Annotated in this window: 44 protein-coding genes, 1 rRNA gene and 1 other RNA gene (1 of these 46 running past the window's edge); 13 read left to right on the plus strand and 33 right to left on the minus strand. The window is 70.1% G+C overall.

From position 1 onward, the window contains the following. The 3 genes from AB0H62_RS00005 to AB0H62_RS00015 form a co-directional block, all read right to left on the minus strand. Window positions 1-293 (minus strand): 16S ribosomal RNA (locus AB0H62_RS00005); the annotation flags it as partial. Window positions 294-826: 533 nt separating this feature from the next. Next, window positions 827-2,170, minus strand: coding sequence for a type I glutamate--ammonia ligase (gene glnA, locus AB0H62_RS00010; RefSeq protein ID WP_360583134.1), 1,344 nt, complete (start codon window positions 2,168-2,170; stop codon window positions 827-829). A 76-nt stretch (window positions 2,171-2,246) separates the two neighbouring features. After that, the gene (locus tag AB0H62_RS00015) at window positions 2,247-3,527 is read right to left on the minus strand and encodes an MFS transporter (protein ID WP_360583136.1); all 1,281 of its coding nucleotides are present in this window, start codon (window positions 3,525-3,527) and stop codon (window positions 2,247-2,249) included. 90 nt (window positions 3,528-3,617) lie between these two features. Between AB0H62_RS00015 and AB0H62_RS00020 the strand changes: the two genes are divergently transcribed. Then, the gene (locus AB0H62_RS00020; RefSeq protein WP_220246544.1) at window positions 3,618-4,283 is read left to right on the plus strand and encodes an LppX_LprAFG lipoprotein; all 666 of its coding nucleotides are present in this window, start codon (window positions 3,618-3,620) and stop codon (window positions 4,281-4,283) included. Between the two features lie 10 nt (window positions 4,284-4,293). Here AB0H62_RS00020 and AB0H62_RS00025 read toward each other — a convergent pair whose 3' ends face one another. Further along, entirely contained in the window at window positions 4,294-5,916 is a 1,623-nt protein-coding gene (locus AB0H62_RS00025; protein ID WP_220246543.1) for an alpha/beta hydrolase, read from the minus strand. Window positions 5,917-6,032: 116 nt separating this feature from the next. On the opposite strand from AB0H62_RS00025, the gene secA2 reads away from it, so the two are divergent. Both secA2 and AB0H62_RS00035 read left to right on the plus strand, forming a co-directional pair. Beyond that, window positions 6,033-8,372 (plus strand): accessory Sec system translocase SecA2, encoded by a 2,340-nt coding sequence (secA2, locus tag AB0H62_RS00030; RefSeq protein ID WP_220246542.1) that lies wholly within the window; start codon window positions 6,033-6,035, stop codon window positions 8,370-8,372. A 145-nt stretch (window positions 8,373-8,517) separates the two neighbouring features. Continuing rightward, window positions 8,518-10,239 carry an NAD+ synthase gene (locus tag AB0H62_RS00035; protein WP_360583139.1) on the plus strand — a complete coding sequence of 574 codons (1,722 nt, stop codon included), beginning with the start codon at window positions 8,518-8,520 and terminating at the stop codon, window positions 10,237-10,239. Between the two features lie 9 nt (window positions 10,240-10,248). On the opposite strand, the gene AB0H62_RS00040 is transcribed toward AB0H62_RS00035, so the two are convergent. The 3 genes from AB0H62_RS00040 to lysX all read right to left on the minus strand — a co-directional run bounded on the left by AB0H62_RS00040 (window position 10,249) and on the right by lysX (window position 14,788). After that, the gene (locus AB0H62_RS00040; RefSeq protein ID WP_360583141.1) at window positions 10,249-10,782 is read right to left on the minus strand and encodes a methylated-DNA--[protein]-cysteine S-methyltransferase; all 534 of its coding nucleotides are present in this window, start codon (window positions 10,780-10,782) and stop codon (window positions 10,249-10,251) included. Between the two features lie 32 nt (window positions 10,783-10,814). Continuing rightward, window positions 10,815-11,393 carry a hypothetical protein gene (locus AB0H62_RS00045; protein ID WP_360583143.1) on the minus strand — a complete coding sequence of 193 codons (579 nt, stop codon included), beginning with the start codon at window positions 11,391-11,393 and terminating at the stop codon, window positions 10,815-10,817. 71 nt (window positions 11,394-11,464) lie between these two features. Further along, window positions 11,465-14,788, minus strand: coding sequence for a bifunctional lysylphosphatidylglycerol synthetase/lysine--tRNA ligase LysX (lysX, locus tag AB0H62_RS00050; protein ID WP_360583145.1), 3,324 nt, complete (start codon window positions 14,786-14,788; stop codon window positions 11,465-11,467). A gap of 240 nt (window positions 14,789-15,028) precedes the next feature. Here lysX and panB point away from each other — a divergent pair, with 240 nt between their 5' ends. After that, on the plus strand, window positions 15,029-15,907 hold the full coding sequence (gene panB, locus AB0H62_RS00055; protein WP_220246537.1) for a 3-methyl-2-oxobutanoate hydroxymethyltransferase: 879 nt from the start codon (window positions 15,029-15,031) through the stop codon (window positions 15,905-15,907). Between the two features lie 22 nt (window positions 15,908-15,929). Here the strand turns inward: panB and AB0H62_RS00060 are convergent, their stop codons facing one another. Together AB0H62_RS00060 and AB0H62_RS00065 are read right to left on the minus strand one after the other, a co-directional pair. After that, window positions 15,930-16,772, minus strand: a complete 843-nt coding sequence (locus AB0H62_RS00060) for a cytochrome c oxidase assembly protein (protein WP_360583147.1) — start codon at window positions 16,770-16,772, stop codon at window positions 15,930-15,932. A 112-nt stretch (window positions 16,773-16,884) separates the two neighbouring features. Continuing rightward, entirely contained in the window at window positions 16,885-17,829 is a 945-nt protein-coding gene (locus AB0H62_RS00065) for an undecaprenyl-diphosphate phosphatase (RefSeq protein WP_360584620.1), read from the minus strand. Between the two features lie 535 nt (window positions 17,830-18,364). On the opposite strand from AB0H62_RS00065, the gene pip reads away from it, so the two are divergent. Further along, window positions 18,365-19,318, plus strand: a complete 954-nt coding sequence (gene pip / locus AB0H62_RS00070) for a prolyl aminopeptidase (RefSeq protein ID WP_360583149.1) — start codon at window positions 18,365-18,367, stop codon at window positions 19,316-19,318. Here pip and AB0H62_RS00075 read toward each other — a convergent pair. Continuing rightward, complete coding sequence (locus tag AB0H62_RS00075) at window positions 19,315-19,878, minus strand: TetR/AcrR family transcriptional regulator (protein WP_360583151.1); 564 nt, start codon at window positions 19,876-19,878, stop codon at window positions 19,315-19,317. The genes pip and AB0H62_RS00075 overlap by 4 nt on opposite strands. A 55-nt stretch (window positions 19,879-19,933) precedes the next feature. Here AB0H62_RS00075 and AB0H62_RS00080 point away from each other — a divergent pair, with 55 nt between their 5' ends. After that, window positions 19,934-20,713 (plus strand): SDR family NAD(P)-dependent oxidoreductase, encoded by a 780-nt coding sequence (locus AB0H62_RS00080; RefSeq protein WP_360583153.1) that lies wholly within the window; start codon window positions 19,934-19,936, stop codon window positions 20,711-20,713. A gap of 5 nt (window positions 20,714-20,718) precedes the next feature. Here the strand turns inward: AB0H62_RS00080 and AB0H62_RS00085 are convergent, their stop codons facing one another. The 5 genes from AB0H62_RS00085 to AB0H62_RS00105 all read right to left on the minus strand — a co-directional run bounded on the left by AB0H62_RS00085 (window position 20,719) and on the right by AB0H62_RS00105 (window position 26,327). After that, window positions 20,719-21,528, minus strand: a complete 810-nt coding sequence (locus tag AB0H62_RS00085) for an ABC transporter permease (protein WP_220246532.1) — start codon at window positions 21,526-21,528, stop codon at window positions 20,719-20,721. 9 nt (window positions 21,529-21,537) lie between these two features. Further along, complete coding sequence (locus AB0H62_RS00090) at window positions 21,538-22,419, minus strand: ABC transporter permease (protein WP_220246531.1); 882 nt, start codon at window positions 22,417-22,419, stop codon at window positions 21,538-21,540. Window positions 22,420-22,561: 142 nt separating this feature from the next. Further along, the gene (locus tag AB0H62_RS00095; RefSeq protein WP_220246530.1) at window positions 22,562-23,770 is read right to left on the minus strand and encodes an ABC transporter substrate-binding protein; all 1,209 of its coding nucleotides are present in this window, start codon (window positions 23,768-23,770) and stop codon (window positions 22,562-22,564) included. 25 nt (window positions 23,771-23,795) lie between these two features. Continuing rightward, window positions 23,796-24,872, minus strand: a complete 1,077-nt coding sequence (locus AB0H62_RS00100) for an ABC transporter ATP-binding protein (protein WP_220246529.1) — start codon at window positions 24,870-24,872, stop codon at window positions 23,796-23,798. A gap of 33 nt (window positions 24,873-24,905) precedes the next feature. Next, the gene (locus AB0H62_RS00105; RefSeq protein ID WP_360583157.1) at window positions 24,906-26,327 is read right to left on the minus strand and encodes a gamma-aminobutyraldehyde dehydrogenase; all 1,422 of its coding nucleotides are present in this window, start codon (window positions 26,325-26,327) and stop codon (window positions 24,906-24,908) included. 114 nt (window positions 26,328-26,441) lie between these two features. Here AB0H62_RS00105 and AB0H62_RS00110 point away from each other — a divergent pair, with 114 nt between their 5' ends. Next, window positions 26,442-27,185, plus strand: a complete 744-nt coding sequence (locus AB0H62_RS00110; protein ID WP_220246527.1) for an FCD domain-containing protein — start codon at window positions 26,442-26,444, stop codon at window positions 27,183-27,185. 32 nt (window positions 27,186-27,217) lie between these two features. Then, window positions 27,218-27,973: a cache domain-containing protein gene (locus AB0H62_RS00115; RefSeq protein ID WP_354871668.1), complete on the plus strand. Its 756-nt coding sequence runs from the start codon at window positions 27,218-27,220 to the stop codon at window positions 27,971-27,973. A gap of 19 nt (window positions 27,974-27,992) precedes the next feature. On the opposite strand, the gene AB0H62_RS00120 is transcribed toward AB0H62_RS00115, so the two are convergent. After that, window positions 27,993-29,432, minus strand: a complete 1,440-nt coding sequence (locus AB0H62_RS00120) for a PucR family transcriptional regulator (RefSeq protein ID WP_360583159.1) — start codon at window positions 29,430-29,432, stop codon at window positions 27,993-27,995. A 106-nt stretch (window positions 29,433-29,538) separates the two neighbouring features. On the opposite strand from AB0H62_RS00120, the gene gabT reads away from it, so the two are divergent. Both gabT and AB0H62_RS00130 read left to right on the plus strand, forming a co-directional pair. Further along, complete coding sequence (gene gabT, locus AB0H62_RS00125; RefSeq protein ID WP_360583161.1) at window positions 29,539-30,891, plus strand: 4-aminobutyrate--2-oxoglutarate transaminase; 1,353 nt, start codon at window positions 29,539-29,541, stop codon at window positions 30,889-30,891. After that, a complete protein-coding gene (locus AB0H62_RS00130; protein ID WP_360583163.1) occupies window positions 30,888-32,315 on the plus strand; it encodes an aldehyde dehydrogenase family protein in 1,428 nt (475 codons plus the stop codon). The genes gabT and AB0H62_RS00130 overlap by 4 nt, the downstream gene beginning before the upstream one ends. 22 nt (window positions 32,316-32,337) lie before the next feature. Here AB0H62_RS00130 and AB0H62_RS00135 read toward each other — a convergent pair whose 3' ends face one another. From AB0H62_RS00135 to AB0H62_RS00145, 3 genes are read right to left on the minus strand one after another with little or no spacing between them, the layout of a single operon-like run. After that, window positions 32,338-32,943: a hypothetical protein gene (locus AB0H62_RS00135; protein WP_360583165.1), complete on the minus strand. Its 606-nt coding sequence runs from the start codon at window positions 32,941-32,943 to the stop codon at window positions 32,338-32,340. Then, window positions 32,940-33,713 carry a helical backbone metal receptor gene (locus tag AB0H62_RS00140; RefSeq protein WP_360583167.1) on the minus strand — a complete coding sequence of 258 codons (774 nt, stop codon included), beginning with the start codon at window positions 33,711-33,713 and terminating at the stop codon, window positions 32,940-32,942. Before AB0H62_RS00140 ends, AB0H62_RS00135 begins: the two co-directional genes overlap by 4 nt. Next, window positions 33,710-35,110, minus strand: coding sequence for an RNB domain-containing ribonuclease (locus AB0H62_RS00145; RefSeq protein WP_220246520.1), 1,401 nt, complete (start codon window positions 35,108-35,110; stop codon window positions 33,710-33,712). Before AB0H62_RS00145 ends, AB0H62_RS00140 begins: the two co-directional genes overlap by 4 nt. 126 nt (window positions 35,111-35,236) lie before the next feature. On the opposite strand from AB0H62_RS00145, the gene AB0H62_RS00150 reads away from it, so the two are divergent. Next, a complete protein-coding gene (locus AB0H62_RS00150; RefSeq protein ID WP_220246519.1) occupies window positions 35,237-36,199 on the plus strand; it encodes an AAA family ATPase in 963 nt (320 codons plus the stop codon). A 457-nt stretch (window positions 36,200-36,656) separates the two neighbouring features. Here the strand turns inward: AB0H62_RS00150 and AB0H62_RS00155 are convergent, their stop codons facing one another. From AB0H62_RS00155 to rnpB, 10 genes are all read right to left on the minus strand, one after another. After that, the gene (locus AB0H62_RS00155; RefSeq protein WP_220246518.1) at window positions 36,657-36,854 is read right to left on the minus strand and encodes a hypothetical protein; all 198 of its coding nucleotides are present in this window, start codon (window positions 36,852-36,854) and stop codon (window positions 36,657-36,659) included. Window positions 36,855-36,878: 24 nt separating this feature from the next. Then, window positions 36,879-38,747, minus strand: a complete 1,869-nt coding sequence (locus AB0H62_RS00160) for a hypothetical protein (protein WP_360583170.1) — start codon at window positions 38,745-38,747, stop codon at window positions 36,879-36,881. Between the two features lie 1,866 nt (window positions 38,748-40,613). Then, window positions 40,614-41,612 carry a C40 family peptidase gene (locus AB0H62_RS00165; RefSeq protein WP_360583172.1) on the minus strand — a complete coding sequence of 333 codons (999 nt, stop codon included), beginning with the start codon at window positions 41,610-41,612 and terminating at the stop codon, window positions 40,614-40,616. Window positions 41,613-41,616: 4 nt separating this feature from the next. After that, entirely contained in the window at window positions 41,617-42,225 is a 609-nt protein-coding gene (locus AB0H62_RS00170; protein ID WP_220246515.1) for a hypothetical protein, read from the minus strand. 3 nt (window positions 42,226-42,228) lie between these two features. Continuing rightward, on the minus strand, window positions 42,229-44,301 hold the full coding sequence (locus AB0H62_RS00175; protein WP_220246514.1) for a magnesium transporter: 2,073 nt from the start codon (window positions 44,299-44,301) through the stop codon (window positions 42,229-42,231). Beyond that, the gene (locus tag AB0H62_RS00180) at window positions 44,298-47,270 is read right to left on the minus strand and encodes an ATP-binding protein (protein WP_220246513.1); all 2,973 of its coding nucleotides are present in this window, start codon (window positions 47,268-47,270) and stop codon (window positions 44,298-44,300) included. The genes AB0H62_RS00175 and AB0H62_RS00180 overlap by 4 nt, the downstream gene beginning before the upstream one ends. 3 nt (window positions 47,271-47,273) lie before the next feature. Further along, the gene (locus AB0H62_RS00185) at window positions 47,274-47,762 is read right to left on the minus strand and encodes a hypothetical protein (protein ID WP_220246512.1); all 489 of its coding nucleotides are present in this window, start codon (window positions 47,760-47,762) and stop codon (window positions 47,274-47,276) included. 12 nt (window positions 47,763-47,774) lie between these two features. Continuing rightward, window positions 47,775-48,041 (minus strand): hypothetical protein, encoded by a 267-nt coding sequence (locus AB0H62_RS00190; RefSeq protein WP_220246511.1) that lies wholly within the window; start codon window positions 48,039-48,041, stop codon window positions 47,775-47,777. A gap of 459 nt (window positions 48,042-48,500) precedes the next feature. Then, entirely contained in the window at window positions 48,501-49,358 is an 858-nt protein-coding gene (locus AB0H62_RS00195) for a hypothetical protein (RefSeq protein ID WP_360583175.1), read from the minus strand. A 271-nt stretch (window positions 49,359-49,629) separates the two neighbouring features. Then, an RNA gene (gene rnpB, locus AB0H62_RS00200) (RNase P RNA component class A) lies at window positions 49,630-50,025 on the minus strand. Window positions 50,026-50,287: 262 nt separating this feature from the next. On the opposite strand from rnpB, the gene sfnG reads away from it, so the two are divergent. Together sfnG and AB0H62_RS00210 are read left to right on the plus strand one after the other, a co-directional pair. After that, window positions 50,288-51,529, plus strand: coding sequence for a dimethylsulfone monooxygenase SfnG (sfnG, locus tag AB0H62_RS00205; RefSeq protein ID WP_360583177.1), 1,242 nt, complete (start codon window positions 50,288-50,290; stop codon window positions 51,527-51,529). 224 nt (window positions 51,530-51,753) lie between these two features. Beyond that, the gene (locus AB0H62_RS00210) at window positions 51,754-52,935 is read left to right on the plus strand and encodes an SLC13 family permease (RefSeq protein WP_220247386.1); all 1,182 of its coding nucleotides are present in this window, start codon (window positions 51,754-51,756) and stop codon (window positions 52,933-52,935) included. 24 nt (window positions 52,936-52,959) lie between these two features. On the opposite strand, the gene AB0H62_RS00215 is transcribed toward AB0H62_RS00210, so the two are convergent. The 4 genes from AB0H62_RS00215 to AB0H62_RS00230 all read right to left on the minus strand — a co-directional run. Continuing rightward, complete coding sequence (locus AB0H62_RS00215) at window positions 52,960-54,705, minus strand: glycosyltransferase family 39 protein (protein ID WP_220246508.1); 1,746 nt, start codon at window positions 54,703-54,705, stop codon at window positions 52,960-52,962. Between the two features lie 295 nt (window positions 54,706-55,000). Further along, the gene (locus AB0H62_RS00220) at window positions 55,001-56,152 is read right to left on the minus strand and encodes a bifunctional RNase H/acid phosphatase (protein ID WP_220246507.1); all 1,152 of its coding nucleotides are present in this window, start codon (window positions 56,150-56,152) and stop codon (window positions 55,001-55,003) included. After that, window positions 56,149-56,886: a C4-type zinc ribbon domain-containing protein gene (locus AB0H62_RS00225; RefSeq protein WP_220246506.1), complete on the minus strand. Its 738-nt coding sequence runs from the start codon at window positions 56,884-56,886 to the stop codon at window positions 56,149-56,151. The genes AB0H62_RS00220 and AB0H62_RS00225 overlap by 4 nt, the downstream gene beginning before the upstream one ends. A gap of 49 nt (window positions 56,887-56,935) precedes the next feature. After that, window positions 56,936-57,671 carry the 3' portion of a Nif3-like dinuclear metal center hexameric protein gene (locus tag AB0H62_RS00230; protein ID WP_360583180.1) on the minus strand. The gene runs 80 nt beyond the window's last position, so the window shows 736 of its 816 coding nt (coding positions 81-816); its start codon lies beyond the right edge, outside the window; the stop codon is at window positions 56,936-56,938.

The following is a 57,671-nucleotide window of genomic DNA, read 5'->3' on the forward strand; positions in this document are numbered from 1 at the left end:
CTCAGGCCGGCTACCCGTCGTCGCCTTGGTAGGCCATTACCCCACCAACAAGCTGATAGGCCGCGGGTTCATCCTGCACCGCCAGAACTTTCAACCAACCCCCATGCGGAAGTTGGTGATATCCGGTATTAGACCCCGTTTCCAAGGCTTATCCCAGAGTGCAGGGCAGATTACCCACGTGTTACTCACCCGTTCGCCACTCATCCACACCCGAAAGTGTTTCAGCGTTCGACTTGCATGTGTTAAGCACGCCGCCAGCGTTCGTCCTGAGCCAGGATCAAACTCTCCAACAATGAATAGTTTGATCGAGACTATTCTCAATCTAGTTTTCTCAAAGGAACCTCATACGAGGTTACATATAAGCTCTACTGGCTTAGTTCACTAGCACACTGTTGAGTTCTCAAGCAACACACCGCAACCCAGCCCGCCCAGCAGGCAAACCAGATCACCGCGTTGTTTCAAGCCTTTTTGGTCGAGCATGCCGACACCTGCAAGTAACTCACAGAAGCTCGGCGGCCGCTCGTGGGCCGACGCTGAACATTACCTGGTCCGTTTCGCGGTGTCAACCCGCTCGGCCCTGGCGCCCCGTTCCCTTGGGGCTTTCGGCCCCGCCGGCCCGGTGTTCCTGGCGACGAAGAGAAGATTACATGCCCCGCAACGGCCTGAAAACAGGGGGGTCACTTAACGACATAGCCGCAGGTCAGAGGCCGATTCGACCCCGTGCGCCGGGCACCGACGGCAACGGTGGGCCGGCCGGAAACGAGAACCGGCTCCCCCACCCGCCACGAAGGCAGGGCAAGGGAGCCGGATTCGCACAGTCCCGGGGTCAGAGGACCGGCAGCAACGTCCGCAGCTCGTACGGCGTCACGGCACTCCGGTAGTTGTCCCACTCGGCGCGCTTGTTCCGGAGGAAGAAGTCGTAGACGTGCTCCCCCAGTGCGTCGGGCAGCAGCTCGGAGCGCTCCATCTCCGCGAGTGCCTCCCCGAGATTCTGCGGCAGCTGCGCGTACCCAGCGGCGCGGCGCTCAGACTCCGACAGCTGCCAGATGTTGTCCTCCGCGGGCGGTGGAAGCTCGTAGCCCTTCTCGATGCCCTTGAGGCCGGCGGCGAGGATCACCGAGTAAGCCAGGTACGGGTTGCACGCCGAATCCAGCGTGCGGATCTCCACCCGCCGGGAGGACGCCTTGCCGGGTGAGTACATCGGCACGCGCACCAACGCGGAGCGGTTGGCGCGGCCCCACGACACCGTCGTCGGCGCTTCACTACCGCTGATCAGGCGTTTGTACGAGTTCACCCACTGGTTGGTGACCGCGGAGATCTCCTTGGCGTGGTGCAGCAGCCCGGCGACGAAGGCCTTCCCCGTGGCGGAGAGCTCGTACGGGTCCTCCGCGTCGTAGAAGGCGTTGCGGTCGCCTTCGAACAGGCTCACGTGCGTGTGCATGCCCGAGCCCGGCTGGTCCGTGAAGGGCTTCGGCATGAACGTCGCGCGCACGCCCTGCGTCAGCGCGACCTCCTTCACGACGTACCGGAACGTCATCACGTTGTCGGCCATGGTGAGCGCGTCGGCGTAACGCAGGTCGATCTCCTGCTGGCCGGGCGCGCCCTCGTGGTGGCTGAACTCGACGGAGATGCCCATCGCCTCGAGCGTCTCGATGGCGTGGCGACGGAAGTGCGTGGCCGTGGCGTGGCTGGCCTGGTCGAAGTACCCGCCGTTGTCCGCGGGCTCGGGTTCGCTGCCGTCGTCGGGCAGGTTGGCCAGGAGGAAGAACTCGATCTCCGGGTGCACGTAGCACGTGAAGCCCGCTTCACCAGCCTTTGAGAGCTGGCGACGCAGCACGTGGCGCGGGTCGGCCCATGACGGTGAGCCGTCGGGCATCGCGATGTCGCAGAACATGCGCGCCGAGTACGGGCCGCCGTCCGGCGTCTCCCACGGGAGCACCTGGAACGTCGACGGGTCCGGCTTCGCGACCATGTCCGATTCGTAGACGCGGGCGAAGCCCTCGATGGCGGAGCCGTCGAAGCCGATCCCCTCGCTGAACGCGCCCTCGAGCTCGGCCGGCGCGACCGCGACGGATTTGAGGAACCCCAGCACATCGGTGAACCAGAGCCGGACAAAACGGATGTCGCGCTCTTCCAACGTCCGGAGCACGAATTCCTGCTGGCGATCCATGGCCGAACCCTAACGACGGCGTGTTAACGACATGTTTCACGACGCGCCGGAAGTGTCCACAATGCGTGAACTCTCCTCAGGCCACGAACGTGAGCTCGCGTTTCCCGGATCGGGTGATCGACACCGACGCGATCGAGGCGATCACCGCGAGGCCCGCCGCCACGTACCAGGCCAGGGCGTAGTCGCCAAGCTGATCGCGCACGGCGCCGGCCGCGGAAGCCGCGAACGCAGCGCCCAGCTGGTGGCACGCGAAGACCCAGCCGAACACGATCGGGCCGGCCTCGCCGAAGGAGCGGATGCAGAGCGCGACCGTCGGCGGGACCGTGGCGACCCAGTCGAGACCGTAGAAAAGGATGAACGCCCACATGCTGGGCTGCACGGAGTCGGTGAGCAGCTGCGGCAGCAACGCGAGCGAGAGACCGCGCAGCGCGTAGTACACGCCGAGCAGGATGCGCGGGTCGACGCGGTCGGTGAGCCAGCCGGACACGACCGTCCCCACCACGTCGAACACGCCGACGAGCGCGAGCAGGCTCGCCGCGGTGGTCTGCGGCATGCCGTGGTCGTGCGCGGCCGGCACGAAGTGGGTGCCGACCAGGCCGTTGGTGGTCGCCCCGCAAATCGCGAAGCCGACGGCCAGCAGCCAGAACGAGCGTGAGCGCATGGCCTGGAACAGCACGCTGATCGCCCGGCCCGCCGAACCGCGCTTGACCTCCGGGTGGGCCACCTCCGTGCCCTCCGGCGCGCCGTACGCGACGGTGTCCAGGTCGGCCGGGTGGTCGCGCACCACGAGCAGCACGACGGGGACCACCGCGAGCGCCGCGATGGCGATGACCAGCGACGCCGTGCGCCAGCCGTCGTTCACGGCCAGCGTGGCGACCACCGGCAGGAACACGAGCTGACCCGTCGAGCCGGCCGCGGTGAGGATGCCGGTCACGGCGCCGCGGTGGCGCACGAACCAGCGCGTGGTGACGGTCGCGGCGAAGCTCATGGCCATCGAGCCCGTGCCGGCGCCGACGAGCACGCCCCAGCACAGGATGAGCTCCCAGCTCGTGCTCATGAACACCGTGCCGCCGGCCCCGAGCGCGACCACGAACAACGCGGTCGCGGCGACGCGGCGGATGCCGAAGCGCTCCATCAACGCGGCCGCGAAGGGCGCGAAGACGCCGTAGAGCACGAGGTTGACGGAGACCGCGAGCCCGATGGTCGCGCGGGACCAGCCGAACTCCTCGTGCAGCGGGTCGATCAGCACGCTCGGCGCGGCGCGGAACCCGGCCGCGGCCAGCAGCGCGATGAACGCGGCCGCGGCCACGAACCAGGCTCGGTGGACGCGGGGCGCGGTACGAGTCTCGACGGTCACGGGAGATGAGTCTGATTCGTCTTCGGCGTCCTGGACAGTGGCTTGAAGGACACCGTCCGAAAGGATCGGGCCACGGGTAGTCTCACCGCCATGCGCTGCCGACGCTTCCTGCCGGTGCTGCTGCTCCTCGGACTCGTCGGCGGGTGCACAGCGCCCTCGCTGCCCCCGGCCGGTGACCTGCTCGGCGCGGCCGGAGCGAACTTCGCCGGCGTGCGCAGCCTGCACTTCTCCGTGGTCGTGAACGGCGTGCTGCCCGGACTGCCGCTGAGCACCGTCGACGGCGACGCGACGCTCGACGACGGCGGCCACGCGGCCGGCACCGCCGAGCTGGAGAACGCCACGAGCGACCGGAAGCTCTCCTTCGTCCTCGACGGCACCCACGCCACCACGCACGACAGCACCGGCGCGACCTGGTCGGGCCCGGCGACGTTCACCGTCGGAGACTTCCTCGGCCCCGACAGCGGGCTCGCGCACCTGCTCAGCTCACTCGGCAACCCGCAGACCGAGACCCGCGAGCCCGTGCACGGCCTCGACACCTACCGCGTCGGCGGGGTCCTGCCCGAGAAGGTGGCCACGCGGCTGCTCCCCCAGATTCACTCGGACGTGAACGTGAAGGTGTGGGTCACCGCCGCCGAGCCGCGGCGGTTCGCCCGGTTCTGGCTGCAGGTCCCGCCCCCGACGGAGAAGGACAGCCCGGTGATGTTCGAGGTCACGCTCTCGAACGAGAACCAGCCCATCCCGGCTCCCCGGACCTGATCACCGCGGCCTAGCTGCCCGCGCAACGCGTCCCGTCGGCCGGCACCGTGCCGTCGACGAGGTAGGCGATTCCCGCCTTGTCCACGCACGCGTTGCCCTGCAGGAACGCCGTGTGCTGCGTGCCCTCGAAGGTGAGCAGCGCGCCCTTCAGCGCCTTCGCGAGGTTGACACCCGCCTGGTACGGCGTGGCCGGGTCGTTGGTCGTCGAGACCGTGAGCGTCTTGGGCAGCCCTTCGACCTGCGGTTCGTGCGGCGTCATGGTGTTCGGCACGGGCCAGAAGGCGCACGCGTCGCGCGCGGAGCTGGCCGGGCGGCCGTCGTCGAGGAACGGCGCCACCTGCTCGTACTTCTGCTGCGCGTCGAGGATCGTCTTGGGGTCCGTGACGCGCGGGTCGTCGACGCAGCGGATCGCGGTGAAGGCGTCCTGCGTGGTGCCGTAGCGCCCGTCGGGGCCGCGCTCGTTGTAGATGTCGGCGAGCTGCTCGAGCGTGGCGCCGCGCTGGTTGCGCAGCTCGTTGAGGCCGGTGTTGAGGTAGTCCCAGAGGTTCTGCTGGTAGAGCGCCTGGATGGCGCCGGTGGTGGCGTCCTCGTACGACAGCTTGCGCCCGTCGCCCACCGGCACCGGGAAGTCGATCAGCGGCCGCGTCAGGTCCTGGAACGCCTTGGTCGCCGCGGCCGGGTTGTTGCCGAGCGCGCAGTCCTGCTGAGCGGCACACCACTTCGCGAACTCACCGAACGCGACGCCGAAGCCCTGGCCCTGCGCGACGAGCGAGTCTTCCGGGTCCTGCGTCGGGTCGACGGCGCCGTCGAGGACGAGCGCGCGGACGTTGCGTGGGAAGTCCTCGGCGTAGGTCGAGCCGAGGAGGGTGCCGTAGGAGTAGCCGAGGTAGGTCAGCTTCTCGTCGCCGAGCACCGACCGAAGGACGTCCAGGTCCTTCGCGCCGTCGCGGGTGCCGACGTGTTCGAGCATGTCGTCGCCGAGTTTGGTGCGCTGGGCGCACTTGGCGGCGAAGTCTTTTTCCTGCGTCTCCTGCTTCGCGACGCCGGCGGGCGTGCCGTCGGTTTCGCTGTCGTCGGCGCGGTCCGCGTCGCGCTCGCTGTCGGTGAGGCAGCGGATCTGCGGTTCGCTCGCGCCGATGCCGCGCGGGTCGAAGCCGACGAGGTCGAAGCGTTTGCCGAGGTCGTTGTTCTTGACCTGGTCGATCAAGCCGGCCGCGGCGACCATGCCGGACGCGCCGGGACCGCCCGGGTTGACCACCAGCGAGCCGATGCGGTCGTCCGGTTCGCTCGCTTTGTGCCGCAGGACGCCGAGCGTGATGGTCTGTCCGTCCGGTTTGTCATAGTCCAGCGGGACGGTCAGCCGAGCGCACTGGATCCCGGACGCGCGGAAGGCGGACTGCGCGTCGTCCGAGGTCGCGTAGGGTGCGCAGTCGGCCCAGGTCATGCTCTGGCCGTAGAAGCGCGCCAATCCCGCGGGCACCGGGCCCACGGGCGGATGCGATTCCGTGGTCGGCGAGGGCGCGACCTGACCGTCGTTCGACGTGCACGCGGCTAGCGTGCCGCCGAGCAGTACGGCCGCCGCGAGAGCGGCGATCCGGTGGGCGCGAGAGCTGGCGCTGGCAAGGGGAGACACGGTTTGATCGTGCCATCCGGCGACGGAACTCCGACGCACCACCGGCGCGTTGGGTAGTCAGCGTCGGGTGGACCAGCGGCGGTCGGAGACACGAGCAACAGGACGGGAGACCAGGGGTGGCACTGATCAGCCGGGTGGGCAAGCGGCTCCGCCGGATCATCCAGCGGCCGGGCAGCGTCGAGCTGACCCGCTACGAAGCGCTGCTGCCCGCAGTCGCGAAGCTCGAACCCGACCTCGAGAAGCTCTCGGACGCCGAGCTCACCGAACGCGCCGAAAAGCTGCGTGAGGACCTCGGTGGCGCGAAGGTGTTCAACGACGACCAGCTGGTGGAGACCTGCGCCCTCGGCCGTGAGGCCGCGCGGCGCGCGCTCGGCGAGCGCGCGTTCGACGTGCAGGTCCTCGGCACGATGGGTCTGCTCACCGGGCACGTGGTGCAGATGGAGACCGGTGAGGGCAAGACGCTCGCCGGAGCGCTGGCGGCCGCGGGGTACGCCCTGCGCGGCAACCGCGTGCACGTCGTCACCGTCAACGACTACCTCGCCCGACGCGACGCCGAGTGGATGAAACCCGTCTACGACCTGCTCTCGGTCACCGTCGGCTGGGTCGAGCCCGCGCACAGCCGCGACGAGCGCAAGGACGCCTACGGCAAGCAGGTCACCTACGGCGCCGTGGCCGAGATCGGCTTCGACGTGCTGCGCGACCGGCTCGTGACGGCCGTCGACGATCTGGTGCAGGGCGCACCCGAGGTGGCGATCGTCGACGAGGCCGACTCCGTGCTGGTCGACGAGGCCCGCGTGCCGCTCGTGATGGCCGGCTCGATCGACCACAACGACGCCGACGAAGAGGTCGCCACGGTCGTGCGCCGGCTGCGTCTCGGCCTGCACTACGAGACCGACACCGACGGCCGCAACGCGTGGCTCACCACCGCCGGCGCGTCCGTGGTCGAGAAGTCGCTCGGCGGCATCGACCTCTACGGCGACTCGGGCTCCGACCGACTGGCCGCCGTGAACGTCGCGCTGCACGCCCACGCGCTGCTCACCCGCGACGTCGACTACCTCGTGCGCGACGGCAAGGTGCAGCTCATCAACGCCGCCCGCGGCCGCGTCGCCGAGCTGCAGCGCTGGCCGGACGGCCTGCAGGCCGCCGTCGAGGCGAAGGAGCAGGTGGCGGCCACCGACCGCGGCGAGATCCTCGACTCGATCACGGTGCAGGCGCTGCTCGCGCGCTACCCGTCGGTGGCGGGCATGACCGGGACGGCCGTGGCCGTGGCCGAGCAGCTGCGCGAGTTCTACAGCCTCGAGGTCGCGGTGATCCCGCCGAACACCCCGAACGTCCGCGAGGACCAGCCGGACCGGATCTTCGGATCGCCGTCGCAGAAGCTGCGCGCGATCGAGGAGGAGATCCGGAAGGTGCACGAGACCGGGCGGCCCATCCTCGTGGGCACCCAGGACGTGGCCGAGTCCGAGGAGCTGGCCGACAAGCTCGCGAAGGTCGACCTGCCGTGCGTGGTGCTCAACGCGCGCAACGACGCCGAAGAGGCCGCCATCATCGCCGAGGCCGGCAAGAAGGGCGCGGTCACCGTGTCCACGCAGATGGCCGGCCGCGGTACCGACATCCGCCTCGGCGGCACCGAGGGCGCGAGCCGCGAGGAGGTCGCCGAGCTGGGCGGCCTGCACGTGATCGGCACCGCGCGGTACCCGTCGAGCCGCCTCGACGGCCAGCTGCGCGGCCGGTCCGGCCGGCAGGGTGACCCGGGCAGCGCGATCTTCTTCGCGAGCCTCAACGACGACCTGGTGCTCTCCAACGCGCCCGACATCCCCGAGGGCATCGACGCCGACACCGAGACCGGGGAGATCACCGACCCGGCGGCGGTGCGGCAGATCAACCACGCCCAGCGCGTGGCCGAGGGCGTCGACCTGGAGATCCACCGCAACACCTGGCGCTACACGCGGCTGATCGAGCGGCAGCGCACCGAGCTTCTGGAACACCGCGACAAGGTGCTGCACACGGCGTTCGCGTCCGAGGAGCTGGAGAAGGCTCAGCCGGAAAAGTTCGCCGAGGTGAAGGAGAAGCTCGACGACACCGAGCGGCTCGAACAGCTCTCCCGCGAGGTCGTGCTGTTCCACCTCGACCAGCTCTGGTCCGACCACCTCGCGTACCTGACCGACGTGCGCGAGAGCATCCACCTGCGGGCGCTGGCCCGCGAGACGCCGCTCGACGAGTTCCACCGCGCGGCGATCCCGGAGTTCCACAAGATCATCGCGGAGTCGGCGGCGCGCGCGTCGAAGACGCTCGAGGAAGCCGAGATCACCGACGACGGCATCGATCTCGCCGACGCCGGCGTGCGGCGGGCGAACACGACGTGGACCTACCTGGTGCACGACAACCCGTTCGACTCGGACTTCGAGCAGACGGTGAAGAAGGTGCGCAGCATGATGCGGATGAAGAAGTCCTGATCCCGGTTTCGTGAAGAGCCCGGTCACCCACGTCGGTGGCCGGGTTTCTTTTTGCCCACATTCGCTCGGCTCCGGCCAGGCCAGGCTGTGCAGATTTGCCCACATTCGCTCGGTCCCGGGCGCGCGGCCGGGTCAGAATGACCGCATGCCGCAGCTGCGCATCGCCTTGGCCCAGGTCAACCCCACCGTCGGCGACGTCGACGGCAACACCGCGCGCACGATCGAGTGGACCCGCCGCGCCGCCGAGGCCGGCGCCCACGTCGTCGTGTTCCCGGAGATGTCCCAGACGGGTTATCCCGTGGAGGACCTGGCGTTCCGGGCCACGTTCGCGCAGGCTTCGCGCAATTCGCTGGACGAGCTGGCCCGCCGGCTGGACGACGCGGGCTGCGGCGAAGTGCTCACCTACGTCGGTTACCTCGACCACGACGAGGCCGGCCCGCGCGACGCGGCCGCCGCGCTGTTCCGCGGCGAGGTCGTGGCGAAGCAGTACAAGCACCACCTGCCCAACTACGGCGTGTTCGACGAGCACCGCTACTTCAAGCCGGGCACGGAGCTGGAGGTCGTGCGGCTGCACGGCATCGACATCGGCATGGTGATCTGCGAGGACATCTGGCAGGACGGCGGCCCGATCTCCGCGCTCGGCAAGGCCGGTGTCGACCTGGTCGTGGCGCCCAACGCGTCGCCCTACGAGCGGTCGAAGGACGAGCAGCGGCTGCCGCGCGTGGCCCGGCGCGCGGCCGAGGCGGGCGCGCCGCTGGTCTACACGAACCAGGTCGGCGGCCAGGACGACCTCGTGTTCGACGGCGACTCGCTCGTGGTCGGCGCCGACGGCAAGCTGCTCGCACGAGCGCCGCAGTTCGTGGAGCACCTGCTGGTGGTGGACATGGACTTGACCTCGGGCGGCCACGCGGGCGACGGCGCCCTCGCGGGCCTGCACGTCCACCGGCGCGTGCTGAGCGCCGAGCCGCTGCCCGCGTACCCGCCGCTGACGGATCCCGTGATCAGCGAGCCGCTTTCGGACGAGGCCGAGGTGTGGTCGGCGCTCGTGATCGGGCTGCGCGACTACGTGCACAAGAACGGCTTCTCGTCGGTGACGTTCGGCTTCTCCGGCGGCATCGACTCCGCGGTCTGTGCGGCCCTGGCGGCCGACGCGCTCGGCGGCGACAACGTGTACGGCGTCTCGATGCCGTCGAAGTACTCGTCCGCGCACTCGAAGGACGACGCCGCCGACCTCGCGCGGCGCATCGGCGCGCACTACCGCGTGGAGCCGGTCGAGGACATGGTGAAGGTCTACGTGGACCAGCTGGCGCTGACCGGGCTCGCGGAGGAGAACATCCAAGCCCGCACGCGGGGCATGCTCCTCATGGCACTGTCCAACCTGGACGGACACCTCGTGCTCGCCACCGGCAACAAGACCGAGCTGGCCGTGGGCTACTCCACGATCTACGGCGACGCGGTGGGAGGGTTCGCGCCGATCAAGGACGTGTTCAAAACGCACGTCTGGCAGCTCGCGCGCTGGCGCAACGACGAGGCGGCCAAGCGCGGCGAAACCCCGCCGATCCCGGAGAGCTCGATCACCAAACCGCCGTCGGCCGAGCTCGCGCCCGGCCAGGTGGACACCGACTCGCTGCCGGACTACGCGTTGCTCGACGACATCCTCGACGACTACGTGGAGGGCGACCGCGGCTACGCCGACCTCGTGGCCGCCGGGTTCGAGCCGGAGACCATCGACCGGGTCGTGCGGATGGTCGACCGCGCGGAGTACAAGCGCCGGCAGTACCCGCCGGGCACGAAGATCACGTTCAAGGCCTTCGGCCGCGACCGGCGGCTGCCGATCACGAACGCGTGGCGCGAGCGGAAAGCCTGAGCACAGCGTCTAGAAAAGCGTCGGTTCGTCGGGCAGCGCGCCTTCGATCACGAGCATCCGCCGCTTGGTCTCGACGCCGCCAGGGGCCGAGAAGCCGCCGTGTTTGCCGCCGGCCGCGAGCACGCGGTGGCACGGCACGATGATCGGGAACGGGTTGTTGCCCATGGCCTGCCCCACGGCTTGGGCGGCGCCCGGGAGGCCGAGCTCGTGGGCCAGATCGCCGTAGGTCTTGGTTTTGCCGGGTGGGATCCGCAGCGCCGCAACGTAGGCACGGCGGTTGAACTCCGGGACGTCGTCCAACGCCAGCGGAAGGCCGGACAGGTCGGGTTGGCCGCCCGACAACAGCGCGGTGATCAGCTCGACGGCGGTCTGGATTTCCGGCGGCGGCACCGCTTCCGTGGCGTCGGGGAACCGCCGGGAGAGGAAGGCCCGGGTGCTCGCGGGCGAGCTGCCCGGGAGCGCGGTGCCGATGATGGCCCCTTCGCGCCAGGCCAGCCCACACGCGCCCAGTGGCGTGTCGAAAACGGTGTATCCGGACGTCATCCGCCCAGGGTACGAGCGACCCCCGACAAAAGTCAGCGAACGGGACGCGAGGCGAAGCGCGGCAGGGGCCTGATGACGATGTACGCGACGCCCGAGCCCATCAGCACGGCCCGCACCCCGAGCTGCACGCGGCTGAACACGCCGGCCAGGTGTCCCGGCCCGAGCAGCGACGCGACGAGGACCAGCGCCCAGGTGAGGAGCACCAGCGCGAACCCCGCCAGCGCCCACTCGCGCCACGGCGGCGGCCACCAGAACACGAGGCTGAACGAGCCCCCCACGAACGCGAGGTTCTCCAGCAGCTGCGCGGCGATCGTGCCCGGCACCAGCGCGTCGACGATCAGGACGAGGCCGAAGAGCGCCAGCGTGATCGCGGCGACCCGGCCCGTCCAGTGCACCGGCACCAGGCGCAACAGCGGTGGGCAGGCGAGCATGAAGGCGAAGCCCGCGACCCCGGTGGTGATCCGGAACAGCGGAACCGCCCGCAGCAACTCCTCGACGGTCTGCTGGGCCGGCGATACGCCGGTGGGCAGGAAGAATTCGAGCAGCCAGGCGGAATAGACCACCACCCCGAGCCCGACCAGGGCGACCGCGGCGAGTCGCGCAGTACGCACGCCCACACCCTAAGCGAAGCGGTGCGACGTTGCGCGCGGAGGTGTCACTTTTTCCCTGGTCGCAACGTTCCTCAGGCGTGCGGGCGCACGAACGGGAACAGCACCGTCTGCCGGATCGACACGCCGCTGAGCATCATCAGCAGCCGGTCGACGCCGAGGCCGAGCCCGCCCGTCGGCGGCATGCCGTGTTCGAGCGCGAGCAGGAAGTCTTCGTCGAGCTCCATCGCCTCGACGTCGCCGCTCGCGGCGCGCAGCGACTGGGCTTCCAGCCGGCGGCGCTGTTCGATCGGGTCCGTGAGCTCGGTGTACGCGGTGCCGACCTCCGAGCCGAACGCGATGAGGTCCCAGCGCTCGGCCAGCAGCGGGTCGCGGCGGTGCCGGCGGGTCAGCGGCGAAACGTCCGTGGGGTAGTCGGTGTAGAAGGTCGGCATCACCGTCGAGCCCTCGACGAGGTGCTCGTGGGCCTTCAGCACCAGGTCACCGTGCCCGGCGTCCTCCCCCACCGGCACACCGGCCGCGGTGCAGAGCCGCCGGAGCGTGGCCACCGACGTACCCGAGTCGATCTCCTCGCCGAGCGCCGCCGAAACGGCCGCGTGCACGGGGATCACCGGCCAGTCGCCGGAAATGTCGTACTCGGTCACATGGCCGTCGGCGTCGTGGCGGCGCACGATCTGCGCGCCGAAGGCCGCTTCGGCCGCGTGCTGCACCAGCTCGCGGGTGAGGTCGCGCATCGAGTTGTAGTCGGCGTAGGCCTGGTACGCCTCGAGCATCGTGAACTCGGGGTTGTGCGTCGCGTCGACGCCTTCGTTGCGGAAGTTGCGGTTGAGCTCGAAGACGCGCTCGACGCCGGCGACGCACAGGCGCTTGAGGTAGAGCTCCGGCGCGATGCGCAGGTACATCCGCATGTCGTAGGCGTTGATGTGCGTGACGAACGGCCGCGCGTTGGCTCCACCGTGGACGGTCTGCAGCATCGGCGTCTCGACCTCGAGGTAGTCACCCTGGTGCAGCCGCTCGCGCACGGCGCGGACCACCGTGGACCGCAGCCGCAGCAGGTGCGCCGACTCCGGGTTCACGGCCAGGTCGAGGTAGCGCTGGCGCACGCGCGTCTCGGGGTCGGTGAGGCCCTTTCGTTTGTCCGGCAACGGGTGCAGGCACTTCGCGGTGACCGTCCACTCGTCGACGAGCACGGACAGCTCGCCTCGGCGCGAGGTGACCACCTCTCCGCTCACGCCGACGTGGTCACCGAGGTCCACACCCGTGCGCCAGCCCGAGAGGTCGAGCACCGCGGCGTCGAGCATCAGCTGCAATTCGCCCGAAAAGTCCTTGATGCGCGCGAAACACAGGCCGCCGAGCGTCCGCAGCGCGAGCACCCGGCCGGCCACGCGCACGCGGTGCCCGGTGCGCGAATCCGCCGGCAGCTCGGCGAACTTGCCCACGACCTCGCCCAGCAGGTCTTCGCGCCTGAAGCCGACGGGGTACGGATCCACGCCGAGATCGCGCAGTTTGTCCAGCTTCGCGACGCGCACGCGCACCTGCTCCGGACGGCGCGCGGCCTTCGGGGCGACGCGGGCGGCGCCGTCCTCGATGCGCCGGACCTTGGCCACGAACTCGTCGCTCACCGTTTCGAGCCGCAGCACGCGCGAGCGGCCCGTGGGCACGAACCCCTCCAGCGCGCCGGCGACGATGCCGACGCGCGGCAAGCGGCGGGCCGAGGAGTAGCAGAGGAAGCGCGGTTCCCAGCCCGGGCCGTACTTCGCGTTGGAGCGGTACAGCGACTCCAGCTGGAAGAACCGCGACGCCAGGCCCAGCACCGAACGCCACAGGCGCAGCACGGGACCGGCGCCGATGCGCTCCCCCTCGGCGAAGACCGCGCGGAACATGGCGAAGTTGAGGGAGATCCGCTGCGCGCCGAGGTGCTGCGCGGCCGCGACGACCTCGGCGATCATGAACTCGTTGAGGCCGTTTTCCGCCCCGCGGTCACGGCGCATGAGATCGAGCGAGAGGCCCCGCCGGCCCCACGGCACGAAGGACAGCAGGCCGCGCAGCTCGCCCTCGCCGTCGTAGGCCTCGACCATCACACTGCGGGCGTCGCTGGCATCGCCGAGGCGGCCCAGCGCCATCGAGAAGCCGCGTTCGGACTCCGCGCCGCGCCACTGCTGCGCCCGCCCGAGCAGGCCCTGCATCTCGTCGGCGGGGATTTCGCCGTGGCGGCGCACGCGCGCGGTGTAACCCGCGCGTTCGATCCGCTTCACGGCCTGGCGCACGGACTTGCGCTCGGGCCCGGTCAGGGAGAACTCGCGGACGTCGAGCACCGCTTCGTCGCCGATCTCCAGCGCGCGCAGGCCCGCGGCCGCGTAGACCTTCGCGCCGCGCTCGCTGGCGCCGAGGACGCCGGGAATCCAGCCGTACGAACGGGTTTCGTCGAGCCACGCCCGCACGGCGTCGGGCCACGCGTCCGGGTCGCCGATCGGGTCGGCGCTGGCGACGCTGGTGCCGCCGAGCACGCGGTAGGTCACGGCCGCGCGGCCGTTGGGCGAGAAGACCACGCTCTTGTCCCGGCGCGTGGCGAAGTAGCCGAGGGAGTCGTCATCGCCGAACTCCGCGAGCAGGCGGCGCAGCGCCAACTCTTCGTCGTCGGTGCGCTGACGACGGTGCCGAACACCGCGGAAGAGCGTGTACAGCGCGCCGGTGGCCACGAAGGTCGCGCCGAGGTCGAGCACCACGTCGATCCACGCCGGGCCCTCGCCGACGCCGATCTTGCGCAGCTGCAGGTTCTCACCGGTGGCGTGGTTGACCACCCAGACCAGCCGTTCCCACGAGTCGCCGAGCGTGCCGGGGAACGCCTCGGTGAGCGCCCAGCCGAGCGCGACCACCACGAGCAGGCCGCCGAAGAGCACCGCCAGCCCGTCGCGCCAGGCGCCGGGCGCGAGCCGCGCGGGAAACGCCGGGCGCAGCACGAGCAGGAACGAGATCAGCAGCACGGACAGCACGTCGGCGATCGCGAGGAAGCCGACCTGCATCGGGATGTGGCGGATCTGCCGCGGGCCGAGCGCGAGCAGGTCGGGTGCCCACAGCAACACCGCCTGGAACGCGAGCGTGATGAGCAGCCCGCCGACCTGGAAGAGCAGCAACGTGTAGAGCGCGGCCTTCTTGCGCCGCCGCAGGGCCGCGCCGAGGACGACGAGCAGCAGCACGATCACGAGGCTCGCGCTCGTCGGCACGCTGAGGGCCGAGAAGGCCATGTCGATGCCGTTGAGCAGGTGCCCGTGGGTCCCGCCGGCGAGCAGCAGCACCACCGAGAAGACGGCGGCGAGCTGCACGACAGTGGCGACGAGGCCGCCCGCCCTGGCCTTCCAGGCGGGGATGCGCCTGCGCGCGCTCGCTGGGGTTCCCATCGGTGCCCTTCTCACGTGATCATCACGACTGGTGCAAAGACGTCAGTAGACCGGCAGTGGTTGTCTGCAGTCATCACCCGGCAGGCTGAGCCGGGATCCTCCTGACGGAGCACACCACACGCGTGTGAAGCTCATCGCACGACCTTGGGACCGACCGGCGGGCATGTCAGGCTTTGACGTGTTCTGACTCCACGACCCGGGGACCTCACCGAGGCCTCGAGGGAAGGACGGTCGACGACGATGTCTGCCAATCCGAACGGATCCGACGAGGTGGCCGCCCCGTACGGAACCGGCGCCGCGCCCGCGCAACCCGCGGCGACCGGACGCAAAGTCCGTGTGCACCACCTGCGTGAGCTGAAGGAACGCGGCGAGCCGTGGCCGATGCTCACCGCCTACGACATGTACACCGCGCAGATCTTCGACGAGGCCGGCATCCCCGTGCTGCTCGTCGGCGACTCCGCGGCCAACAACGTGTTCGGCTACGACACCTCGCTGCCAGTGACGGTCGACGAGCTGCTGCCCCTGGTCCGCGCCGTGACGCGCTCGGTGAAGCGGGCGCTCGTGGTGGCCGACCTGCCGTTCGGCTCCTACCAGCTCTCGCCCGAGCAGGCGCTGGCCACGTCCGTGCGGTTCATGAAGGAGGGCCGCGCGCACGCCGTGAAGCTGGAAGGCGGGCGCCGGTTCGCCGCGCACGTCGAGGCGCTGACGTCGGCCGGCATCCCCGTGATGGGCCACATCGGATTCACCCCGCAGAGTGAACACAACCTCGGCGGCTACCGGGTGCAGGGGCGCGGTGAAGCGGCGGACGTGCTGCTCGCCGACGCGTTGGCGCTGCAGGAGGCCGGCGCGTTCGCCGTGGTGATGGAGATGGTGCCCGCCGAAGCCGCGAAGCGCGTGACGCACGAGCTGAAGATCCCGACGGTCGGCATCGGCGCCGGGCCCGACTGCGACGCGCAGGTGCTGGTGTGGCAGGACATGGCCGGGCTGCGCCGGGGCAAGGCGCCGCGGTTCGTGAAGCGCTACGCCGAGCTCGCCGACGTGCTGCAGGGTGCGGCCTCGGCGTTCGCCGAAGACGTGCGGCGCGGGGAGTTCCCGGCGCCGGAGCACGCGTTCCACTGAGTGATTTTCCCCGGCCCGGGGCTCACCGGCGGCGAAACCGCTGGGCGAGCTCCGGGTCGTTCTGCCACCAGAGGCCGCCCGTGGGGGCCTCACCGGATTCGGCTTCCTCGTCGAGGCGCTCGTCGATCTGCTTCGCGCGCTTCTGGTCGTCGCGGACCCAGCGCACGAACAGCGCGCCGACGAACGGCAGGCCCGCCACGTCGCCGCCGATCCACAGCACGCCGGCGCCGATGACCTGGTCGGTGCGCGGGTCCGGGCCCCAACCGGGGTGCGCCGTGGCGTAGTGCGCGGGCGCGAGCAGCGGGCCGAGCCAGAGCACGAGGCCGAGCGCGCCGTCGAAGATGACTTCCGTGAACGAGATCCAGACCGACACGAGGTGCGAGCCGCCGCGCGGGGTCGGGTCGAGTGCCACACGGCTGTAGAAGTAGAGGAACCCGGCGGCGATGAGGAACACCCGCACCAGGCCGCCGACCACGGGGTAGTCGAGCGAGAGCCCGTAGACCGGCGTCAGATAGATGATCACGAACGGCGCGATGAGCACGACCGTGACGGTGAGCGGGAAGGTCAGGAACTTCGCGAACGGGCTGCGGCCGTGGTGGCGCAACCACTGCGCGAGCCCGGGCGGCGCCGTGCGCATGAGCAGCGTGATCGGCGCGCCGAGGGCGAGCAGCAGCGGCGTGACCATGAGCAGCACGGTGTTCTGCGTGGCCCGGACCCAGAACAGCGTGGTGTCGTAGACGCCGAGGAACGAGCATGTGACGAGCACGATCGTGGCGAGCCCGGCGAGGAACGCCGTCGTCCGGCCGGGTGCCCAGCTGTCTTGCTTCCGCGCGGCGACGACGTAAGCCGCGCCGAGGGCGAGCACGACGAGCAGGGCCGGGACGTCGGGTGTCCAGGCCGTGAAGAGCGTGGTGCCGGTGAGCGGGGTTTCGATACCGCCAGTGTCCCCTTCCGGAAATCGGACCGGGACACCGCCCTCAGAAACTTAAGACGAGCAGGCTGGCGATTCCGGCGATGACGCAGTAGATGGCGAACGGCGTCAAGGTGCGCGTTTCGAAGTATTTCGTGAGAAAACGGACAGAAATGTAGGACGCAATACCGGCCACCAGACTTCCGGCGAGCGCCGGGCCGAGCGACGGGCTGTTCTCCGGCGTGAACAGCGAGGGAAGTTTCAGCACGCCCGCGGCGAGGATCACCGGGGTGGCCAGCAGCCACGCGAAGCGGGCCGAATCCTGGTGGCCGAGACCGCGGCGCAGGCCCGCGACCATCGTGATGCCGGAGCGGCTGATGCCCGGCAGGAGCGCGAGGATCTGGGCCGAGCCGATGAGCACGGCCTCCTTCACGCTGAGCTTGGAGAGGCGGGCGTCGGTGGCTTCCTCGACCGTGATCGCGCGCATGACGAGGGTGTCTTCGGCGCTGAAGTCGACCGTGTCTTCCGTTGTCCTGCCTGAGATCCCGGCCTTGGGCGCGGCACGGGAGAAGCGTTCGGCCGCATACAGCACGCCGCCGTTGAGGATGAGGAAGATGGCCGACGGCACGGGCTTGCCGAGGAAGTCGCGTAGCACGCTTTCGAGCAGCAGGCCGGCGATGCCGACGGGGATCGTCGCGAGGATGAGCAGCCACGCGAGACGCTGGTCGGCCGTGCGGACCTCGCGGTGGCGGATCGAGGAGAACAGGCCGCCGATGATGCGCACCCAGTCGCGCCAGAAGAACAGCACGAGGGCGAGCGCCGTGGCCACGTGCATCGCCACGAGCACCGCGAGATAAGGCGAATCCTCGCCGATGCTCAGATCACGCTGCCACGATCCGCCGATCACCGCGGGCAACAGGATGCTGTGTCCCAGGCTGGACACGGGAAACAATTCCGACACGCCTTGCAGCGCGCCGACGACGATCGACTCGACATACGTGACCGCGGACATTCTCGAGCCTTTCTCGCGTCGGTTCGGCCTTTCCTCGCGCAAGCTACCCACTACCGGGTAAACGCGGGGCAAGGGGGCGAAAGAACCTCCTCGGCGACCTTGTGCTTGTTCACATCCATGAACACGAATCATGTCCTTGACTGGTGTTCGGGCGGTGGCTTAGCGTGGTCCCCAACACGAAGGTGTGAACCTCGACGAGGAGGACGGGATGCCGGAAGCAGCCGGAGCTTCACGCGCGACCCGCCGCCCGAGGTCCGCGCCACGGTGAAGGAAATCGCGGACGCGGCCACCTCCCAGGTGGGCCACCGACGCGACACGGACGGGGGCCCGCTCAGCCCGGCGGCGGGGGCGGGCCTCCACCTTCTCTGCGAATGGCGCTGAGGGTGTCTCTGCGGAGGCGACAGCCAGGCGCGGCGGCGGCGCAAGCGGTGCCCGCGCGAACCGAGCCGGCCGACACCCGGACGACTCGCGGCCTTTCGGCTGAACGGCGCCGCGACTCCCGCGCGAAAGCCGCCGGTCCGGCAGAGTGATCGGCATGGACGACCTCTACCCGCCGCTGCAGCCACTGGCCGATGGGATGCTCGACGTGGGCGACGGGCACCGGATCTACTGCCAGGAGGCGGGAAACCCGCAGGGCAAGCCGGTGGTCGTGGTGCACGGCGGGCCCGGGAGCGGGATCGCGCCGATGGCGCGCAGGCATTTCGACCCCGCCGCGTACCGGATCATCCTGTTCGACCAGCGCGGGGCGGGGCGGAGCACGCCGAGCGTCGAGGACCCGGACGCGGACCTGAGCACGAACACGTTGTGGCACCTCGTCGCGGACATGGAGCTGCTGCGGGAGCGGCTGAACATCCGGCGCTGGCAGGTGTTCGGAGGGTCGTGGGGGTCGACGCTCGCGCTGGCGTACGCGCAGACTTACCCCGATCAGGTGACGGAGCTGGTGCTGCGCGGGATCTTCACCGCGCGGCAGCGCGAGCTCGACTGGATCTACCGCGGCGGCGCGGCGAACCTCTTCCCCGCCGAGTGGGAGGACTTCCTGGCGCCGCTGCCGGAAGAGCACCACAAGGATCCGCTCGCCGGGTACGCCGAGCTGCTCGACGACCCCGACCGCGGCGTGCGGGTACGGGCCGCGATCGCGTGGAGCGTCTGGGAGGGCGCGACGGTGGCATTGCTGCCGCAACAAGCGTTCCTGAACCGGTACGCCGATCCGTCGTTCGCACTGACGTTCGCGCGGCTGGCGGTGCACTACTTCAGCCACGACGCCTGGCTCGAGGACGAGCAGCTGATCCGCGACGCCGGCAAGCTCGCCGGAGTGCCGGGCGTGCTCGTGCAGGGCCGCTACGACGCCGTCTGCCCGCCGATCACCGCGTACGAGCTGCACCGCGCGTGGCCCGGCTCGATCCTGCGCATCACGGAAGGCGCGGGGCACGCCGTGAACGACCCGGGCACGCTGGCCGCGCTGCGTCAGGCGACCGACGACTTCCGCTAGACGTCCAGCAGCAGCCGGAAGAGTCCTTCCAACGTCGACGCCAGCGCGGCCTCGTCGGTCTCGTTCAAAGCCGTGCTGCCGATCAGCTTGCGCATCAACCAGAACCCCGAGATCAGCGACAGCGCCACGGCCGCGCGATCGGTTCCGCGCACGCCGGGGACGACGTCGAGAATGTGCGCCTCGACGTGCTTTTCGATGCCCGCGCGCAAGATCTCGGCGGCGCGCGGATTGGGCGCCGAGCGCAGCGTCAGCAGGAACGGGTCGAGGCTGTCGGCGTCCGGTGAAGTCCGCGACACGAGCGAAGCCGCGACGTCGCGTGCGAGCGTGGCCGGGTCGCCCGTCAGCACGGTCCGCTCGGTCATCGACACCTCCACGACCTCGGCGAAGAGCCCTTCCTTCGAGCCGAAGTAGCGGTTCACGAGCATCGCCGTGACGCCGGCGGTCTGCGCGATCTCCCGCACTCCGACGCCGTCGTAGCCGAAGCGCGTGAACGCCTCGACGCCCGCGCGCAGGATCGCTTCCCGGGTCGCCGCGGCGTCGCGACGGCGTGGTGCAGTCATGTCTACCAGTGTAGACTAAAATTAAATCTACAGCCGTAGACCTGAACGGAGAACCATGGACCTCAACCTGACCGGCCGCCGCGCACTCGTCACGGGCTCGAGTTCCGGCCTCGGCGAAGCGATCGCGCGGCTGCTCGCGGAAGAAGGCGCGGACGTCGTGGTCCACGGCCGCGACGAAGCCCGAACCCGTGCGGTCGCGGACAAAATCGGCGCGAAAGCCGTCGCGATCGGCGACCTCGCCACCGACGAAGGCGCGGCGAAAGTCGCGAAGGAAGCCGGTGACATCGACGTGCTCGTGAACAACGCCGGCGCCTACCAGCACCTGACCTGGGCCGAGGCCACGCCCGAGGAATGGGCGCGGACGTACGAGGTGAACGTGATCTCGTCGGTCCGCATGATCCGCCACCTCGTGCCCGGCATGCGCGAACGTGGCTGGGGCCGCGTGATCCAGATCGGCGGCGGCCTGTCCGGTCAGCCGATGGCGCTGCTCCCCCACTACAACGCGACGCTTGCCGCGCGCCACAACCTCGCGGTTTCCCTTGCGCGGGAACTGAAGGACACCGGCGTGACGTCCAATGTGGTCGCTCCCGGCGCGATCCTCGTGGACTCCGTGCAGAAGCTGCTCACGGACCTCGCCCCGGAACGCGGCTGGGGCGAGACCTGGGAGACCATCGAACCCCACGCCGCTCAGGACTTCGTGCCCAACGACATCGGCCGCTTCGGGCGGCCCGAGGAGATCGCGGGCGCCGTGGCGTACCTGGCGAGCCCGTACGGCGACTACGTCAGCGGGGCCACCCTCCGCGTGGACGGTGGCACCATCCGCTCGGTGAGCTAGGAACCCTAGATCCGGCCGCCCGAAGAACTGTCGCCGCCGGAGAGCTTCTGCGCGAAGTACACCGGCACCGTCGAGACGATGATCAGCACCGCCGCCACCACGTTGACCACCGGGGCCTGGTTGGGGCGGAACAGGTTGTCGTAGATCCAGATCGGCAACGTCTCCATGCCGGTGCCCAGCGTGAAGGTCGTCACGATGATCTCGTCGAACGACAGCGCGAACGCCAGCAGCCCGCCCGCCAGCAGCGCCGAGCGCAGCATCGGGAACGTCACCAGCCGGAACGTGGTGATGCCGTCGGCGCCGAGGTCCATCGACGCTTCCTCGAGGTTGCCGCCCATGCGCCGCAGGCGGGCCACGACGTTGTTGAACACCACGACGATGCAGAAGGTCGCGTGGGCGATGATCGCCGTGAGCAGGCCGAGGTCGATGCCGAGGATCGTGCGGAACGCGTTGTTCAGCGCGATACCGGTGACGATGCCCGGCAGAGCGATCGGCAGGATGATCAGCAGCGAGATCGAGTCCCGGCCGAAGAACCGGTAGCGCTGCAAGGCGAACGCGGCCATCGTGCCGAGCACGAGCGCGATCGCCGTGGCGGCCACCCCGGCCTCGATGCTGGTCCACAACGCGTGCAGTGCCCCGGCGTTGGTGACCGCGCGGCCCCACCACTCGAGGGTGAAGCTCTTCGGCGGCCAGCCGAACGTGGTGTCCGAGTTCACGGAGTTGAGCAGCACCACCAGAAGCGGGAAGTAGATCACCGCGAACCCGACCCCGAGTGCCGTCCACAGCACCACCCGGCCGGTCTTCGACATGCGCACGGCGGTCTCCTAGAGGTTGTTCAGCGCGCCGGTGCGACGCACGACGGCCAAGTACACGAGCATGATCACGACCGGCACGATGGCCACGGTCGCCGCGAACGGCAGGTTGTTGGCCGCGCCGATGTTGTCGTAGACGACGTTGCCGAGCATCTGCGACGTGCCGCCCACGATCTTGACGGCGATGTAGTCGCCCAGCGACAGGGAGAACGTGAAGATCGAGCCCGCAACGATCGCCGGGAAGGCGAGGGGCAGGATCACCGAGCGGAACGTGCGGAACGACTTCGCGCCGAGGTCACCCGACGCGTCGACCAGTGAGTCGGGCAGGCGCTCCAGGCCGGCGTAGATCGGCAGGATCATGTACGGCAGCCACAGGTACGACAGCGTGATCACCGTGGCCGCGACGCCGTAGCCGGGGCCGGAGAGGCCGAAGGGGCTCAGCAGCCAGCTGATCGCGCCGTTGCCGGAAAGCAGGGTGCGCCACGCGTAGGCCTTCACCAGGTAGCTCGCCCACAGCGGCGTCATCACGGCGATCACGAGGATCCGTTGCGCCCGAGGGGAAGCGAGCTTGGCCATCGCGAAGGCCATGGGGAAGGCGATGACCGCGTCGATGACCGTCACCAGCAGCGCGATGCCGACTGTCCGCAGCGTGATCGTGCGGTAGACCGAGTCGGTGAACAGGGTGACGAAGTTGTCGAACGACCAGTCCGTGACCACCTTGCCGGTGAACACGTCGGTGGACCAGAAGGCCGTGATGAACAGGGCGGCGAGCGCGCCGAGGTAGGCCAGGCCGAGCCACAGCAGCGGAGCCGAAAGGAGAATGCCCAGGCGCAGCTTGGGTTTGCGGAAGAAGAAAGCCGAAGCGCGGCGGCTCGGCGGGCTCACGGCGGTCATGTCGAGCACCTTCGGGGCACGGTTGCGGGAGGGGGTCCGGGGGCGGCGGACGAGGGGGGAGGTGCCCGCCGCCCCCGGAGCAAAGGGGGAATCTCACGAATGCCGGCGCCGGTTTCAAGCGGCGCCGGCACTCACGAGCACGTCAACCCTTGATCTCGGTCCAGGCACGGGTCCAGTCGCCGTAGTCCTTGCACTTGACGTCCGTGCGGCCGTCGAGGCACTGCGGGATCGGCGTGGTCCAGTACTGGATCTTGGCGGCGTAGGCCGCGTCGTTGGCGTGGTAGGTGTCGCACAGGGACTTGTCGGTCATCTCGGCGCAGGCCTTGGAGTTGGCCGGGGCCTCACCGAAGTACTCCGCCACCTGGGCGTTGACCTTCGGGCTGATGATGTAGTCCATCCACTTGTACGCACACGTCTTGTGCTGCGACTTCGTGGCCACCATCCAGGTGTCCGACCAGCCGGTGGCACCTTCGCTCGGCACGGTCGCACCCAGCGGAGCGCCCTCGCTCTTGGCCAGGTTCACCGTGACCTGCCACGCGGTGCCGATCACGGCGTCCGCGTTCTTGAGCGACTGCGTTTCCTTGAGGTAGTCCGCCCAGTACTCGCTGACGTTCGGGCGCTGCTTCTTCAGCAGGTCCACCGCCGCGTTGAACTGCTTGTCGTCCAAGGCGTACGGGTTCTTGATGCCGAGGTCGGGCTGGTGCGCCATGAGGTACAGGGCGGCGTCGGCGATGTAGATCGGAGAGTCGTAGGCGATGATCTTGCCCTTGTAGGGCGAGTTCACGTCGAACATCGGCGACCACGACGTCGGCTCCGGGCTCACCTTGTCGGTGCGCCAGGTGAGCACGTTCGCGCCCCAGCCGTGCGGGATGCCGTAGGCGACGTTGTTGACGCTGTTCCACGACTTGTTCTTCAGGAACGGGTAGACGTCGTTGTAGTTCGGCACGAGCGCGGTGTTCACCGGCTCGACGTCGCCCGAGGCGACCAGGCGCAGCGAGGCGTCGCCCGAGGCGGACACCACGTCGTACTGGCCCGTCTTCATCAGCGTCACGGCCTCGTCGGACGTGCCGAACGCCTTGACATTGACCTTGCAGCCGGTCTGGTCCTCGAACGGCTTGACCCAGTTGATGGTCGAGTCGGTGGAGCCGTTTTCGGCGTAACCGGGCCACGCGAGCACGTTCAGCTGGCCTTCCGGCTGGCCCAGCTGGGTGAGTGCGGCCAGCTTGGGCGGGGTGAACCCCTGAGCGCCCGGCGCGGACCCCGCGTTTGAGTCGGAGCCCGACGTCCCGCAGGCCGCGAGCAGCAGGCTCACGCCGCACAGACCCGCGAGCAGCGTCTTCCTGTTCTTCATGTCGAGAGAAACCTTCCCGTGAGAACTAGCCGGCTTCGGGGACCCGGAAACTGTGTTCGTGGCGCCACCGCAGACGGACCCGGCGGTCGGCGAACTCGGTCGGTTCACTGGTGTTCTGGCGAACCACGGACAACTGACCCCCCGCATCGAGCGCGACAGCGTAGCGCACTGTAGATCCGGCGTATACGACATCCGTGACGATTCCGGTCGCCGAAGTCTCGCCTGGACCGGCCGGCGACGCAAGATCAGCATCGATGCGAATTTTCTCCGGCCGGATGCTGTACACGCCGGGCTTGCCGATCACCGCTTCGGCCCCACGCCCGCTGAGCAGGTTGGACGTGCCGACGAAGCCGGCGACGAACGCGCTGGCCGGTCTCTCGTACACCTCCACCGGGGTGCCGACCTGTTCGATCCGCCCGGCGTTGAACACCGCGATGCGGTCGCTCATGGTCAGCGCCTCGTCCTGGTCGTGCGTCACGAACACGAAGGTGATCCCGACTTCGCGCTGGATCTGCTTGAGCTCGATCTGCATCGCTTGACGCAGCTTGAGGTCGAGTGCTCCCAGCGGTTCGTCGAGCAGCAGCACCTTCGGGCGGTTCACCAGGGCCCGCGCGAGAGCGACGCGCTGGCGCTGACCACCCGAGAGCTGAGAAGGCTTGCGGTCGCCGTACTCCCCGAGCCGCACGGTCTCCAGGGCTTCCGCGGCGCGTTGCTTGCGCTCGGCCTTGGCGACCCGCTTGACCTTGAGGCCGTACTCCACGTTCTGCCGCACCGACATGTGCGGAAAGAGCGCGTAGTCCTGGAACACGGTGTTCACGTCGCGCTCGAACGGCGCCAGCTGGCTGACGTCGCGCCCGGCGAGCTCGATGGTGCCCGCGGTGGGCAGCTCGAAGCCGGCGATCATGCGCAGCACCGTGGTCTTCCCCGAGCCCGACGGGCCGAGCATGGAGAAGAACTCACCGGGCGGGATGTCGAGGTCGACGCCGTCGACGGCGCGGACCTTGTCGAAGTGCTTCTGCAGCCCGGTGAGCCGGATCGCCGGCTCACCGCCGGCGCGCGGCGGCTCGGGCCGCCGGGCGGCCGTCGGGGCAAGGTGTGGCATGGCGGGCCTTCCCGTGGATCTCGTCACCGGTACCTACAGCGCGCTCATCACGTGCTTGACGCGGGTGTAGTCCTCGAGTCCGTACAGCGAGAGATCCTTGCCGTAACCCGACTTCTTGAACCCGCCGTGGGGCATCTCGGCGACGAGCGGGATGTGGGTGTTGATCCACACGCACCCGAAGTCGAGCTTGGCGGACACGCGCATGGCGCGCTGGTGGTCCTTGGTCCAGATCGAGGAGGCGAGGCCGTAGGGCACGCCGTTGGCCGCCTTCACCGCGTCGGCTTCGTCGGAGAAGCGCTGCACGGTGATCACGGGGCCGAAGACCTCGTTCTGGGTGATCTCGTCGTCCTGCGTGACGCCGGAGACCACGGTGGCTTCGTAGAAGAAGCCCTCGTCGCCGACGCGTCGCCCTCCACAGTGGACGGTGGCGTGCCCGGGCAGGCGGTCGATGAAGCCGGACACCTTCTCCAGCTGCGCGGCGTTGTTGAGCGGGCCGAAGGCGGCGGTGTCGTCGTCCGGCTTGCCGGTCTTGCTGGCCTCGGCCTGACGCGAGAGGGCGGCGACGAAGGTGTCGTGCACGTCGTCGGACACCAGCACGCGCGCGGCGGCGGTGCAGTCCTGGCCGGCGTTGAAGTAGCCCGCCATCGCGATGGTCTCGGCGGCGGCCTCGAGGTCGGCGTCGGAGAACACGATCACGGGCGCCTTGCCGCCCAGCTCCAGGTGCACGCGCTTGACGTCGCGGGCCGCGGCGCCCGCGACCTCGATGCCGGCGCGCACGGAGCCGGTGATCGACACCATCGAGGGGATCGGGTGCTCCACCAGCGCGCGGCCGGAGTCACGGTCGCCGGTCACCACGTTGAACACGCCCGGCGGCAGGAACTCGCCGCAGATCTCGGCCAGCAGCAGAGTGGACGCCGGCGTGGTGTCCGACGGCTTGAGCACGACCGTGTTGCCCGCCGCGAGCGCGGGCGCGATCTTCCAGATCGCCATGAGCAGCGGGTAGTTCCACGGCGTCACCTGCGCGCAGACGCCCACGGGCTCGCGGCGGATGAAGGACGTGTGGCCTTCCATGTACTCACCGGCCGCGCGGCCTTCGAGCACGCGCGCGGCGCCGGCGAAGAAGCGCAGCTGGTCGACGATCATCGGCAGCTCTTCGGACATCGTGAGCGCGACCGGCTTGCCGGTGTTCTGCGACTCGACGCGCACGAGCTCCTCGCCGCGGGCCTCGACGGCGTCGGCGATCTTCAGGAGCGCGAGCTGGCGCTGGGCCGGCGTGGTCTCCTTCCAGCTCTCGAACGCCTCCGCCGCGACCTTGAGCGCGTGGTCGATGTCTTCGGCGCTCGCCACCGGCGCGGTGCAGTACGCGCGGCCGGTGACCGGGTCCACGATTTCGAGGACCCTCCCGGACTGCGAGTCGACGAACTTCCCGCCGACGTAGTGCTTCAATTCCTGCACGCGTGCGCCTCCTGACTCTCCGTGGCAGGGTGAAACATATAACTCCATATTTCACATGACAAGGTCCTGGGGCACTATTGGCCCCAATCGCATGCCGAGACGGGTGGGCCCACGATGCGCAAGGAGATGTCGAACAGCGCACGACTGGCGATGTTCGCTCCGCTCGACCAGCTCGGCCGCGCCGAGGCGGTCGCGGCCCGGCTGCTCGACGCCATCACCCTGGGTCTCCTCGACGACGCCGAGCAGCTGCCGAGCGAGGTCGAGCTCGCCGCGCAGTTCCGCGTTTCCACCGTGACGGTCCGCGAAGCGCTCGCTGTGCTGCGGCAGCAGGGGCTGGTCGAGACCAGGCGCGGGCGCGGCGGCGGCAGCTTCGTGCGCACGCCCGCATGGCCGGCGCCGAGCTCGTGGGCCCAGCGCCTGCGGCTCGTCTCGCTCGCGGATCTGCGCGACTTCGGCGACCACTACCTCGCCGTGGCCGGGTCCGCGGCCAAGCTCGCGTCGGAACGCAGCTCGCCCGAAGACCTGGAACGACTGCGCCTGACCAGCGAAGACCTCCTCGGCACGACCGGTCCCGAGGCGACGCGCGCCGAACGGCACTTCCACCTCGAGATCGCGGCGGCCGCGCAGTCGCCGCGGCTCACCAACCAGGAGGTCCAACTGCAGGGCGAACACGGCGGGTTGCTCTGGGTGCCCCTCGACGGCGAGGACACCTGCCGCCAGTCCTACGCTGAGCACTACGCGATCGTCACCGCGATCGCGGCGGCCGACGGCGATCTGGCCCGCAAGCTGACCGAGGAGCACATCCTGAGCGCGCTCGACCGGCTCGTGGATCTGCACTTAAGCCTCGAAACGCCGTAGGCTTCGATGACCCCGCGATCGAGGTGAGCATCGTGACCGACACCCGCACGTTGACCGGCGATGAAGTCGTCGCACAGGTATCCGCGCTGGTCGAGGAGATCTTCGAGCGGCTGAAGCCCGTATTGGCCGCGGCCGAGACGCTGCTGGCCGAGCCCGGCGGCGCCGGTTCCCGCACGCTCCACGGCATCCGGCCGCAGGTCCTGGAGGCCCTCGGCGGCCTCGTGATCGGCGCGGGGTTCGTGAGTGCGCCCCACGTGTTGTCGGACCAGGAGTTCGGCTTCGAGTGGTGGACCACCACCGGTTCGGACGACAGTGGTTCCGAGGACGCCGTGCCGGAGCAGCTGTTCATCAGCCTCGACCCGGAGAGCCCGAACTTCCTCGACTACACGCGTCAGTCGTGGTTCACCGTGCCGCGCGACAGCGGCCGGCGCCACATCAACGGCCCGTACGTCGACTACCTCTGCACCGACGAGTACACGCTCACGTTCACGCTGCCCGTGTACCGCGACGGTTCGTTTGCCGGCGTGGTGGGCGCGGACGTCTACGTGCGCGAGTTCGAGCGGACGGTGAGCCGGCGGCTGCGTTCGCTGGGCCGGCGCGCGGCTCTGCTCAACGCGCAGGGGCGCGTGATCGTGTCGAACAGCGTCCGGCAGGCGACGGGTTCGCTGGTGCGCGACGTCGATGTGCCGGCGTGGTGGACGTCGGGCGCGGAACCGCAGACGATGTCGGGCGGCGCGACGTTGCGCCGGTGCGGGGATTCGCCGATCGCGTTGCTGGTCAGCGTGTGACTTCTCAGCGGGTGTTTTCTCAGCGGTTGACCTGAAGGGCGAGCCAGAGTTCGGCCCTGGTGCCGGGTGAGTCGAGGTCCTGACCGAGGAGCTCGGCGGCCTTGGTGATGCGGTTGCGCAGGGTGTGACGGTGGATGTGCAGCTGCGTGGCGGCGCGGTCCCAGTGGCCGTGGTTTTCGAGCCAGCAGCGCAGGGACTCCTCCAGCTCACCGCGGCCGGACTCGTCGTGGGTGCGCAGCGGGTTCAGCAGCTCGTGGGCAAAGGCTTGGGCGGCAAGGGGATCCAGGAGGTTGAGCAGGCCCCGGCCGGCGTGGTCGGCATAGCGCAGGAGCGGAATGTCCTGGCTGCGCGCGGTTTCGGCCGCCTGCCGGGCCTGGCGCAGCGCTGCCGGGAACTCGGTGGCGTCTCCGACGCCGACGTGGCAACCGCCGACTTCGGCGGCCACGGTGAGCACGCGGTCGGCGTCGTCGGTCGCGGCGACGAGGAGCGACTCGGAGTGGGCGAAGAACACTTGCCCCGCAACGGGTTCCAGGCGGTCGTACAGCGCGGTCCGCGCGGCAGGCCGGCCCGCGACGGCGAGCACGGCCCACGGTTGCGGCGGGGCGCCTTGCGCGGTGCGCAGCACGTCGAGCGCGAGGGCTTCCTGGCCGTCGGCGAACAGGTCGAGCAGGCCGGTGCGCAGCCGGGACAGCGCGCCGCGTTGGGCACGATCCTGTTCCAGGGCAAGGGAAAGCAGCGAGACCGCCGTGTTCACGATGTGGCGACCGGTCGAGTCGAGCGGCTCGGCGGTGCCGACCGCGAGCGCGCCGCGCGTGTGCAAGGTCTGGAGCACGACCTCCTGCTCCCCCAGCGTGACAACCCGTGTGCCGGCGCGCAGGTCCTTCACGTCGAGCTGTTCCCCGTGTGCGCGAGCGGCTGCGGAAGAGACTTCGCGGAGGTGGCCGGCGGCGTCGAAGAGCACGACCCAGCCGTCGATGAGCCGGGCGAGCCGCCGCACGACACCCGCCGCGCCCGTCTTTCCCACGGCGGTGCGGGTGAGTTCCTGCTGGGCGCGGCCGATGCGGACGGTCGCGGCGTACTCGTCGGCCGCGACCGCGCGGGAGACGGCGCGGGTGATGGCGATGAAGGGCGTCTTGCGGGGCACTTCGAGCACCGGGAGGCCGATCTCGTCGGCGGTTTCGACCAGGGTGCGCGGCACGTGCTCGTGGCTGAGCCCGACGCCGAAGCCGAGCCCTGCGGTGCCCGCTTCGACGAGGCGGCGGATGTAGGCCTCCGACGTCGTGTCGTCGAGGGCCAGGCCCGTGGTGAGCAGGAGCTCGCCGCCTTCGAGGAAGGCGTGCGGGTCGGTGAGCTCGGTCGGGTGCACCCAGCCGATCGGGCGATCGAGGCCGGCCTCCCCCGCAACCACGCGCAGCGCGAGCGACCGCTGTTCAGTGAGCGCGCGCAGGGTGAGTGCCATAGTGGCCAAGTTTACGCGCGGCGTTGGACATCTTGGCCAGCTGACTCGTGCATGGAGCCGCCTCATCCTGGGAGGTGACCCAGCCCGTTTCCCAGGAGTTGAGCCCATGACCATGACCACCGAAACCCTGGTGGCCCCGGCGCCCCGCCTGCGCCAGTTGCGCACCGAGATCCCCGGCCCGGCGTCGCGCGCGCTGCAGGAGCGGCGGACGGCCGCGGTCGCGGCGGGGGTGAGCTCGACGCTGCCCGCGTACATCACGTCGGCCAGTGGCGGTCTGCTCACCGATGCCGACGGCAACGTGCTCATCGACTTCGGTTCCGGCATCGCCGTGACGAACGTGGGCCACTCCGCGCCCGAGGTCGTGGACCGCGTGCGCAAGCAGGCGGGCTGGTTCACGCACACGTGTTTCATGGTCACGCCGTACGAGGGGTACGTCGAGGTGTGCGAGGCACTGGCGGAGCTGACGCCGGGTGACCACGCGAAGAAGTCGGTGCTGTTCAACTCCGGCGCGGAGGCCGTGGAGAACGCGGTGAAGATCGCGCGCGCCGCGACCGGGCGGCAGGCCGTGGTGGTGTTCGACCACGCCTACCACGGGCGGACGAATCTGACGATGGCGTTGACCGCGAAGTCGGTGCCCTACAAGCACGGCTTCGGCCCGTTCGCGCCCGAGGTGTACCGCGTGCCGGGGTCCTACCCGTACCGCGACGGGCTTTCGGGTCCGGAGGCCGCGCGGATCGCGATCGACCGGATCGAGAAGCAGATCGGCGGCGACCAGGTGGCGGCCGTGGTGATCGAGCCGATCCAGGGTGAGGGCGGGTTCATCGAGCCGGCACCGGGGTTCCTGCCGGCGCTTTCGCAGTGGTGCGCTGCGAATGGCGTGGTGTTCGTGGCTGATGAGGTGCAGACAGGCTTCTGCCGCACCGGCGACTGGTTCGCGTCGTCGCGCGAGGGCGTGGTGCCGGACCTGATCGCGACGGCCAAGGGCATCGCGGCGGGCCTGCCGCTGTCGGCCGTGACCGGGCGTGCGGAGCTGCTCGACGCGGTCGGGCCCGGTGGTCTTGGCGGGACCTACGGCGGTAACCCCATCGCGTGTGCCGCGGCGCTGGGTTCGATCGAGACGATGCGTAGTTCGGATCTGGCGTCTTCCGCGCGGCGCGTGGAGGAGGTCGTGCTGCCGCGGCTGCGGGCTCTGGCCGCCGAGACGGGCGTGATCGGCGACGTGCGCGGGCGCGGCGCGATGTTGGCCGCGGAATTCGTTCGCGCCGGCACCTCCGAGCCGGATGCCGACCTCACCAGGCGCGTCGCGGCGGCGTGTCACGCGCTCGGTGTGGTGGTGCTGACCTGCGGGACCTACGGCAACGTCATCCGGCTGCTGCCGCCGCTTTCCCTGTCCAACGAGCTGCTCGACGAGGGCCTGTCCGTCCTCGAGCACGCGGTCCGCACGGAGGTGCGCAAGTGATTGTTCCCTTTTGGATCGCCGGCAAGCCGGTGACCAGTTCTTCGACCACGGTCGTCCACCACTCCTACGACGGGAGCGAGGCCGGTTCGCACTTCGTGCCGACCGATTCGGACGTCGAGGCGGCGGTTGCGGCGGCGGCTTCGGTGGCCGACGAGTTCGCTGTTACGCCCGCGCACGTGCGGGCGGGGGCGTTGGACCACGTGTCCCGTTCGTTGAGTCAGCGGGCCGACGAGATCGCGCGGCTCATCACGGCCGAGTCGGGCAAGCCGTTGAAGTGGTCGCGGGGCGAGGTGGGGCGCGCGGTGTCGACGTTCCGCTGGGCCGCCGAGGAGGCCCGCCGATTCTCGGGCGAGCTGCAGCGCCTCGACACGGACCCGGGTGGCACCGGGCGGATGGCCTTGGTGCGCCGGGTTCCTCGCGGACCGGTGCTGGGGATCACGCCGTTCAACTTCCCGCTGAACCTGGTGGCGCACAAGGTCGCGCCGGCCATCGCGGTCGGCGCGCCGATCGTGCTGAAGCCGGCGCCTGCGACGCCGCTGACGTCATTGCTGCTGGGCGAGATCCTGGCGGAGACGGGGTTACCTGCGGGGAGCTGGTCGATTCTGCCGCTGGGCAACGAGGAGACGGCCGCTCTGGTTCGCGATCCGCGGCTGCCGGTGGTTTCGTTCACGGGCTCGGTGCCGGTCGGCTGGTCGATCCGGGAGAGCGTGCCGCGCAAGCACGTCTCCCTGGAGCTGGGCGGCAACGGCGCCGTGCTGGTCTGCCCGGATTGGACGGACCTGGATTTCGCGGCGCAGCGGATCGCGACGTTCTCCATGTACCAGGCGGGGCAGTCGTGCATCTCCGTGCAGCGGGTTTACGTGCACACGGATGTGTATGACGAGCTGGAGTCGCGGGTTCTGGCGCGGGTTGCCGCTTTGCGCACGGGCGACCCGTCTGCTGACGGGGTGGATGTCGGCCCGCTGATCAACGAGGCCGCGGCTTCGCGAGTTGTTTCGTGGGTGTCGGACGCTGTCGCCGCCGGTGCTTCTTTGCTCACCGGCGGCGGCCGTTCCGGGGCGACAGTGGAGCCGACGGTGCTGTCCGGGGTGCCGGAGGAAGCTGCCGTGATGGCCGAGGAGGTGTTCGGGCCGGTGGTTTCGTTGATCCGGGTGTCCTCTGTGGACGAGGGCGTTTCGCGGATCAACGCTTCGCGCTTCGGCCTCCAGGCCGGCGTCTTCACGCGCGACCTGCCCACGGCGTTCGACGTCTCCGCCCGCTTGAAGGTCGGCGGCGTCCTCATCGGCGACGTCCCCAGCTTCCGCGCCGACCAGATGCCTTACGGCGGGGTCAAGGACTCCGGCGTCGGCCGCGAAGGCCCGGCGGCCGCGATGGCGGATTTCACGGAGGAACGGGTGACCGTACTGACGGGGTTGACCCTGTAGGGGCCGGATGTCGACGGGCCGCTCAACCGCCGGGCGGCCCGTCGCGGTCCCTACTCGTCTTCGAGGTAGTGGCCCAGAACGCGATCCGTGGGGGCGGCCACGCTCCGGACAGGGGCTCGGCGAACTCGCGGACGATGTAGTTCAGCAGATCCCTGCCGTAGTAGATGATGTCGAAGCCGCGCATGGAAAGGACCGGGCGCCCGGAGGTGCCGTGTCCTCCGGGGAGGTAGCGGTGAGCGTAGATCGGCACCATCGGGGCCGCTGTGCGGAGGCGGCGGCGGAAGGCGCCCACCGCGTCGTGCGGGGTGACCGGGCGGTTGCCCCAGCGGGGTTCCCAGTAGCCGTCCCGGACGAGGTCGATGACGTAGTCCGTCTCCCAGTCGATGTGGGCCCGAAGGGCGGCCGGGTCGCCGTTGCGCCAGTCGGGCCACGGGTGTTTCCAGGTTTGACCCTCTTCGTGCGGAGACTCGACGGGGAGGCCCGTGGCGAGGAACGCACGGTGATCGTCGGCGAATTCGATGTCGTACTGGGCCTCGATACGATCGAATTCGGCGTCGGTGAGGCCGGGCTCGATGCGACAGCAGTCCAATGATGCGAGCAAACGCGCAGCGCGGACGCCGAGTGTCACGGCAGCTTCGCCAACGCTTCGGTCAAGGCGCCGTGGGCTTCGACAAGTGACGGGCCGTACCAGGTCAGATACCGCCCCGAGACCAGAACCGGGCGCAGGTCCGGGAAGAAGCCCGGGCCGTCGTCGGCGGTGAACTCGTACGGTTCGTCCGGTAGCACCACGATGTCAGCGGCGGCAGCCCGCAGCTCGTCCAGCGGAGGGCGTGGATAGCGGTCATCGGCGCCGGCATAGGCGTTCGCTACCCCGACGCGGCGGAGGACGTCTCCCGCGAACGTGTCGCGGCCCAAGACGATCCACGGCTTGCGCCAGACCGGGATAACGGCGCGGAAGCGGATCGGGGCCGTCGTGCGCCAGAGTTCTTCGGCGGAGACCAGCCACTGGGGCTCGTCCAGGGCGTAGACCTGCGTCAGCAGACGGCGCAGCGAGCCCAAAGCCGCAGGAACCGAAGCGGCCGCCGCCATGACGAACACGGGGATCCCGTTGGCACGCAGGCGTTGCACGTCCTCCGGGCGGTTCTCCTCGGAGTTCGCCAGCACCAGGTCAGGCGCCACGTCGAGCACGCGATCGATCTTCGGGTACTTCGAGCCGCCCACGCGTGGAACGTCCAAATCAGACGGATGCGTGCAGTAGTCCGTGGCACCGACGAGCCGGCCGGGCGCGCTGATCTCCACGGCTTCCGTCAGCGAAGGCACCAGGGACACCACTCGCACCGGCGGGCCGGACAACGGGACCGGTTCGCCCAGGTCGTCGACGAGTTCGGTGCTCCTCATACGCGTTCGAACGACACCTTCCGCTTGTCGACGTCCACGGCGGTCAGGCGGACGCCGATCCGTTCGCCTTCAGGGAATTTCTCGCCCGTGCACTTGGCCATCACCGGCGGGTCCTCCACGAGGATCTCCGCGCGCGTCTCCTCCGCGCGCAGCACCACGGCGGTGAACTCGCGCCCGACGCGTTCCGCCAGGACCCACGCTTCCACCTGGTCGATGCAGGCGCGTTCGACGCGGGCGGCGAGACCGTCGGAAGCGGACATCTGCAACGGCACCTCCGCGAGCGCGTCGCGAACCCACGACGGCACCTCGCGCCCGGCCGTGACGGCGAGGCAGACCTCCGTGCCGAAGCGGTCGACCAGGCGGCGGATGGGCGCGGTGACGTGGGCGTACGCGCCACCGATGCCCGCGTGGGTGGTGAGCGCGGGCAGGGATCCGTCGAAGGACGTGTAGCCGGCGCCTCGCAGAAGCCGCGTGGTGTCAGCGAAGATGGCCATCGACGACGGCTGTCCGGGGTCCAAAGAGGACAGGAACTCCGAAACTCCGAGCCCCGCCGGCCAGGAGACGCCCACGACCGACGCCGAGCGGCGCAGCCACTCCACGGCGTCCGGCTCGGGTGGCGGCAACGTCCGCAGCACGCCGACGCGGGCTTCGATCATGATCTGCGCCGCGGCCATGCCGGTGAGCAGCGAGATCTCGGCGTTCCACGCGTCGACGGCGGTGCGCGGACGACGGGCCAGCGCCCAGCCGCCGTCGGGGTCGCCGCTGATCTCCTGCTCCGGCAGCTGTAATTCCACGGCCCCGCGCTGCACGGCCAGCTCGCGTCGCAGCCGGCCGAGCTCCGGCAGCGCGGCGACGGACGGGTGCGGAGTGCCCGCGTCGAGCGAGGCCTGCACGCTCTCGTAGTCGAGCTGTTCGGTCGAGCGCACCAGCGCGCGGCGTACACGGGTGGCGACGGGCTCGCCGTCGGCGTCGACGTCGACCGTCCAGAGCACGGCCGCGCGCACCTCGCCGGGCAGCAGGCTTGCGGCACCTTCGGACAGGACGGTGGGGTGGAGCGGGACGTTGCCGTCGGGCAGGTAGAGCGTCTGGCCGCGGCGGCGGGCCTCGTGGTCGAGCGCGCCGCCGGGCGGGACGAAGGCGGCGAGGTCGGCGATGGCGTAGTGCACGCGGAAACCGCCCCCGGTGCGTTCGACGACCATCGCCTGGTCGAGATCCTTGGCGCCGGGCGGGTCGATCGTCACGAACGGCAGGTCCGTGGCGTCCTCGCGGCCCTCGGCGCGCGCGGAGAGCACAGCGGCCTCCGCCTCGGCCAGCACCTCGGGACCGAACGATTCCGGCAACGAGAACTCCGTCCGGAGCCGACCGAAGTCCCCTCCCGACGCGGGTGTCCTGATCACGAGTGGCACCACACAACACTATCCCGCTCGACGGCCGCCGATCGCCCGTTCGGGCGCGAGCCGCGCGGGTGTACGTTGATCCTTGCTGTAATGAAAACCATCTTCATTTTGTGAAAGGGTTTCGCCGTGAAGATCGCGTTCGTCGGCAAGGGCGGCAGCGGGAAGACCACGCTCTCGTCGCTGTTCGTCTCCTACCTGGCCGGCGCCGGCAAACCGGTGCTGGCCATCGACGCCGACATCAACCAGCACCTCGCCGTCGCCCTCGGCGCGACCGAGGAGGAAGCGCTCGCGTGGCCCACGCTGGGCGACAACATGGCGCTCATCAAGGACTACCTGCGCGGCGACAACCCGCGTATCCCTTCCGCGTCGGCGATGATCAAAACCACGCCGCCGGGCCGCGGATCGCGCCTGGTCACGCCGTTCGAGGACAACCCCGTCACCGACGCGTGCTTCCGGTTTTTGGGCGACGTGCGCTTGGGTGTCACGGGCCAGTTCGACGAGGACGACCTCGGCGTAGCGTGCTACCACTCGAAGGTCGGCGCCGCGGAGTTGCTGCTCAACCACCTGGTCGACGGCCCGGGCGAGTACGTGGTGATGGACATGACCGCCGGCGCCGACGCCTTCGCGTCCGGCCTGTTCACGCGCTTCGACGTGACGTTCCTGGTCTGCGAGCCGACGCTGCGCAGCGTCGGCGTCTACCGCCAGTACGCCGACCACGCGCGCGACTTCGGCGTGCACCTGGTGGCGGTGGGGAACAAGGTGACGGATGCGGAGGATGTGGCTTTTCTGCAGTCCTCGCTGGGCCCGGCTCTGCTGGGCTGGCTGGAGTCTTCGGGACACGTCCGGGCCGGTGAGCGCGGCGCTTCGCGTCCGATTGGGGAACTGGAGCCTCACAACCTGGGGACGCTCGCGTCGATGCTGTCGACGGTCGACGGCGTGACCCGCGACTGGGCTCGCTATCAGCGCCAGGCCGTGGACTTCCACCTGCGCAACGCGCGGGCCTGGGGTAACGGCCGGATGGGCGAGGACCTCGAGGCGCAGGTGGATCCGGAGTTCGTGTTGGGGCCGGGAGTTTCGACGTCTTTGTGAGGTTGTGGTCTGTGGGTTCCGCGGCTCGGGTGTCGGCGCATACGTCGGGGCTCGGCGCGGCGAGCCGGGCAGCGACGTGCGCTCCACGGGCAACCACTCAGGCCGGTGCACCGGCCGTGCCTCGGCACGCCGGGCCGGACAGCGACGTGCCGGCCGATGATCGCGGCAACCAGCCCATGTCTCAGTTCGGCGGTAATTCCGGACATTGAGCTGGCCCGCCCGGGCGGTGACGTGGCGGTCGGGTCGATCTGAGAACTGCGGTATCAGCCCCGGTTTCGGCGGCGATTCCGGCGCTGCGAGCTGACCTGCCGTGGGCGGCGAAGTGCGCCCGAGTCGGGCCACGCAAACCTTCGCGGGCCCGGGGTCGAGATCAGGCGCGCCGGATACCGCGGGCGGACGTCAGCGGGCGGACGTCAGCGGGCCGGGCCGGATGGACCCGGCCCGACGTGGCGGGTGGTCAGTCGCCGTCCCATTCGCGGTCGGCGGCGTCGGCCTGTCGGTTGCGCTCGCGGGCGATGTCGAGGGCGCGGCGGGCGGTGGCCTCGTCGGGGTAGGGCCCGAGGAGGTCGATGCTCCGGCTGCGTTCCAGGTGTTCCACCTCGTGGGTGCGGGTGTTGTAGTACCAGCCGGGGTCCGGGTTGGGGTCGTCAGCCATGCGTCCAGCCTGACATCCGGCAGGTCACTTGCGCCAGCGGAACGGGATCTCGGTCGGGTCGCCGGTGGGGCCGAACTCGCCGCCGTCGGGGTCGTCGCCATTGGGGGGTGTGGCGGTTTGCGGTGGGGTGTTGGGGTTGTCGGGGTGCTGGTCGAACCAACCGCGCACCTGGGGGATGCCGCGTGGCGGGGTGGGGGTTTCGTCGGCGGGGTGGCTTTGGGATGCGTTGGGCTGCTGTCCGTGGGCCGTCTGCTCCGAGAACCCCAACGGCACATCCCTCACCTGCGCACCCTCCGCCTGCCCCCGCTGCCCCGCCAACTTCCTCTCCATCGACGACGGCTGCGGCAACCCCGGCTTCTCCTGAACGGGCTGGTTCACCTCGGGCACCACCGGCACCACCGGCTCCTTCCCGGGAAACACCGGCGGCGCAGCGCGATACACCCGCGCTGCAGCGGGCGGCGGTGCCACGGGTCCGGTCTCCTGGCCGGGGAACACCGGCAGGGGCCGGCCGTCCGGCCCTAGCGCGGGCCGCGGTTGGGGTTGGAGCAGTTCGGGCCATGGGGCGCGCACTTCCTGCTGGCTCCAGCCAGGCTGCGTGCCCGGTTGGGGCAAGCCGCTCGCCGGAGCAGCCGGCTGCTGCCCCTCCGGCTGTGCACCTGGCTGCGGCAAGCCGCTCGGCGGAATCGCCTGGTGCGCACCCGGTTGCGCCACGCCGCTCTCCGGAGCCGCTGGCTGCGTGCTCGGTTGGGGCAAGCCGGTTGCCGGAGCAGCCGGATGCTGCCCGCCGGGGCCTTGCACCCCGCTCAGCTCGGGCAAGCCACTCGATACTGCCTCCGGCTGCGCGCCAGCCGGTTGCTGCGGGCCGGGCTGGGGCAAACCGCTTGGCGCCGCGTCTGGCTGCGCGGCAGCTTGCTGCTGTGCAGCCGGCTGAGGCGACCCACTTGCCGCGCCCGCAAACTGCGGCTGCGTGCCGCCCGGCACAAGGCCGCCCGACTGCGGCTGGCTCCACTGGCCGCCCTGCTGTTGTGTTGCACGTACACCAGCCGGCTGCTGATCGCTCCCCGCCTGCGGATGGGCCCACCCAGGCTGCGGCTGCGCTGCACTCGGCTGCCCGCTCGCCTGCGGCATTGCCTCGCGCGGCGGCTGCGGCGCCCCAGTTGCCGGTTGGGTCGGCTGAATCCCGGAAGGTTGCTGCGCTTGGCTCAGCTCTTCACCGCGAGCAGGCTCGGCAGCACTCGTCGGCTGGCCGTGCTGCGGATGACCAGCAACCTGCTCCGGCTGCGCAGCCGGAGGCCGAGCCGCCTGCGCAGCCGGAAGTTGAGCTGCCTGCGCAGCCGGCGGCTGAACTGTCTGCGGGACCTGCGCCGGTGCAGCGGCCTGCTGAGCCGACGGGTACTCCCCTTGCGGCCGCCCGTTCTGCGGCTCCGCTGCCCCCGAACTCTCGGTGGACGGCTGGTCCTCTACCTGCGGAACTTGCTGCTCCGGCGCGGCGATCTGCGACGTCGGCCGATCGGCCGGCGGCAGCTCCGGCTCAGTCGTGGAAGGCACCTGCCTTGGCTCGGCCTGCGCATCCACCGGTTGCTCGGACGTTTCGACATGCGGAATCGGCTCGTACGCGGGTAGTTCGGCGCTCTCGGCCTGACCCGCCGCAACGACGGAAGCCACCTCATCCGGCTGCTGCACCTCAACCTGCGGCGAAGCCTGCTCAATCGCAGGCTGCGGCTCGCTCGCGGCGGCCTCGAACGCCCCTTGATCAGACAACTGCGGCGAAGACGCACTGGCCAAAGACGCCTGCGGCTGCTCTTCCACCAGCGGCGATCGGTCCAGTGGCTCCGCCTGCGCACCCGGCGACTGCGCCGAAAACTCGGGCGCCGACGGCTCCTGCGGGTGCACATCATCGTGTGATGGGTGGTCCGACGACTGTGGCTCTGCCTGCGCGATCGGCGACTGTGTCGAGGACTCGGTCGCCGGAGATGTGTGCGGCTGGTCATGCGGGGGCGAATGGTCGGGCGATTGCGACTGCTCAGCCGGGAATCCCGCCGGCGGGCTGGTCAGAGGTGCAGGCTGCGGCTGTTCGTCCGGTCGTGGCGGTTGCTGGGTGGCGTCCTGCTGTGGCGACGGGGCTGCCGGTTCCTGCGGTGGCTCGGAAGTCTGTGATGGAGATTCGATGAGATCCGATGCGCTGGGGTTGGGGTCCCCGGCAGGCTCGGCCACTGGGGCATCGTCCGGATCGGCGGTAGTTGCCAGGGCTGCAGCCGGAGACGTGTCGGCAGCAGGTGGTGTTGTGTCGCCCGAAGTAGGGACAGGGGCCGTTTCCTGCGCAGCCGCGGGCTCGACGGAGGAGTCGGTTGCCGAAGGGGCCGGAGAAATGGTGCCGGTCGGTGGGTCGACCGGTGCGGGAGCCGGAGTCTGGACAGGCTCTGGTTCCGTGGGCGGAGCCGGCGGCTGAAGGGGCGCGGGCTGCGTGACCGGTTCCGCGGCGTGCGCGGTCTCGGGCGGGAGCAGGCCGGGGTCGGGCGTCTCGGTAATCGGCGGCTGGACCGCCGGAGGAGCCGGTGGTGGCTGCGGAGCCGAGGTCCACTGAGGTTGGGTGGAGACCGGGATCTGAGCGGGAACAACAGGCACCGACGCCGAGGTGGTCTGAGCGGTCTCGGGTGCTGCGGCTGGGACTCCAGGTCCCGCGGCGAAGCCCGGAGCGCCGGGGCCGGGGCCGCCGGTATTGGGAGAGCGGGTGCCGAAGGTGGCTGCGTTCAGGTCCGTGGCACCGGTGGCGAAGGTTGATCCACCAGGTTGACCTGCGGCGGAGTGTTGCCAGCCGGTTGCCTCGGGCGAAGGGCCGTTGGCCGGCGCAGCGTGTGATGTCGGGTCGAAACCAGGGTGCGGTGGCCCGGCGGGCGGGGTCTGGAAGCCAGGACCGCCCTGGCCGGGGCCGGCATTTGAGACAGCAGGCCCCGGAGCGACAGGGCCCGGACCAACAGGGCCAGCAAGCCCAGGAGTGCCAGGAGTGCCAGAAACCGGACCACCAGGGCCAGGAGCACCAGGAACTTCACCCTCACCAGGATGCGGCACCGTCCGCCACACCGGGGCCGGGCCGATGTTCATCGGTGCAGGCGCCCGCAACGGTTGAGAAGGGGCGGGAGCGGCAGGCCGCGGCTTGGGCTTCGGAATCGGATCCAGGCAGGACACCAGAACGGTCGTGTTCAGCGGGTCGTCGACCTTCCGCCCGCTCCGCTCGCGGTAGATCATCTCGCCTTCGGTGTCGATTTCGACGAGGTAGCCGGCTTCCGCGAGTTGTTCTTCGTCCAGGTCGACAAGCTTTTCGTAGCGCGACGGCACCACGCGGTAGATCGGCCACGCCAAGGCGGCGTGTTCGGCGTGGAACTGGGCCAGCAGCGCGGCCATCTGTTGTTGCCAGGGCAGGGACATGCCCTCGGCCAGGGAGCGGGGCAGCACGACGTACCCGGGGTCGACGCCGGGCCAGCCGTGGGCCAGGTGGTCGGCCAGGGGGGTGCTCGACGCGGGGTGCGCGGCCTGCCGCGGAGGCTGGGGCGCACCGAACAACGTTGCCGGGTCCTGGGGCTCGCCCTGGCCGGGCTTGCCTCGTTTGCCGAATTTCCGTGCCACGTGTGTCATCCTCTGCCAGCGCGCGGCCGCGTGCTCGTGGACAGGCCGCGACTTCGGGTGAATCCGCGGCGCCGGTCAAGCGCCTTAGCGGTCACCCCGGTCCGTGTCAAGAGCCGGTGACTCCCGAACTCCATGCTAGACGCCGGGGCGCACCGCCTGCGGCACCACTTCGGCCTCGTCGAAGGAGAAGGGGCGCACGTGCACGGGCACGCCTGTCTGCTGGGCCTCGACGATCTTGCCGTCGCCCAGGTACATCGCCACGTGGTGGATGGTGGACGGGTCGGCGGGGTCCGTCGCGAGGAAGATCAGGTCACCGGGCTGCGCCTCGCGCACCGGGAGCATCGCGCCGGCCTTGTACTGGTCCTGGGAGACGCGCGGCAGGATCACTCCGGCCGACTCGTAGGCGCGCAGCATGAGACCGGAACAGTCGTACGCGCCGGGACCGGTCGCGCCCCACACGTAGGGCTTGCCCTGCTCCCCCAGTGCGAACTTGATGGCCTGCGCCGCCGCCTGGCTGGGCGGGAGCGCGGCGCCGAGGCCCTGGCCGCAGCCGGACGCGTCGACGACCTGGCCCAGGTTCTCGATCAGCACGGAAGCCATGGCTTCCCACTTGTGGTAGCGGTCGGGGAAACCGGAGCGTTCCACGGCTTGCGCGGCGTCGCCCGGGCGTTCGTTCTGCCAGTCGGGCACGGCGAGGAGCACGTCGTAGAACTTGTTGATCGCGTAGTTCGGGTCAGTGACCTGGGCGACGCTGCCCCAGTTCATCGACGGGCGCATCTGGAAGATGCCCAGGGAGTCTCGGTCGCCGTGGTTGAGGTTGCGCAGGCCCGACTCGGTCATGCCGGCCTGGATCGCCACCTGCCAGGCGCGCGGGGCGAGGCTGCGCTGCTTGCCGATGGAGATGATGAGCGAGACGATGCCGCGCTGCTCGTCGTCGAGGTTCTGCGCCTGCCCCGCACCGGTCTCCGGCCGGCCGGGCTGCGTGGGACCGATCGCCGCGTCGCACGAGGTGTTGAGGATCCCGCCGACGGCGGCTTCCTGCTGGTCCACCACGACTTTCGTCACGGTGCTCGCGGTGAGCACCGTCGCGAAGACGGCGGCGACCAGCACCGCGACGAGGATAGCGATCTTCACCGAGTCAGCTCGCCTGGTCGTAGTCCGAAACCCGCCACCCCGCGCCCGTGTTGACCACGGTGATGGACAGCTTCGGACCGTCAGTGGGGACAATGACTACGACGGAGCTGGTGTAGGAGGACTGGACCGTCGCGTCGCCGGTCACGCGCGTGGCCGGGATGTTCGCGGGGTCCACAGTGGACATCTGGGGCAGGAACTCGTCGGTGGTCAGGGCGCGCATGCCGTTGAGCCAGTCGGCGTTGGTGATGCCCGCGGGGTGGTTGACCCAGGCCGTGGCCCACTGCTTGGCGACGTTGACGGCCTCGGGGTTCGGTGCCGCGGACGTCGGGGTGAGCAGCGGGCTCGACAGCCGCGTCGGCAGCGTCGCGGTGGTCGGCACGGGTGCCGCGATGCCCGGCGGCTGCGACGTGGTCGTGGCGACCGATGTGCTGCCCGGCGCGCCCGGCGTCGCGGTGGCCGGCTTGCCCATCACCTTCGGCAGCACGATGCCGAGCGCGGTGACCACGATCGCCAGGAACACGATCGTGCCCACAAGGTGGCGCGGCGAGCGGAGCGGATAGCCCCACAGGCGGCGGTAGACCGCGGTCCGGCCGCGGTTGGTCCGGATCGGCACGCGTCACCGCCCCATGAGCTGGTCGGTGTCGCGAACCTCGATGCCACGGGAAGGCCGGTACAGCACGAAAACGGGCTTGCCCGCGACCACTTCCGGGTCGACCCGGCGAGGCTGCGCGCGGATGCCCGGCGGCGTGTAGACGCCTGCCTGCTCCGGAATCGACTCCGGCGAGGTGTAGCCGCGGTCCGACGAGCTCATCCGCGACGGGACGACGACCGGCTCCTGCTCGTCGCTCCAGCGCCGGTCGGCCACCGGCGACGTGTCGACGCGCCGGCTTTCCTGCATCGGCACGCGGCGGCCGCCGACGTAGTCGCCCGGCTCGCCCGTGACCGGGTTGTACTGCGAGAACACCGGCGCTCCACCGCCGCCCGACGTCAGCGCGGCGCGCTCGCCGGCCGACCCGACGGCGCCGGGCCACGGCGCACCCGACCAAGCGGCGGCCGGACGCGCGGAGCGGGAACCGTTGTCGAGCCGCTGGGCGCTGGCGAAGACCGCGGCCTCCGGCCGGTAGCGCCCGCCGCCGACGGTCGCGCCCATCGGACCGCGCGCTTCGCCGTCGACCACGTCGTCGGTGTCGCGCACGTTCTGCCAGAACTCGTCCTGCGGCGAAGGCCCGGCCTTCTTGCGGAAGCGGGAGAAAATGCCGCCGTTGGGCGAAGGCACCGCGGCACCCACGACGTTGACGGACATCTCGACCATCTGCCACAGCCGCCGCACGGGCCGTCCGACCAGGAACAGCAGCACCGTGATCAGGCCGCCGAGCACCATCTGCGTGAGCAGGTTGAGCGAGCTGCCGGCGTCGAAGATCGCCTGCAGCAGCAGCGCGTGCACACCCGCGAGCACCGACAGCACGACCAGGTTGAACGCGATCCCGCCGGCCACCTTCAGCACGCGGCGCAGGATGTCCGGGTGCAGCAGCGCGACGAGGCCGATGAGCGGCGCGGTGAGCGTGAACAGGCGGATCAAGACCTGCGCGAGGAGCACGGAAGCCTTGGCCAGCAACTGGAACAGCGAGTAGACGATGCTCTGGCCCAGCGCCAGGAACCCGGCGCCGGTGCGGCCGCCGGACTCGCCGGTGAAGTAGCCGGTGGCGGGGCCGAGCTTGCCGGAGATGTCTTTGAAGGCGGCTTTTTTGGCGTCGACGACGTTTTGTTTGCCGTCGTCGCCGTTCACGAGCTGGTCGCGGGTGAACGCCTGCGCGTCGAGCAGCGGCTTGCCGAACTGGTCGGCCTGCGGCGCGGTCGGCGAACCGAACTCCCCGCGCAGCCAGTTGTCGTAGACGATCTGGGTGTGCAGGTTCGTCGGCAGGATGTCGCGCACGATCCGGTCGGAGCTCTCGTCGACGAAGCCCGCCTGGATGTTCGTGGTGGTCTGGACGATCGCTTTGTCGATCGGGTCGAAGTACCGCAGCATCGCCAGCGACGACGCCGCGAGCCACACCCCTGCGAGCGCGTACAGCGCCCGTTTGCTCACCGCCGCGAGGTCACCCCGCCAGATCTGGCGGAACAGCATGATCGACAGGATCAGCGCGACGAGCCCGAACAGCTGCGCGTAGATGTTGTTGTAGACCTTCTCCGCGCCCGATTTCACCGCGCTGTAGATCGGGTTCAGCAGCCCGCCCTCGAGCACGGTGTAGTGCAGCGAGTTGGTGGCGCCGACGATGTTCTTGCCGACGTTGAACAGCTGGTTGCCCGCCCACGTGTCGATTGTGGAACTGGGCGAGGCGATGGCGGACAGCGCCGTGCAGTTGGTCTGGTAGGTGTTCCAGACCATGCCCGCGTAGCTGTAGTCGATGTACGCGCTGCCGGGCTCGCCGTGGCCTTCCGGCGGGTCGATCGCGCCGACCATGCCCGAGCCGGGCCGCTCGGGGTTCGGTGACTCACCGCAGGCCGCGGCGTTGGCCGACGGCGCCATGAGCACCGTCTGCAAGCCGAGGATCGTGATCACGGCGAGCATGGCCGCCCGCCGGCTCGGCTGCCGCCGGCCGGGTTTCGGACCTTCCTTGATGCGCCGCTTCAGCGCGTGCCAGCCAGCGGCGAACGACAGGACGAACGCCAGCGTCCAGACTGTGTTCACGCGGCATCCCTGCCGGTACCACCCTTGCCGCCGGCCCGGGCGTGCCGGTCGGGGGAGTGTCCGTTGGCAGGTTGTCCGTTTCCGTTGTGCACAGCACCCTCCACCTCGCCGGTCTCGGACGCGAGCGGGTCCGGCGAGCCGAGGAGCTGCTCGTCGGTAAGGCCGACTTCGAGCTCGGCCTGGAGCTCGAAGTCGTGTTCCAGCTCGTCGTCCTCCGGTGGGGTGGGGACGTAGGGGGCGGGCGCTTCCTCGTGGGGTCGCACGAGGGCCGCGCCCGGCTTGGTGCGCGCGTCGGGGGAACCCGGGGTGGTGTCCATGACCGAGCGCAGCTGGTCGAGGTGGGGGCCGGAGAAGTCGACGCGGATGCGTTCCACGCCGCCGGCGCCGTCGCCGAAGATGAACTGGCGGGGTTCCACGTCGCGTTCTGTGCCGCGTTGCGCGCCGGGGCGGCGGCCCAACGCGGCGACGACCTGTTCGTAGCCGACGCCGACAGGCACCTTGAGCAGGCGCAGGGCGTCGGCCTGGGCGTCGTCGTCGTCGAGGCGGCCGACGAAGACCGAGTCGAGCAGGGCGACGAAGCCCTGGATCTTCAGGAAGTCGGCCGGGATCTGCGAGGACAGCAGCACGCGGACGTTCCACTTTCGCGAGTCGCGCGCGAAGCGGTTCATCAGCACGCGGCCGGTCGGGACCTCCGAGAGGAAGAACGCCTCGTCGATCCAGACGCCCTTGCGCTGTTCCTTCGGCTTCTCGTACACCGACCGCTGCGTGAGCCACGCCGCGAGGTTCAGCATCTCGACGCCGAGCGACTCCGCGTCCGTCCAGTACTCGCGCGGCACGCCGTCCTTGGGCAGGGTCAGGCCCGCCATGGTCAGCACCGTCATGCGGTCGTCGCGCGTCTCGGAGTACGGGTCGGCGCCGCGTTCCGGGATGAGCAGCGCCATGCGTTCGCGCATCTCGTCGAGGAAGTCGGCGACCACGACGGCGTGCTCGTGGTGCTCGCTCGAATCGCGGCGCAGCGCGTCGATGACCTGGCCCGGGTCGGCGTCGAAACGACCGCCGACGGCGCGGACGGCGCGCAGCAGCACGATCCGCGTCTGCGCCATGCGCGACACCTCGTACGGCAGCACGCCCGTGAGCACGTCGAGCACCAGACGGCGCCGGGTCGCGCCGGCGAGCGCCTTTTCGCGCCGCCAGGAGCGTTCCGGGTCGTCCTCGTCCATGAAGTGCTCGAGCAGCGGATCAGCGACCACGCGGTACGGGTTGAGGATGCCGGGCTGTGCGTTGAGCAGGTTGATCGGTCGCGCGTACGGCCGCAGCTCCGGCAGGTCGCACAGCCGCGCCAGCGGGCCCGACGGGTCGAGGATCGTCCAGTGCGCCCCGGCGCGCAGCGTCTTGTAGACGATGCCGCCGCCGAGGAACGACTTGCCGCCACCCAGGCCGGCCACCATCGCTGTGAGGCCCGAGCCGTCGCGGATCTCCTGCGCCATCCACGGGTCCCACGCCACCGGCCGCCGGGTCGCGGTCACCGTCTCGCCGAGCAGGATGCCGCGCCGGTCACCGACCTCCGCGGTGGCCGTGGGCACGGACGACGCCGTCCACACCACCGAGCCGCGACGCATGTACGCCGCCGACGCCAGCGGCTCGCCCGGGATGAACTCGCGCGCCATCGCGTACTGGGCCTCGGGGTGCTCGATCGCGACCTTCGGCTTGTACAGGTCGAGCAGCTGCTGGGCCAGGCGCAGCGCGTCGCGCTCCGTCGGGCCGGAGACGGCCAGACGCCACCACGAGCGCACGCGGGTGGCCAGCGCGGTGAAGCCCGACGTCATCTCGTCGTCGATCTCCAGCACGCGCCCGGCCTGGCGCGCAAGCGATTGCGGCGGCTCCAGCTCGTGCTCGTCGGTGTAGTGCTTGACCTGCGAACGCACCTTGTTCATCTGGCGCTGCAGCTCACCCGCGACCTCTTCGGGCCGGCGCACGTAGATGCGCGCGGACACCTCGACGGCGGCGGGCAGGCGGTCGGCGTGCTGGATCCACGGGTCGTCGACCTCGGGGATCTGCAGGCCGTGCATCTGGCCGACGGTGAGCACGGCAAGGTGCCGCGACACGCCGGCGTTGGACCCCGTGCGGCCACGGACGGTGACCGTGGGCGCGTACGGGTCGGCGTGGAAGTCGGCTGCGTCGGTGAAGCTGGCGAGGTCCTCGGGCTCCCACGCGGCGCCCGGCACGGCCGGCATGTTGCGCGGCGCGGGCAGGCCCAGCGAGCACGAGCGGTGCATCAGCCAGGACATCTCCTCGGCGTGCACCGGACGGCCTTCGAGCCCGGCGGTGCCGATGACCTGGTCGAGGTGCTCGACCTCGGAGTCGAGCGCCACCAGCTCGGCGTCGACGGCCTCGGGCAGGATCTTGCGCAGCACGGGGGCGGCGCGTTCGACGGCGCGGTCGACCATGCGGCGGGTCTGCACCTGGACGCCGAGGTAGACCTCTTTTTCGGCCATCGAACGGCCCATCAGCTGCTGCTGCTCGCCGATCAGGTAGTCGTCGAAGGAAAGGGCACCCGGCACGTCCTGGGGACGGCCGACGGCGTTGTGCACGTGGGCCTCGGCCCACATGCGGATCGGGTACGGCCGGTTGGTCACGCGCAGGTGCAGCCAGCGGCCCTGCAGCTCCGCGTACTGGCCCGCGATGGCCGCGATCAGGTCGCGGCGCTGTGAGTCGGAGCGGAACGACCACCGTTGGGGCGCGAGCCGGTACCAGGCGTACACCTCGTGCCCGGTGCGCAGCAGGTGCCCGTCGATGCTGCGCGCCGCGATCGATGGCGTGTACGCGGGTATGGCCTGCTCACCGGGCAGCCTCTTGCCCGCCGAGGAGTTGTTCCTCGGCGAGGGTTGCCGGACCTGCTGCGGGGTTTCCCAGGCGCCCGTGGGCACGCTTCGATCCCGCTTTCCTCGGCTTCCGCCGCGACCGAACAACGACTACCTCCCGGCCCGAGCCGCGGGGCGGCTCCGGCGCGCTCGTGGTGCTCCCTGTGCTCCGGCCGAAACCCCGGTGCCCTGGCCGTAGCCGTGGTGCCGGTACTGCCGCCTTCTCTTGTGCTTCGGCAACGGGCGCTCGGCCCGCACGCGGATACGGCTGGCGCTGACGGCGCCGCCCGTACCCGCGGGCTTCTCACGCGGTGTGTTGAGCTCGCGGCCGGCCATCCCGATCACCGCGCCCAGCGGGCGCTCGTGGCTGATCTTGGCGGTGATCAGCCGGGTGATCACGATCGTGGCCACGAACGCCCACGCCGTGGAGAAGAATCCGAAGCTCCAGCCGGCCCACCGTTCGATGGTGAGCACGACCAGGAAGATGGGTATGCCGATGAGCCACGCTACGTAGCGGGCTCTCCAGGGAAAAGTCGCCTTCGGCGGGCCGAGCCAGACGGCGTCGACCCGGTAGACCTCGTCATCCGTCCTGATGCGCACGCCTGCTCCGCCTCAGCCCGTGAACAGGCCGGCGATCCACTGGCCCACGTTGACGCCGGCGCCACTGACCGCGAGTCCGATGATGGCGAGCGCGATGACGACACCGGCGAGCCTGCGCATGACACCGGCGTTGTCACCCTTGCCGCCACCGAGCCAGAGCAACAGGAGCGCGACGGCCAGCAACACCAGGGGGACGACGTTGTCGAGCAACCAGTTTCGGACGTTTCCGGTGCCGAGTTCGCCGGCAGCCAGCGTCTCGAGCGTGGTCATGGTGGTCATCGCGATACTCCCGGTGCGCGGACGGTCCCGCGCGCTTCTGGCTTCGGCGAAGCCTCGAACAACATCATGGCGTCACAAGGGGTAGTGGTCAAAGCGCGCTGTGTAAATGTCGACTTGTGGACACGGATGGGGCTGGGGTCGTCTGGTCAGAATTCCTCGCCCTCCATCATGGGGGCAAGGGTGCTTGGGATTAACCCCGGCCACCCGGATTTCGCAGTGGACTCACGAACTCACCCTGCTGGGAGTGTTTTGCTCACTCTCGGTACTTCCCAAGTGGTCGATATCCGGCCGGAGCCAGTGTGGCATGCCCCATTCGGCCTCTCCGAGTGAGCCCGCAGTGTCACCGCCACGCTGCCCCAGGGTCGCCGGGAGCAGTGAGGCGCTTGTCACGATACGCGCAAGTCGGGCCGGGATTTTCACTACATAGCGTGATGCCGGACATCGGGCACGAGAGGTGCCTTATCGGGAAGAGGTCACCGCTCGCGGAAACGCGCCGGCCTTGACGACGGCACGGCTCAGCGGCCGGCACAGCTCGGCGAGACGGGCGGATTTTTCCTCACCCAGGTGCCGCCAGGGGCCTTCGGAGGCGGCGTTCGTGGCGGCCTCGACGCGCTCACGGAGGTCGGCACCCTTGTCCGTGAGGTCGCCGTCGGGGCCGATGACGCCTTGGCTCGCCAGGCGGGCGACCTCAGCGTCCCACTGTTCGTCGCTCCAGCCGCGCGTGCTCTTGGCCATGTCGGGCGTGAAGCCGGCGCCGCTCGCGACGTGCGTGACAAGGGCGGCCAGGCCGTCGAGGCCGTGGAGCATGAGCGCGGCGACGTGGGCGTCGCCGCGGTGCTCGCGCAGGAGCGTGAGGGCGTGCCAGAGGACGAGGTGCGGCTTTTCGGGCCAGGCAAGACTCGCGTGGCCGGCGTAGAGGGCTCGGCCTTCCGGGCGGCAGCCGTCTGTGGCTTCACGCGCGAGCTCCGCGGCTTCGGCGGTGGTTTCGGCGTGGATCTCGTCGCCGAGGAGCCTGCTGAGGGCGACGTCGACGGCGGTGAAGCGGGCTTCGATGATTTGTTCGGGTGTGGCGAGGGTCCAGGCGCGCGGGATGTGGCGCTCGACGATCTCGGGGTTGAAGTTGTAGAACGTCGCGGCAACCACGCCGGCTTTGACCGCACCCATCGGCGCGGAGCGGCTGGCGAAGTACGTCATGCGCCCGGGCCGGAGCCCCGCGGCGGTGAGGTGCTCTTCGGCTTCGGGGACGAAGTAGATCAGGGAGTGGAGGGTGTCGAAGGTGCCCTTGAACTTCTTCGCCGCTTCGGCTGCTTCGCCCATGGGCGGGATGCTACCGGGCGGTAGGTGTTGGTGTCTTGGGGTTGGGGGTGGGTTTTTGGCGGGTGGTGGGGCCGAAGCAGGTGCCGGAGCGGGACGGCACAGCGTCGGCAAGAACGGGCGCGGCCGAACCGAAGCAGATGCCAGAGCCGGAGAGGCACAACGCCAGCCAAAACGTGCACGGCCCCACCAACCCGGCCCCAGCAGATGCCGGAATCGACGGGCACGGCTTCGGCCGGCAGGTGCCCGGGACGGCAGAAGCCCCAAAGCAGGGCGGACGAGTTGGCGTGTAAGCCGGATCCTGTGCCCGGCGCGGCCTCGCGGCCGGTCGGGCGACGGTCATCCATCTCGGCCTGCCGTTGCCGGCAGGCTCCAGCGGCCTACCCGCAGGCATCGGACGGGCCGTCCTCAAGCGCCTGCGCAGGAGCGGCAGCTCCCTCTTGGCCTTGCTCCGGGTGGGGTTTACCTAGCCACCCCGGTCACCCGGGGTGCTGGTGGTCTCTTACACCACCGTTTCACCCTTACCCCCGTCCGGAGACGGGGGCGGTCTGTTTTCTGTGGCACTGTCCCGCGGGTCGCCCCGGGTTGCCGTTAGCAACCACCCTGCCCTGCGGAGTCCGGACTTTCCTCGGACCGGGTCACCCCGATTCGCGACCGTCCAGCCAACTCGTCCGCCCCGGAATCGTACCCGCGCACCGCCGGACGGGCGCGCGGCGGGGCGAGCAGTTCGACGACGCCGAGCGTCACGATCACCGCCAGCGCCACGAGCTCCACGACGTTGATCAGGTCCACGGCCACCAGCTCCCTTCGCAAAGGGGAGTACGGGCCCCGCCCACAACCGGTTCAAGTCGATCAGCGCAAGGTCCTTTGTGGATGATCTCACGCCCTGGACGTGCGTTGACGCTGCTCAGGGCCGCTGTTTCACTCGCGACATGTCCGCACCAGACCTGCACGAGCCCCTGAAATTCGCCTACTGGGTCCCGAACGTAAGCGGCGGCCTGGTCACCAGCGACATCGAGCAGCGCACCGACTGGGGGTACGAGTACAACAAGCAGCTCGCCATCCTGGCCGAGAACAACGGCTTCGAGTACGCGCTCACCCAAGTCCGCTACACCGCCAGCTACGGTGCCTCCTACCAGCACGAATCCACCGGCTTCAGCCTCGCACTGCTGCTGGCGACGCAGTGTCTCAAGGTGATCGCCGCGATCCACCCCGGCCTGTGGCACCCGGGTGTGCTCGCGAAGTTCGTCGCGAGCGCCGACGTGATCTCCGGCGGGCGCGCGGCCATCAACGTCGTCAGCGGCTGGTTCAAGGACGAGTTCACCAAGCTCGGCGAACCGTGGCTCGAACACGACGAGCGCTACCGCCGCACGGAGGAGTTCATCACCGCCGTGCGCGAACTCTGGACGAACGACCACGCCGAGTTCGGCGGCGACTTCTACCGCATCCACGACTTCGACATCAAGCCCAAGCCCGAGGTCTCCCCCGGCCGCCCGCACCCGGAGATCTTCCAGGGCGGCAACTCCACGGCCGCCCGCAAGGTCGCCGGCCGCGTGTCCGACTGGTACTTCAGCAACGGCAAGGACTACGACGGTTTCACCGAACAAGTCGAAGACGTCCGCGCCATCGCGAACGGCCGCACTGTCCGCTTCGGACTCAACGGGTTCGTCATCGCCCGCGAATCGGCTGCCGAGGCCGAAGCCGTGCTGCGCGAGATCATCGAGAAGGCCAACCGGCCGGCTGTCGAAGGGTTCCGTTCCGCTGTCGCGCAGGCCGGGAAGTCCACGGCGGACAACAAAGGCATGTGGGCCGACTCCGAGTTCAAGGACCTCGTGCAGTACAACGACGGTTTCCGCACCCAGCTCATCGGCACGCCGGAACAAATCGCCGACCGAGCGATCGAATACAAGAAGCGCGGCGCGAACCTGCTGCTGCTGGGTTTCTTGCACTACCTGGAAGACGTGGAGCACTTCGGGAAGAACGTGCTGCCCGTGATCCGCGAGAAGGAACGCGAACTGGCGAAGGGCAAAGGCATTCCCGAGCCTGTGTCATCTGCCTCGGCCCCGCCGAGGCGTGCGGGATCGCGCCGGCTTCTTCCCTCCCGATTTTCATGCGGCCCAGGGGCCGCACGAAAATCGCTCAGTCCAGAAGCCGGCGCGATCCCGCGGGCGTAGTGGCAAAGGCAAGGGGAAGCCCGCAGCAGGTTGGTAGTTCGCCGAGGGGCGCACAGGCGAGTCGGCAGCGTGTGGTCGAGACGGCAGTGTGCAAGCCGGGCCTCGGCGGCACCTTCACAGCCGCTCACCGGTCGCCGGGTGGGCTCGATTAGCGTTCTCGCGTGCCCGAACCCCTCGCCGCGGTCGTCTCCCTCGCGCTCCTGGCCGTGACGCTGGGGTTCGCGATGGTGCGCCCGCGCGGGTTGCCCGAGGCGGTCGCCGCGGTTCCGGTCGCGGCGGTGGTGCTCGCCATCGGGCTCACCACGCCCGCGGCCGCGTGGCAGCGGGTCGTCGAGATCCTGCCGACGATGGGGTTCCTGGCCGCGATCCTGCTCGTCAGCCACCTCGCCGCCATCGACGGTGTGTTCTCCTGGCTGGGCAGCCGGCTGGCCGAAGTCTGCCGGGGTGAGCCCAAGCGGCTGCTCGTGTTCACCTTCGTCGCCGCGGCAGGCGTGACGGCGGTGCTGAGCCTCGACGCGACCGTCGTGCTCCTCACGCCGGTCGTGCTGGCCACGGCCGAGGGGCTCAGGCTCGAGTCGAAGCCCCACGTCTACGCCTGCGCCCACCTCGCCAACTCGGCCTCGACGCTGCTGCCCGTCTCCAACCTGACCAACCTTCTGGCCTTCGCCGCGTCCGGGCTCACGTTCGCCGGGTTCACCGCGCTGATGGCGCTGCCCTGGCTGGTCACGATCCTGATCGAGCTGGCCGTGTTCGCGAGGTTCTTCAAACGCGACCTGGAAGGCCCCCGCAGCACCGAGAAGCCGCAGCACCGCGAGGCGCCGGTGTTCGCGCTCGTCGTGCTCGGCGTGATGCTCGTCGGCTTCGGCGTGGGCGAGCTCGTGCACGTCGAGCCCGTCTGGGTCGCGGCGCTGGCGGCGCTCGTGCTCAGCGCGCGGGCGCTGGGCGAACGCAAGATCAAGCCGTGGCAGGTGATCACGGAAGCGTCGCCGATGCTGGTGCTGTTCGTGCTCGGCCTGGCCATCACGGTGGAGGCCGTCGACGAACACGTGCTCGGCGGCGCCCTCAAAGCGTTCCTGCCCACGACGGCGGGGCTGCCCGAGCTGCTGCTCACCACCGCGATCGCGGCCGTGCTGGCGAACCTCGTCAACAACCTGCCCGCGACGCTGATCCTGCTGTCGGTGCTGGGCGACCACCCGAACACGGGCGTGCTGCTGGCCGTGCTGATCGGCGTGAACGTCGGACCGAACGCGACCTACCTCGGCTCCTTGGCGACGCTGCTGTGGCGCCGCGTGCTGGCCCGCCACGGGCACACGCCGCGCGCGAGGGAGTTCACGGCGCTGGGCGCGTTGACCACACCCGTCTCCCTCGCCGCGGCGACCGCCGCGTTGTGGCTGGTCCTGCCGTGACAGATCAGGGCGAACGGAACCCGGCTAGGGCCGCGGCGGGATCGTCTGCCCCGGCTCCAGCGTGGGGCCGCAGTCGTCGAGGCCGTTGCCGAAGCGGTAGGCCTCGACGTCCATCATCGTGGTCGCCGCGTAGTGCTGGACGGCCTGGAGCTTCGCCGGATCCTTCACCGCGTCCTTGCGGACCCAGTCGCCGTTGCGCAGGCCCGGGCCGGGGTAGATGAAGATCGGGTAGTAGTCGCGGTCGATGCGCGGGTCGAGGGAGATGCCGTTGCCGCCGGCCCACGGGCCCCACGAGTGGATGAAGGTGGGCTTGACCGTGTCGAACACGTAGTCGCGCAGGCCCGCCATGTTCTCGTCGTGCGTGAGGTCGGCGATGGGCGCGTTGACCAGGCCCGCCATGTCCACGAGCTGCAGCCGGCTGGTCATCGACGAGCCGCCGAGGTCCGGCAGCAGCAGCGACGCCTGTTGCAGGCCCAGCATGTCGGCGTAGGTGTTGAAGCCGCGGCCGAAGCGGTCGGCGATCAGGCACGCCGGCACGGTGGGGCTCTTGATGAACTCGTCGGACTGCTGCACGAAACCGACCAGCGACGGGATCGCCGCGGCCACCACGACCACGGACGCGACCGCGCGCCAGCGCACCTTCACCGTGCGCAGCAGCTCGCCGAACGACAGCGTGCCCGCGAGCACGCCGAGGACCCACACCGGCGTCGCGAAGCGGAACTGCGCCATCCAGTCGGGCACCATCACGCCGAAGGCGATCACGCCGAGCGCGAAGGGCGTGATCAACGCGGCCAGCGGACGCCGCCAAGGCGCCTTGCGCAGCGCCCAGATCACGACCACCGCGAGCACGACCACGGCGGCGACACCGGCGTAGAGGATCAGGGTTCCGGGCCGGACCAACGACATCAGGTCAGGCAAGCCCTGCTTCTTCGCCACCGACGGGTTGGCGAGGAACCGGCCGCCGAACTCGCTGTGGCGCCAAGCCACATAAGCGCCGAACGGGACCGCGAAAGCCACAATGGACAGCACGGCGTAGCGGAAGCTGACCCAGAAACCCTCGCGCCGCACGCCGTAGAGCAGGACGATCGGGTACGCGCCGGCGTAGATCAGGCCTTCCGGACGCGTCAGCGCGGCGAACGCCACGATCACGCCCGCGCCCACCGCGACCTTCCACGTGAGCGTGCGTTCCTTGCGGACCGCGGTGAACAGCAGCACCGCGAGGCCGAGCACCGCGAACGCGAACAGCGAGTTCTCGAGGCCCGAGACCACCCAGATCACGAACGACGGGATGGTCGCCAGCGTGAGACCCACGGCCAGCGTGACCGCCCACGCGTGACGCGGGAAGATCTGCCGCGCCACGACGTGGCAGAGCGTGAGGATGCCGGCGGTGAACAGCAGGCCGAGCAGCTTCGGGAACAGCACGTAGTCGGGGATGCCGAACAGGAGGCCGTGGTCGAACAGGCCGGCGAGCTTGCCCAGCGCGAGCAGGACCATCCACGTCGGGTCGGAGAAGCCCTCGACGGGCGGCGCGCCCGGCTGCAGGACGGGGCCGAGGCCGTCGGCCAAGCTGCGCGAGTAGGAGAACGTGATGGCCGCGTCGTCCACGATCCAGTGGCCGTAGCGCGTGGCGTGCCAGGCGACAGCGGCGACACCGGCCAGCACCGCCAGCACGGAGGCGATCCAGCCGTGGCGCAGGCCGACGGCGGTCACGGGCGCGTCCTCGCCGGGGAGGTCGCGTTCGGATGCTTCGGTGAGTGCGCTAGCGGTCATTACCTCGTCACTGTTTCTACTCGCAGAGCTTGCCGAGAAACGCACGAGCCTGCGCCCCCCTGATGAGGATCCCGGGTGGAACCCGCGCCGCGGCGCCGCGGTCGACACAGCACTCTAGCCAATACCGGATCGGCGCCCGCTCACGCGTCATCCCTGCGCGTGATCCGCCCCACATTTTACCGATCCGACCAGAAGCAGGCGGGCACGCAACTGGACGTCAAGGTACCGGGCAACCGTTCCCGCCGTGACTGTGGTCGGATCGGTAACGATCAGCACAGCCCCGGTCAGCGCGCGGTCAGGACAGGTGTGAAATGTCGTTGGCGAGATGCACGGAGGAGTTGCCATCCGGGTAGAACTCCACGATCGAGAGCGACGCCAGGTCCAGGTGCAGCCGGAACAGCAGGCTCGGGCCCGCGTCGAGCCCCATCCGCAGCAGCGTCTTGATGGGCGTGACGTGGCTGACGACGATGATCGTCTTCCCCTCGTACTGCTCGATCAGGTCGCGGCGGGCCTGGCCGACGCGCTCGTGGACCGCGTCGAAGCTCTCGCCCCCGGGCGGCGCGCACGACGAGTCGCGCAGCCAGCAGCGGTGCAGCTCGGGGTCGCGTTCGGCGGCCTCGGTGAAAGTGAGGCCCTCCCACTCGCCGAAGTCGGTCTCGATGAGGCCCGGGTGCGTGACGAAGCGGGTACCCAGCGCGTCGGCCACGGCCTGGGCGGTCTGCTTCGTCCTGGTCAAGGGCGAGGAGACGATGGGGGCGGCCTCGCCGTCTTCGGAGACGAGGCCCGGCCACGCGCCGAGCCGCTTCGCCGCCGCGGCCGCCTGGCCACGCCCGCGCTCGGTGAGCGGCACATCGCCGCGGCCGGAGTAGCGGCGGTCGACCGACATCTCGGTCTGGCCGTGGCGCAGGAGCAGCAGTCGGGTGGGCGTGCCACGCGCGCCGGTCCAGCCGGCCTTGGCGACGCGGTCGGCTTCACCGGTGCCGGAGGTGGTCTTGACCTGCGGCTTGGTCGGCGCCGGGGCCTGGGTGGTCACCTTGCCGGTGCCGCTGTCCATCGCGACGTTGGCGAGGTGGTCGGCGTGGGAGTTCTCTGCGCGCGGGATCCACATGTAGGTGACACGATCGAACCCGTCCGCGAGTTCACGCGCCCGCGCGGCGAGCGGCTGCAGCGCGGCGTGCTTGATCTTCCAGCGGCCGGACATCTGCTCCACGACCAGCTTGGAGTCCATCCGCACGTCCACAATGGACGCGCCGGTCTCCGCCGCCGCGGTCAGGGCCGCGATGAGCCCCGAGTACTCCGCGACGTTGTTGGTCACCACACCGAGGAACTCGTGGCGCTCGGCCAGCACCTCGCCGGTGGCGGCGTCCTTCACGACCGCGCCGTAGCCGGCCGGGCCCGGGTTGCCCCGGGACCCCCCGTCGGCCTCGACGACGACCCGGTCGGTCACAGGCCCGACTCCAACGTACGGACCAGGATCGCCCCGCAGTTCTCGCACTGGACGACGGTGTCCTCGGCCGTCGCCTTGATCTCGGCGATGGTGTTGCGGTCCAGCTCCAGCTGGCAGGCGCCGCAGCGGCGAGCGCGCAGCAAGGACGCGCCGATGCCCTTGTGGTCCAGCACGCGTGTATACAGCTTGAGCACCGGCTCCGGGAAGCGCGGCAGCAGCTTCGCGCGGTCTTCGTCGCGGCGGGCGCGCGTGGTGTCGAGGTCCTTGAACTCCGCGTCGCGGCGCTCGATCGCGGCCGCGACGCCCGCCTCGGCCTTGTCGACCTCGGCGCCGGTGCGCTGCGCGTCGAGCTCCAGGGCCTCGCGCTGCTCCATGAGCTCCAGCAGGTCGTCTTCGAGCGCGCTCTGGCGGCGGCCGAGCGTCTGCAGCTCGTGCTCGATGTCGGTCATCTGCTTGGCGTTGACGGAGCCCGACTCCAGCAGCTTGCGGTCGCGGTCCTCGCGGGCCCGCACCGACTCGACCTCTTTCTCCTGCCGGGCGATCTCGCGGTCGAGGTCCGACGCGGCAGTCTGCACGGACACCAGCGCGTCGCGCTTGTCGCGCACGGTCTTCTCGCCCGCGTCGATCTCGGCGAGCTCGGGCAGGGTGCGCCGGCGGTGCGCGGTGCGCGAAAGCTCGGCGTCCACCTTCGCGAGTTCGAGCAGCTGGCGCTGGACGGCGGGGTCGGCCTTCACGGTGCTCCTTGTTGAATTGACTCGGCGGAATTGGTGGTCATGCGGGGAGTCAGCTAGCGGGGGTCGCGCGGACGGTCCACGGGTCGGTGCGCCTCGTGGAGACGTGACTGTCGACGTTACCCGCAAAGGCCGCGTCGACAAGGGCCGAGGCCTGCGCGCACCAGGGCCATTCGCTGGCCCAGTGCGTGAGCCCGACCAGCGCGGGCCCCGAGGCGGCGAGGTGCTCGCCGGCGGGGTGGTGGCGCAGGTCCGCCGTCACGTACGCGTCGACGCCCTCGGCGGTGGCGCGCGCGAGGTAGGAGTCGCCCGCGCCGCCGGACACCGCGACAGTGCGGATCGGCCGATCCGGGTCCCCCGCGCCCAGCACGCCCGGCACCGTGGCCGGCAACGCCTCGGCGACGCGCTGCACGAACACCGCGAACGGCTCGGCTTCGGCCAGGTGCCCGATCCGCCCGATGCCTGTGTGGCCACCGGGTTCCTGCGGGTCGAGCGGCCGGTCGACGGTGAGGCCGATGGCGTTCGCGAGCGCGTCGGACACGCCGGGGTCGGCCGAGTCGGCGTTGGTGTGCGCGCAGTAGAGCGCGCGGCCGCCGCGGATGAGGCGGTGCACGAGGCCGCCCTTGACCGTGTCGGCGGGCACGCCGTGCACCCCGCGCAGCAGCAACGGGTGGTGCGCGACGATCAGCTGCGCGCCCAGGTCCTCGGCCTCGGCCACCGTCTCCTCGACGGGGTCGACGCAGAACAGCACCCGCGTGACCTCCTCCGCCGGGTCCCCGCACACGAGC

Origin of the sequence: Amycolatopsis sp. NPDC050768, from assembly GCF_040654155.1 — a bacterium.
Classification (GTDB): domain Bacteria; phylum Actinomycetota; class Actinomycetes; order Mycobacteriales; family Pseudonocardiaceae; genus Amycolatopsis.

Excerpts from the sequence above, each read along its gene's own strand:
- glnA (WP_360583134.1), bottom strand. The coding sequence starts at position 2,170 with ATGGATCGCCAGCAGGAATTCGTGCTCCGGACGTTGGAAGAGCGCGAC.
- AB0H62_RS00020 (WP_220246544.1), top strand. The coding sequence starts at position 3,618 with ATGCGCTGCCGACGCTTCCTGCCGGTGCTGCTGCTCCTCGGACTCGTC.
- AB0H62_RS00035 (WP_360583139.1), top strand. The coding sequence starts at position 8,518 with ATGCCGCAGCTGCGCATCGCCTTGGCCCAGGTCAACCCCACCGTCGGC.
- AB0H62_RS00040 (WP_360583141.1), bottom strand. The coding sequence starts at position 10,782 with ATGACGTCCGGATACACCGTTTTCGACACGCCACTGGGCGCGTGTGGG.
- lysX (WP_360583145.1), bottom strand. The coding sequence starts at position 14,788 with ATGGGAACCCCAGCGAGCGCGCGCAGGCGCATCCCCGCCTGGAAGGCC.
- panB (WP_220246537.1), top strand. The coding sequence starts at position 15,029 with ATGTCTGCCAATCCGAACGGATCCGACGAGGTGGCCGCCCCGTACGGA.
- AB0H62_RS00065 (WP_360584620.1), bottom strand. The coding sequence starts at position 17,829 with ATGTCCGCGGTCACGTATGTCGAGTCGATCGTCGTCGGCGCGCTGCAA.
- pip (WP_360583149.1), top strand. The coding sequence starts at position 18,365 with ATGGACGACCTCTACCCGCCGCTGCAGCCACTGGCCGATGGGATGCTC.
- AB0H62_RS00075 (WP_360583151.1), bottom strand. The coding sequence starts at position 19,878 with ATGACTGCACCACGCCGTCGCGACGCCGCGGCGACCCGGGAAGCGATC.
- AB0H62_RS00080 (WP_360583153.1), top strand. The coding sequence starts at position 19,934 with ATGGACCTCAACCTGACCGGCCGCCGCGCACTCGTCACGGGCTCGAGT.
- AB0H62_RS00090 (WP_220246531.1), bottom strand. The coding sequence starts at position 22,419 with ATGACCGCCGTGAGCCCGCCGAGCCGCCGCGCTTCGGCTTTCTTCTTC.
- AB0H62_RS00095 (WP_220246530.1), bottom strand. The coding sequence starts at position 23,770 with ATGAAGAACAGGAAGACGCTGCTCGCGGGTCTGTGCGGCGTGAGCCTG.
- AB0H62_RS00100 (WP_220246529.1), bottom strand. The coding sequence starts at position 24,872 with ATGCCACACCTTGCCCCGACGGCCGCCCGGCGGCCCGAGCCGCCGCGC.
- AB0H62_RS00110 (WP_220246527.1), top strand. The coding sequence starts at position 26,442 with ATGCGCAAGGAGATGTCGAACAGCGCACGACTGGCGATGTTCGCTCCG.
- AB0H62_RS00120 (WP_360583159.1), bottom strand. The coding sequence starts at position 29,432 with ATGGCACTCACCCTGCGCGCGCTCACTGAACAGCGGTCGCTCGCGCTG.
- gabT (WP_360583161.1), top strand. The coding sequence starts at position 29,539 with ATGACCATGACCACCGAAACCCTGGTGGCCCCGGCGCCCCGCCTGCGC.
- AB0H62_RS00140 (WP_360583167.1), bottom strand. The coding sequence starts at position 33,713 with ATGAGGAGCACCGAACTCGTCGACGACCTGGGCGAACCGGTCCCGTTG.
- AB0H62_RS00155 (WP_220246518.1), bottom strand. The coding sequence starts at position 36,854 with ATGGCTGACGACCCCAACCCGGACCCCGGCTGGTACTACAACACCCGC.
- AB0H62_RS00190 (WP_220246511.1), bottom strand. The coding sequence starts at position 48,041 with ATGACCACCATGACCACGCTCGAGACGCTGGCTGCCGGCGAACTCGGC.
- AB0H62_RS00195 (WP_360583175.1), bottom strand. The coding sequence starts at position 49,358 with ATGGGCGAAGCAGCCGAAGCGGCGAAGAAGTTCAAGGGCACCTTCGAC.
- sfnG (WP_360583177.1), top strand. The coding sequence starts at position 50,288 with ATGTCCGCACCAGACCTGCACGAGCCCCTGAAATTCGCCTACTGGGTC.
- AB0H62_RS00210 (WP_220247386.1), top strand. The coding sequence starts at position 51,754 with ATGGTGCGCCCGCGCGGGTTGCCCGAGGCGGTCGCCGCGGTTCCGGTC.
- AB0H62_RS00215 (WP_220246508.1), bottom strand. The coding sequence starts at position 54,705 with ATGACCGCTAGCGCACTCACCGAAGCATCCGAACGCGACCTCCCCGGC.